This is a genomic window from Longimonas haloalkaliphila (genome assembly GCF_055379825.1).
In genome coordinates this window covers 3,655,130-3,712,800 of sequence record NZ_AP043948.1, presented here as the reverse complement: position 1 = coordinate 3,712,800, position 57,671 = coordinate 3,655,130, and the positions used below count along the sequence as shown (strand labels likewise).

Below are 57,671 nucleotides of genomic sequence, written 5' to 3'. Positions count from 1 at the left end.
TGAGATGCATAGCGCCCAGAACCCGCTTGCCGCGCAAGACCCGTATACGGAGATGAACGCATACGGGCTGGGATGGAGCCTGCGCGAGCACCGCGGCCATCGCATCCTGCAACACGGGGGCGCTACCGACGGCATGAACACAAACCTGGTGCTGCTGCCCGAGGAGGATGTGGGAGTCATCATTATGACGAACACCTTCAACCGCTTTATGACGGCCGTGGGCAACGAAGTCCTGGACGCGTTCCTGGGCGAGCGTGGCACCGGCAACTGGCATCCGCGGATTCGCGCAGCCTACGAGCAGCAGTACGAGGCAGCCATGGAGCGTCGCCTCCGCAAAGAGGCCCAGCGCCAGGAGGGTACGTCTCCAACATTTGCAATGGATGCGTACACCGGGACCTACACCGACGATCTGTACCTGAATGCCGAAGTGTTGACCCCCGACGAAGGGGCGCTCGCCATTACGTTCTGGGACAACGAAGACATGACGCTCGATCTGGAGCACTGGCACCACGACACCTTCCGGGCCGGGTGGCGCAACCCGGCTATGCGCGAAAAGTTTGTCTGGTTCGACATGGATGACAGCGGCACCATCCAGACGCTAAATGTGCGATGGACGCTGCGTCCGGTGCTGCTTCAGGTGGGCATCTACCCGACCGATTACTACCGCGAGGTAGCGTTTGAGCGCGTGGAGTGATAGACGAAGCAATGTTTGTCCTCCTCCCCGGCGCATCAACGGAGCAAGGCAGTAATTTAAGGGAGGCACCGCTACAAACGTAGGTACAAACGTAGGGCTACGGGTCTACGGTTACAGCATAGCGATGTACTTGCGGGTATGGCGTGTCGATGACCGTGTAGAGCCGCCCTTCCGCATCCACCTGAGCAGGCTCGCCAATGTCTGGGGTTTGCGTGTCTTCCCAGACGATCGCATCCAGAAAGCGTCCATCTGGAGCAAAGAGGTCGATTGTGGCGCGGTACGTGGGGGACGGAGCGTTCTCGTTGATCTCACGTTAGAGCTGCTCATCTGGGTTGCGCGTGATACGTAAAGGTGAGCCAGTGCCCACTTGGTAGGACGAAGGGGCCCTTCAGGGTACTGTATCCACGGATGCGAAAGCCCCCGTCCATGTCGTAGCGCCCAACGCCCACCATGTAGTCAACTTCGCGAGTGATCGTACGCGCTGGCGTGCCCACAGCGTCGAGGCTCCACAATGCATACTGGCCAATGCCAAGCCGCCCAACCAGGGAGTCGCCGTGGACCGTTAGTCCTGCGCTGTGTGCTAATCCCTCTTCATCAACGGGGTCATCGTGGAGCACGATCTCTGTGTCATCAACGATCGTTTGTGTGTCAAGATCAAAGCGGTAGATGTGCTCACCTACGTGCCCCCAAATAGGAGCAGCCAGCAGAAGGTGGCCCTCTGGTGAAGTCCCTACAAGCGCGTTAACCTGGGTGTCTTCACCGATAGAGTACGAGTCGATGTAGGAGCCGTCGGTATCGAAGTGTTCGATGCGGGTGCCCATCTGGTGGAGCACGTATAGGTTGCTTCCACCGAGGGCAAGCACGCGCTCTTGGAATGTGTTCTGAAACTCGCCGGGCCCTTCGCCTTGACGACCGGCAGTCCAGCGGAGCGTGCCGTCGGGGGCAAAGCCCTTGAGTTGGCTGGTTTGGCGGTCAAAGACGTACAGATGGCCTGTATCGTCTGCAACGAAGGTGCGTGCATCGCCCAGCATTGCGTCGGTACCATCGTCGGCGCCGTAGGTCTGCTCAAGATCGAAGGCGATAGGTGATGCGTCGCGATCGACCCACAGTCCAGGCCCGGCATTGCGGATATGAAGCACCCCATCGCGCTCTTCGATGGAAACCTCATGCGCGTCGCTTTGGCACCCCACCACGAGCAGTGCCCCAAAAGCAAAGATGAGCGTGACGCAAAAACAGTGCGTTATCTTGATACGACGATAACAAGTCATCATGAGAGGTGGTGTTTAATGAGATAGCAGCTATAAACGGGCAGCTATAAGTTGGCATGCTGGCGGACCGCACGCACGAGGCCGTTCGGATCATCGGTGCCAACCAGCAGCGTGGCACCGTTGCGAAGCGTGAGCTTCACGGCCTGCGTTCCCGATACATTGTAGAGCCAGCCCTCGGGCGTGTAGCGGATACCGTAGCCATAGTACCAGGGATACGTGATGGACTCGGCGTTGCGGAGTGCTACCAGCGGAATCTCCTTGGACCAAACGCCCCATCCAAAATACCAGCGTATCGAAGCAGGTGTCACTTCAACCGTGAGCGCATAGAAGATGGTGAGCGTGAGTGCGACCAATCCGAGCACGGTACCCCCAACCAGCCAAGAAATGTCTTGTGTGACTATCAGCGTCGCCAGGCCAACAGCAGCAAACCCGACAACACTCAAGATGACGGTGCCGACTTGCGTGTGTTGGTACCGAATCGACATCATAGGCAGGGCGGCCAGTGCACGAACACGGGGAGCGATGTGCTTTAGAAGGTAGCGTGAACGGCCCTGGATTGCAAGTCTGGCTGATGCTTTCGCCGATCACGCATCGGCGATGAGTCGCCTCAGATACGCGCCGTACGGGCTATTCCCGCAGATCGCGGCGCGTTTCGCAACGGCCTCTGCATCAATCCAGCCCTGGCGGTAGGCAATTTCCTCCAGACAGGCGACTTTCAGCCCCTGTCGCCGCTCGATGGTCGCAATAAAGTTGGTGGCTTCCCACAGCGCATCGGGGGTGCCCGTATCCAGCCAGGCCATGCCGCGCCCCAAGCGCTCTACTGTAAGCGTGCCCCGCTGCAGATAGGCACGATTGACGTCCGTAATCTCCAGTTCGCCTCGGTCGGAGGGCGTAAGCGACGCCGCGATATCGACGACATCGGCCGTGTACAGGTAGAGCCCCGTTACCGCGATGTTAGAGGGCGGAACGTCCGGCTTTTCGATGATGTCGGTAACGGTGCCATCGGCGTCGAAGTCGACCACGCCGTAGCGCTCGGGGTCGCGTACCGGATAGCCGAATATGGTGCCGCCTTCGACGGTGGAGGCCGCGTGTTGCAGGCGCTGCCGCAGGCCATCGCCATAGAACAGGTTGTCGCCCAGAATGAGCATAACCGGCGCATCCCCAATAAAATCGGCCCCGATACGAAACGCATCGGCAATGCCGCGGGGCGCGTCTTGCGTGGCGTACGAGAGATTCAGCCCCCACGGTGCGCCGTCGCCCAGGAGCGCCTCAAAGCGCGGACGGTCGTGCGGCGTGGTGATGACGAGGATGTCGCGAATGCCCGCCAGCATGAGCACCGACAGCGGGTAGTAGATCATTGGCTTGTCGTACACTGGAAGGAGCTGCTTGCTGAGCGCCTCAGTCGCCGGGTAGAGACGCGTTCCGCGTCCGCCCGCCAGCACAATACCGCGCATAGAATGAGTGGGAGGTGATTGAGAAAAGCAGTGGGATACCTTTACGCTTCTTCGGAGCCGGTTTGGCCTACTCGTTCAACGAGTCGATGGGATGAATGTAGCGCGTCCAGAACGAAAGTACAATGTCGAAATATGTGCGGTAGAGGTCTTCGTCGTAGTAGTCTACGTGCGCAGGAGCCCGCTTGTGGCACTTATTCATGCGACGGAGAAACTCCTTCTTCTTACGGTCGAGTGCTTCCCAATCTATGTACCACCCTTGGGTATGCAGATAGATCGTCACAATGAGTCGGCTGATGCGTCCGTTTGCATCGTAGAACGGGTGTACGCGGTTAAACCGCATGTAGAACTCGATTGATGCGGCTTTGGGAGCATCTGTATCCTGAAGTACCGAAAATGCATTGCCCAGGTCATCCGAAATATCTTCGGGGGGTGACCCCGAAACCCTCATCTTTAGACGCTGGGGACGCCGACCGCCAAAGCTGACTGCCCCTGCATATGGATCGGTAGCTTTCCTGAAGTCGCCTGCATTTTTGAGAATACCGGCGTACAGCCCGTGGTGAAAAATACGGGCCGATTTGCGAAGCACCTCGCTGGCATGGTCTACGAGAGCGCCATCGTTTACAAGCGCCTGGGCCATCGTCTCGTATTCGCGTTCCAATATCGCATACCGTGTACGAATTTTGGTAGTGGATAGACGCTAAATGATAAAGCGATTGAATGCAGCAGCTCTTTCTTCTTCGAACCCCCTCTCCCTACGGGTTTCTCCCCCTTGGCCAAGGGGGAGATGTCGGCAGACAGAGGGGGTTTGAGCAGGTTGCGATGATGTAAACCACAGGCAATCATTTAACATTGAACCGCTACCCGAATTTTTTCTTGGGCGACTTCAACAGGCATCTCCGAATTGACGCCGAAGTCGCGAATAAGCTCGGCCAGATAGTCGAGTTCGTTTGAAATAGCCGCCTGTGTCGGTCGTTCTACTCGGAGGCGAGTGCTTTAAAACGATCTACGGTGCGATCTATGTGTTTGCCAGCCTCGTGAAGATGATGCCGGTACGCGTTGTACGACGGATAAGCCGTGGCCTTCTGGGCCTCCTCGTCCGTCATGTCTAGCACATATGCATAGCTCAGGTTGCTCGCCACTGGATAGAACGGTCCGTTTTCGGGGTCGAACGGAAAGTTTTTGGCAAACCGCTGCGTCTGGTAGTACGACCGGATCGTAGACTCTGGGATGATCTCGTTCTTCGGGGTCTGCTGCCACGGTGCCTCGTGGTGTATCAGGACCGAGAGTGTGAGTGCGCTGAGTGGTGCGTAGCTCGTAATCACCATATCCGCAACAGCACGGGCCTGCTCGCTCCAACCAGATGGTGGAGCGCTATGCTCGGAGGCGATGGCCTCGCTCCCGTAGCTCCGATACCCATGGTACACCGACTGGTTTACAGGACCGTAGTCCCACTTCTCAAAGGACAAGGGCACAGTTTTGTGTCCAGCCACCAGTCCCCACGCTTTCACGTAGTAAAGAAGCTTTTGAAGCTTCATCGGCGCCACATTGCCGTATTGGCTGGCCTCCCTGACAACGTATTGCGCCAACGAACGCATACTGTTCATGGCCGAAGATTTTAGGTGCGAATAGGGCGCATATGGACCATAGTGCTACCTATGTTCAAATAGCATGATCCTACCCCGTGCTCTGCATGGCGGCGGCGATGCCGTTGATGCTGAGCAGGAGTGCTTCTTGCAGCAGGGCCTCCTCATCTGGCGAGCCGTTCTCTGCGGCGGTGCGGTGGCGCTGCATGAGTTCGATCTGGATCAGGTTGAGCACGTCGGTGTAGGGATTGCGCAGCCGTATCGATTTTTTGAGTACGGGACTGTTATCAAAGAGATTGCGCTGTCCGGTGAGGTCGAGGAGGGCGGCGTGCGCGGCGTCGAAGTCCTCATGCAGCTGCTCAGGGAACGGGGCGTCGGGGCCTGCGTCGGCGTACATATCTGCAATAACGAGGCGGGCCCGGGCCATTTCGCGCTGGGCGCTGTCAACGGCGCCGCGAAAGAACGGCCAGGTGCGGTAGAGCCGCTGCAGGATATCGCGCGCATTGTCGTGGGTACGCATTGCCTCGGCAATGCCCGCGCCGGTGCCGTACCAGCCCGGTACGTTGAAGCGCGTCTGCGTCCATGCGAAGACCCACGGAATGGCGCGCAGGTCGTCGAACGCGACATCTTCGCCATCGGAGCGCGATACCGGGCGCGAGGCAATGGGCAACTGGCTGATGTGCTCAATGGGAGTCGTTTGCGTATACCACGACCAGAAGTCTGCATCGTCGATGAGGTTGCGGTAGGCCGTCTGGGCGGTTTCGGCCAGGGTGTCGAGCACGGCAACAACCTCCTTGTTGTGATGCGGGGCGTCGCGGTCGGGCTCGGCCGTGGTCGTGATCATCGCGTTCACGATCTGCTCGACATGCCGCCGGGCGATTTCGGGCAGTCCGTATCGGAACGAGATGATCTCGCCTTGCTCAGTAAAGCGAATGCGTCCGTTATGCACGCTCTGGGGCAGGCCGCGAATGGCCTGGTGCGTGTGGCCGCCGCCGCGCCCCACGCTGCCGCCGCGTCCGTGAAACAGGCGCTGGTCTACATCGTGGCCGTTGGCGGTCTGCCCGAGCCGGTCGATGGCCTGATGCAGTGCCCAGTTGGCCATCCAGTAGCCGCCGTCTTTGTTGCTGTCGGAGTAGCCGAGCATGACTTCCTGAAAGCGATCGCGCGCCTGCAGGTGGGGGCGATACGCGTCGTGCGTGTAGAGGTCGATCATGCGCTCATGGGCGTGCGCCAGGTCGTCGATCGTCTCGAAGAGCGGAACAAAGTCGAGCGGGGCCTGGAAGCCAGACTCGGTATGCTGGCCCCAGCCGGTTTCTTTGGCCAGGAGCATCGGCTCCAGCACGTCGCTGATTGAGTGCGTCATGCTCACGATGTAGCTACCCACTGCGTTCGTATCGATCTTGTGGATGGTATGCAGCAGGTCAAATACCTCCAGCAGTGTAGCGGCATCGTCGGGCAGGTTTTCGGTGCTGCGCAGGAGCGGACGCGGGTTGTTTAGCTCTTCCGTGAGTACGGCTTGCTTTTCTTCTTCAGAGAGCGCAGCGTAATCCGCGGTGACGCCGGCCTCACGGAGTATAGCGGCAACGGCCGACTCATGGATCTTGCTGTGCTGCCGCACGTCGAGCGCAGCGAGGTGGAAGCCGAATGTGCGCACGAGCACGCGTGTGCGATGGAGTTGGCCTGTATACGCTGCATCGTCGAAGCCCTGATCATTGAGGCTGTCGACGAGCACCTGCAGGTCGGCCAGCAGGTCGTCGGGGCGGTAGGCCGAGGTGCGTGGGTCGAGGCGGCAGGCTTCGAGGGTTTCGTACTCGGTGGCCTCCTGCAGCTGTTCGAGCTGCGCCATCATGTAGCTGATCTTCTCGCGATACGGTTCGCGATCGTAGCGGTCGGCAATCGCATCCGGCAGGCGGTCGTTGGCGCGGTCTGCCTTCAACGAGTTGCGGAGCACCTCGGGCAGGCCGTACTGGCGAATCGACAGGCTCAGTTCGTCGCGAAGATCTTTAAGCTCGTTCTGTAGATGTGTAAGCGTTTTGAGGCGCTGGCGCTTGAACGTCCACCGCGTCACGTCGGGCGTTACGTTGGGGTTGCCGTCGCGATCGCTTCCGATCCATGAGCGATACTTTATAAACGCCGGGAGCTCGGTCGTCTCGCCGTAGTGACTTCGCAGGGCATGGTGCACGTCCTGGTGAATGCGCGGGACGGTGTCCCAGATGGTGCTGTAAAGGAAGTAGTGTCCTTGCTGCACCTCATCGTGGACAGTGGGGCGCGCCGCCCGGATCTCGTCGGTGCCGAGCAAGAAGACAATATGTGCGTAGAGCGTGTCGAGCGCCTCAGCTCGTTCGTCAGGCGTCGCCTCGGTAGAATGCAGTACCGTAAGCTGCTTGGCCATATCGCGCTGCTTGTGCAGCACCGTCTGGCGACGTGCCTCAGTCGGGTGGGCGGTGAGAGTAGGCTGCACATCGATCTGGTGGAGAATGCCCTCGACCTTGTCGAGCGGAATGTCTTCGTTCTCCAGCGTCTTGATAGCAGCTTCGATGGATTCGGGGCGAGGCTCCGGGGTGTACCCGTTGCTCGACCCCGGACCCAGCGGCCAGTCGGCGGGGCCGGAGTGGCGCGCGCGCTCCCGGTTGATGCGGATAATTTCACGCTGCTCCGCCTGGTTCACCAGATGGAAGAACGTGGTGTAGACGTGCAGCAGGTCTTTCAGCTCGCGCGTAGAGAGGGCGGCCATAGCGTCAGCCACCGCCTTGCGTGGCTCAGGAGTTCCCGTTTCAACGCTCTGCTTGCACTTCACCCGAAACTGTTCTACGCGGTCGAACACCTCCTTGCCCAGATGCGCACGGGTAGCCTCTCCCAGCATATGGCCGAGCAAGTTTACCTGTCGGCTTAGCGGTTTCGAGATGCCAGTGCCTTCGGCTTCGATGTCGAGTCCATGCCAGCGTATCATAAGCGGAGCGAGCGAGTCTACAGAAAAAACGTCTACACATCATGATACAAACCGATCATGACAAACCGTAGCTCCAACGTGTCTGCGCAGGGCAGAGTTGCTTTGCTTTGGAGGTGGTGTGACTATGCGAGCAGACCTGTACCTTTTGAAGCGCACCGCATGCACACCGGCCGTGTCCTTCGGCACGGACCTCCAGCACTATCTACGCGGCACTGTTTCTAATAAACGGTGAGCGCGAGGATTAGGTGGTAGGGGGCGGTCAACGACGGGAATCGCTACAAAAAAACCTGGAGGCAGCGGCTTCGAGCCCCCACAGCCCGAAGCCGCCATTGAGTACGTATTCGCAGACAACCCACGCCGGGTCAGAAATGCAGACGCGAATACGCGAAGTGAGCGTTCACACACGCCCTCCAGGAAAGACAGACATTAACAGGCGGATGTTGAGTCGGCGGGGCTATTTATAAGAGCGTGTTGCCCCACTGCATCCGGCCATGACACCGTTAAAAGAATACGTGGAGACGAACGCTGAAGGCGCTCAGGTTCGGGCTCTCGCTGGGCTGAATGGACGTTCCCAGGATCTCAAACTCGTCTTCAACCAGCGAAGTGACGCCAAACTCGTACCGTAGCTCAGGAGTCAGACGCAGTCCGGCCAGGTTGAATTCGACACCGGCGCCGATATTGCCGGAAAGCGTGACGTCTTCAAGGCCGTCGCCCAGATCGTTTTCACCGATGGGAAAGGAGACCTGTGGACCCGCCATTGCATACGGCGTTACGAGCGGCAACGTGAAGCGATACTTTAGGTCGAGCGGGATCTCAATGGTGCTCAGGCTAAACGATTCGCTATCGAGCAGGTCGCCTGCATCATCAAAGTCTTCAAAGCGGTACTCTCCCACACGGCGGTAGATCGCCCCCAGACGGAGTCCGAGTACGGCAAAGTCGCGGTTGAAAGCCAGTCCGACGTGGTATCCGGTCGACGACTCAAAGTTAGCACTGGCACTTTCGCTGCTTAGGTCGTCGAGGCTTTCAAAGTTGAGTCCGCCTACCACGCCGATCTGAGCGTGGGATTGCTGGGGGACGAGAAGAAAGCCGAGGCTGGCAACAAGAAGGAGTAGGGTGCTATAGCGAAGACGGTTCATACTGCGGACAGAAGGGTAGTTCAAGAAACTAAAGGGGGTGTTTGAATCATGAATCGCATGAAGCGACTGAATCGCATGTGGTAAGCTGTTACGTACGCACCGGTATGCGTCCATGACTTCACAGATGCAGACGCTTCGTCGTGCCGAAAAGTAACAGCGGCAGGGCGTGGTCAACAAACATCCGAGAGAGCGTCTAACAGATCAGCCGAAATAGAGCACAGCTGTTGCCGGCGTTTCCATTGTGTAATCTCTTTGCGCGGTTGGTATCACCAGGTGCAACCTTGCAGCGCAATACCATGTTGGGCACAGACGCAGTACCGGTGCAGCACACGGTTATGTGTCCACCGGTGTGCATCCGTCAAGCGCGTTCACCATACAGATAGCGTTTATGAATATTGGCATCACCTGCTACCCGGTGTACGGGGGCAGCGGCGTTGTAGCTACAGAGTTAGGGAAAGCCCTGGCGCATCGAGGACATACAGTGCACTTTATCTCGTCGTCGCTTCCGTTCCGGCTCTCACACATGGGCGGAAACGTCTATTTCCATGAGGTGAATGTACAGTCGTATCCCCTCTTTGACTATCCGCCGTACACGCTTTCGCTTACCAGTAAGATGGTAGACGTGGCCAAGCACAACGGGCTCGACGTGATGCACGTGCATTACGCCATTCCGCACGCGACCAGTGCTGTCATGGCCCGTCAGATTCTGGCTGGTCAAGGGATCCATCTGCCGGTGATCACAACGCTGCATGGCACAGATATTACCCTCATCGGCCAGGACCCGTCATTCGCACCGGTCGTGACGCATTCGATCAATGAGTCGGATGGCGTCACCGCGGTGTCTGACTATCTGCGTGATGAGACGTTTGAACGCTTCGATATTACGGGAGACATCGAGGTGATTCCCAACTTCATTGATATGGAGCGCTTTCACCGCCTCGACAAAGATCACTTCAAGCAGGCGCTGTGTCCGAATGGAGAGAAGGTCATCGTGCACGTGTCAAACTTCCGCCCGGTGAAGAACGCTCCGCAGGTTGTTGAGATCTTCCATCGTCTGCGGCAAGAGGACCTGCCGGTGCGTCTGCTGCTGGTTGGTGACGGGCCCGATCGTACACCAGCCGAGCAGCGCGCTCGCGAGTTGGGGGTATACGACGACATCCGCTTTCTGGGTAAGCAGGATCCGGTTGAAGAAATACTCTCCATTGCCGATGTATTCCTGATGCCAAGTGGCTCGGAGACGTTCGGGCTTGCCGCTCTGGAAGCAATGGCCTGTGAGGTGCCAGTTGTAGCAAGCAACATTGGCGGACTCCCAGAGCTTGTTATAGACGGTGAAACTGGATTTCTCTGCCCACTTGACGACATCGATGCGTTCACCGAGCGTACTCGTCTGCTGCTCACCGACGATGAGCGTCAGACGGAGATGGCTGCGGCTGCACTGGAGCGGGCGCGCTCTACCTTTCACGTAGATCAGATCGTACCGCAGTACGAGGCGCTGTACGAGCGCGTTCGCGACGAGGCCGGACTTGTTGAAGCGTAGCCGTAGCGTACGCAGCAGGCAGCATACTTACCAGCATGGGGCGCGATGCTGAAGCACCTCAGAGCCCAAGGTAAAAACCAAACAGGTTCTAAATACCGACGAGGCCCCCATCTGATATGGGCGGCCTCGCTTTTTTGTGTGCTGTTATTGGTGCGTATCGAGTATTGGTGCGTATCGAGCGCCTGCTGCTGTTATGCAGCTGGGGAGACGGCTTCGGCATCCATTTCAGAAGCATCTGCCGTCTTAGGCTCGTCGGCGGTGCCGACCTCGTGAATCCAGCCGCCACCCAGTACGTCTTCGCCCTCATACAGGACAATCGATTGCCCGGCCGTAATGGCACGTCGCGGCTCAGCGAACGCCACATGTAGCATATCGTCATCGTCTTGCCAGGTCAGGCAGCCTGCGCCAGGGTCGTTGTACCGGATTGCACCCCAGGCCGGACGCTCCTCGTGAAGCGAGGGATACTTGATCAGATTCACCTCGCCTGCTTTCAGGGTTTGCTGCATGAGCTCCTCTTTGGGGCCCACCGTGATGGTATTGGTGTCAGGATTGATGTGGGTAACATACACTCGCTCGCCCAGAGCCAGGTCGAGTCCGCGCCGTTGACCGATCGTGTAGAAGGGGTAGCCATCGTGCTCCCCGACTACGGTTCCATCTTTCAGGACAAACTTTCCTCCGGCAACTTCTTCTTCCAGGCCATCAACGCGGTCGCGAAGGAAGCGCCCGTAGTCATTATCGGGTACGAAGCAGATCTCATAAGAGTCCGGCTTATCAGCCACGCTGTCGAGCCCAAAGTCAGAGGCCATCTGGCGGATCTCGGGCTTCTCGTACGTACCCAGTGGGAAGATGGAGCGTGCCAGGTGCTCCTGAGGGAGGCCCCACAGCGCATAGCTCTGATCTTTGTTGCGATCGAGTCCACGCTTCAACAGATAGCGATCAAGCGCATCGTCATACTGGACACGGGCGTAGTGTCCGGTTGCGATATACTCGCAGTCGAGGTCATCGGCTCGGCGCAGGAGGGCGGCCCATTTGATGTGTGTGTTGCAGAGCACGCACGGGTTGGGCGTACGCCCGGCCAGATACTCGTTGGTAAACCGCTCAATGACCCAGTCGCCGAACTCCTCGCGGATGTCCACGATGAAGTGTGTGAAGCCATGGCGTAGTGCGATGGCACGCGCGTCGTTGATGGATTCAAGTGTGCAGCAGCCGACTTCTTTACCACTGCTGCCCCCGCTGGTCGAATAGTCCCAGGTCTTCATGGTGATCCCCACGACATCGTAGCCCTGCTCGGCAAGCAGCACAGCGGTAACCGATGAATCTACGCCGCCACTCATGGCAACAAGTACACGTCCCTTCGAACTCATAATGTTCTTTTTATTGGAGTTTATTTCGTGCAACGCATTGCGTATACGGTGCATTGCTCAGCGTCTACTGCTACAGGTGGCGACACACAAGACACACAGGTGGTCGGGTGGCAGCAACCTGAGGGTCGAGACAATGTGGCGCAATGCGTCGCGTCAAACAAGTGATAAAAGCAACGAGAGCATGATCTCTCCGTTCCTGTTCAGGTGTCTTCAGCCAGTCTATGCGCAGGATAGATAAGACGTGCGTTGCAATTCGCGCCGGTGGCCTCCATCTCTTCACAGTTACCTGCAGGTGTACTGGTAGTGCAGCGATTGCCGGACTATTGGAAGAGCGATGCGCGAAATATTTGAGCAAAAACCAGCTAAACAAAGCTTAAAGCAATATTCGCTTGTTCTCGCTCTGTGTAGCGTGCATTTTAGGTGTGTAGCAACTGTTCACCCTGAGCTAAAGCCGTTCGATACCGCAGACAAGCGGATGAACTGTGCCGCGCTGGGTGGCAGATTCTCAGTCCTTGCTCTGCACACGCCCCTCTATGTCACGTACTACGGTGAAGACCCCTCGCGCGCCCGCTGCCATTGGTCCGTACAGCCAGGCAATTCTTTCGGACGACACGCTCTACTGCTCAGGTCAGATTGCTATTGATCCCGAAACGGGGAGCATGGTGAATGGCTCAATTGAGGAAGAAACACGCCAGGTGTTGGAGAACATTGGCGCGGTGCTCCAGGGGGCCAGTATGGAGTACGAGAACGTTGTGCGCTGTACGGTATTCTTGACCGATGTGAACGACTATGCCCAGGTGAACGACGTGTACGGGCGCTACTTCAACGAGGCCCCGCCCGCCCGGCAGGCCGTGCAAGTAGCTGCCCTCCCGCGCAACGCCAAGGTCGAAATCTCGTGCATCGCTGTTCGGTAGGCACGGCTATTCCGTCGTAGGCACGCGAGAGGCGGTACGTTACCCTTCCACATTAATGCGGTAGCAGACCGTTATCGCAACCTCGTCGCCGCCCGAGCCAATGCTTCCCGGGTCATCTACCTCCAACTCTAATGTAATGGGTCGTGCGCTGCCCTGCACGATACCCGTAACATCGGTGTTTAGGTTGTCAAGCGTAATAACGGACTCGTCGGCCACAGGGGTCTGTCCGGCTATTAGCTGTCCGTCAGGGTCGTCGCCGTAGTATACGTTGACAGACCCAAGATATCCAAACACCTTTGGCTGTACGCGCAAGGCCCCGCCAGGCGGGAACCACCGCCCCATGGTGACTTCTGTGACTTCCGCATTGAGTACGTCGTTGCGCGTGAAGCCACCAAACCCGTCAAGAACAGACGAGAGGTTGTCTGCACGATCCGAGGTAATGACTATCTTTCCGTCAGTCACATCATCTGCATCGTACACTGGAAACGTAAAATCGACCTCAACGGGGTCGGCCACGTTGCAACTCGGTCCGCCGAGCGTGATGGGAGACGGGTCGGTGTCGTCGCATCCTGTAAGTGCTCCCGTAAGAGCTACAGCAAGAACGACCGAAAGAACGAGCGAAGAGAGGCGGTGCGTCATGGGCATATGTATTACGATGGAAGGAGGCCGGGCTCAACAGGTAGGCGGTGTAGGCAGATGCTGTAGACGAAACGGACAGCACGCGGCGTTTGGTACCGCGGTTGTTCGAGCAATGATCATTCCCCAGCTACAGGCACCATGCCGCGTTCGTACTGTTTTTTGTAGTCACGCACGGCGCGGAAGATAGCACTGGCCATGTAGGTCTTCCCTTGATCGCTGGCAAGGAACCGAGCCTCTGATCGGTTAGACAGGAAGCCCATCTCCACAAGCACCGCAGGCATTGAGGCGCCCCAGAGCACGTAAAAGGGCGCCTGTTTAACGCCCCGGCTGCGTCGGTTGACCCGGTTCTCAAACTGGTCCTCAATGAGGCTGGCCAGTTGCTGGCTCTGGCGTAGATAGGCGCTCTGAGTCAGCGTAGCGCGCACCAGTTGCTGGTCGTTGTAGTCGTCGTACACGTCGGTATCTTCCTCGTAGCGGATCACGCTGTTTTCGCGTTCCATCACCCGTCGTGCCGATTCTGATTTGTACGGACCAAGAAAGAAGGTTTCGGTGCCGTGAGCACGGTGCGAGGCGGCTGCGTTTGCGTGGATCGACAGAAAGAGCTTCGCGCCGTTCTCATTGGCAAACCGCCCCCGTTCCTCCAGTTCGATGAATGTATCATCGGTGCGCGTGTAGAGGACGTTCACATCAAGGTAGCGTTCGAGGTACTCGCCGAGCTGCAGTGCTACATCCAGCACAATATCTTTTTCTTTGAGTCCATGCGCTGTAGCTCCGGTGTCTTTGCCTCCGTGCCCCGGGTCAATCACGATCGTGTCAAGCCGCCAGCGCTCACGTACGGAATCGACCGCATTGTTGCCAGGCTGCGCGCCAGCGCCGGTCGTTGTACCTGGTTCCGGTGAAGCATCGGCCGTAGGAGCAGGGCCCGTATATGTCAGGTTCATCAGGATGTCGTCGGACGCGCTGTCGCGGTACGCGTCGGTTTCTATGCTCTGGTCACCATCCATTCGAAGGTGAAGCGTTAGGTGGTCGCCGTCTTTGCTCACGTCAAACTGTGCAACGGGCCCTTGGGTAGGCAGCGTTACGCCGTCACCGATATTGGCATCGTAGATCGTCCAGTCTACGCGATCGCCCTCTTCTTCTGGCATCGAAAACGCTTGAATGCGCTGATTGCTACGTATCCGCAAGATGTAGCCCTGGCCGTCTGAGCGTTCGGTGAGTACCAGATTGTCGATCTGCACCTGGGCGGTAGCCGGCGTAGCAGCAAAGGCACTGGCAGCCAGAAGAAGCATGGCAACGAAGCCATACCGAAGCCGATTGGCGTAGTTGATTGAAGGCATCATATGAATAACCTACTGCATAGAGCTAAGATCATGCAATGTGTTGCCGTGCTGTGGCACGGTCAGCTGTGCAACTGAGACTTCTTTTCACCGGCCTCAACCGGTACCGACAACGTATTTTCAGGAGGCGGCAGGGGGCATACGTAGTTCAGATTATAGTCACAGTATGGGTTAAACGCTTTGTTGAAGTCAACCGCCACAGTGGTATCGTTAACAAGTGGTGCGTTGAGATAGCGCCCGGCAGGATAGGTTGCGTCGCCGTTGGTCGCATCGCGAAAGGGAATCCAGAGCTTCCCGTCGAGGCCACGCTCACGGAAAGCAGCCAGCCGGGTGGTATCGCCGAGAGGAATCGCAACATGCCCCACGATGATCTTGTCGACCGGCTCGCCCTTGTGCTGTTGAACGCGCAGGGTGTCGCGTTCCTCTACCCGCTCAAGTGTGAGCTCGAACCGGTAGTCGGGGTCGACCGGGTAGTAGCGCAGTCCGTCAAAGCGGCGACGGGTTGAGGCGTCGAGCACCGTGCGGTCCGCATCCCGCATTCTCATGTCGCGATCGAGGCGATGCTGCAGAATCTCATTTTCATACATCTTCTCATCGCTGAGCGTATGAGTTTCGCATCCCCCTGTAGCGATGAGCAACAGCATAAGGAGGCCTGCCACAAGGGCGTGAAGTGAAAATGGTTGTGCCGGGGACAGGGGGAGCATAGCAAGACAGATGCACTGAGGAAATATACCTACTTGCCTTATATCGGTAACAATGTATTCGGTTTATGGAAGGGTGAACGGGAGCGCTGAATTGTTTGCAAGGTTGTGAGCACCGCTTATAAATCAGCGTTTCCAAGGAGCTGTCTGATGCGCTGGTTGATCATGGTCTCGCGATGAGCGCTGCGCTCGTGCATGCGTTGACGCATCAGCTCCACCTGCTGTTCGAGGTGTTCAATTTCGCGCTGCCGGTTGGCCTGTTTTATGTCGAAGAGCTGCGAAACAGTCTGGCGCAGCGTGTCGAGATGGGCGGTGCGTTCAGGGCCGGCCTCCATCTGGCGGATGCGGTAGGCCCGCTGCTGTGCCGTGTGCTCAAGCGCATACTCGCGCCGCACGTCTTCATAGAGCGCCTGGCTCTGCGCACGCAACAGGTCAAGGTATTCGGTGGACGGGTCGTCGTGATCGGAATCGGGGCGAGGGGCCTCAAGTGGTTCAAGACCGGTAGCCGTGAGACGGTAGGTGCGTCCCTGAATCTGAACGATGGGCTCCTCAATGCCGCGCACGTGATAGCGGAGATGAATGCCTTCGATGCGAAGTCCCTGGGGCAGAGCGTCGCTTGAAACTTCTTCTCCATCAATGTACACGGTACCATCCTGAATATGAAGCGACCGTTCCATCGTCGTCTGTCCGGCGGCTGGCAACGCATAGATGCCGGCACCAGCAACAAGGAGAACCAGAACGGCAAGGGCCGAACGTAGAGAGGTCAGTGGAGGGGTACGGTGTGCCATGGCGTACACTACTGCGAGGAGGAGCTACTGCGAGAACGAACGAGGACCAGCCAGCGAAGCAGAACGCGTTCCTACGCGCTCAGATAGCGCGGCCGCTTGCCTATGCAGCGTGGCGCGCCGCTCAGGAGCATCCCAGTCTGGCAAGGTTGTGGTGGAGGATGTAGAGGAGAGTGCAGGCAGCGGCTCTGGCGAAGGAGACGAACTGGGAAGGCTGCTCACAGCCATAACAAGGGCAAGCATGCAGGCGATTCCCCATGCGACTGCGTGTGAGTGTTCTGTCGGCGCGCCCTGGTTACGCGAAGATGCGCGGGGGGCACGGTCGGAAGCGGAAGGGTCTGTGCTACGCTGCTCATGATACGCAGGCGACGATACGGCAACCCAGGACCCGGAGGGAGCACAAGGTACAGTATCGCCCTCATAGCGGGGCGACGAAGAGATGGGGGCAGGTCTATCGGGTTGAGGCGACGCTTTATGCGCCTCGGCGGCCTGGTCTACGATGCGGTCAACGACTGAGGCGCTGGGCTGTGGCGGCGGCTGGGCATCCAGCTTTTGTTTGACCTCGTGCAATTCAAACCAGGTGTCGAACAAGTCAGGGCAATCGGCAAGCGCACGTTCAAAATCAGCCTCATCTTCGAGCTCGCCGTACATGTAGCGAAGGAGGCGATCGATATCAGTGTTCATGCCATTGAAGCAGCTTGTATGGGTGAGAAGGCAGGTGAGGCATGACAAGGCCGAACGCAGCCCGTCTGGCAGATGGCCGGCGAGGTTACATCGAGAACCGGTCGTCTACCGATCCGACCAGCGCTTGCTGGTCAACGTCTTCAAGCATGCCACGCAGGTTTTTCAGCGCGTAGCGCATGCGTCCGAGAGCAGTGTTTATAGATACGCCGGTGAGCTCGGCGATTTCGCGGAACGTCAGGTCTGTTTGCTGCCGAAGCAGCAGCACCTCACGCTGTTCGGGCGCAAGGCGTCGAATGTGGCGATTGAGCACGGCACGTTGCTGCATGCGGTGCAGGTCGGCATCGGCGGAGGGCATATCGCTTTCGAGCGTATCCCAGAACGAGCGCCCCTCGTCGTCATCAGACGAGACATCAGACCACTTCTTTTGTTTGCGAAGATAGTCGATTGTGGCGTTTCGTGCAATGCGCATCACCCAGCTGAGCCACTGCCCTTTGTGAGTGTATGAGCCGCGGCGGTCGTTCATCGCCTTGATCACCCGTTCGAAGGTGTCTTGAAAGAGGTCATGGGCTACAGCGCGGTCGTGCACCATGCCCATAATGTACCCAAAAATCTGGTCCTGGTGCCGCTCAACGAGTGTTCGAAACGCCTGCTCGTCTCCCGACTCCAGGTACGCTTCGATGAGTGCTTCATCGGTTGGTTGCATAACAGATTGCATAACAGTGCTTCCATTCCATCAGGGAAAGACCGTGGAGGAAGCATGCATTACAAGGAACGAGCCATGCCACGCCGTTATTGCGCAAAGCGCGCACTAACTGTATAGTATAGGCATAGCACGGGGGATATGCGTGCTTGTGTGTCGTTGCAGGCTGTGAAAAGTGTCCACCATGATACGCACGGCTGCCTTGCGTGCTTGACACTGCTGCAAGCAAACAAGGCAGTAGTGTCGATGCCTGGAGGGCGCAGATCACATGCTTATCGGGCCTTCAGCACGAGGAACGCGAAGCGTGATGGTGCTGCCTTCGCCCTTCTTGGTGTTGATATCGATCGAGCCGTTTAGCCGCTCCATAATATGTTTGCACACGGTGAGTCCAAGCCCGCTCCCCTGGTGGGTGCGGGCGAGCCCGTCGCTTTCTTGCGTGAAGGCGTCGAACGCCCGCGGCACAAACGCCGGATCGATGCCTGATCCGGTATCGGCAACGTGGATAACGACGCAGTCGGGTTCAGCCGCAACCGTGAGCGTAATCCGGCCGCTCTCGGTGAACTTGATGGCGTTGTCGAGTACGTGTTGCAAGACGCGTTCAAGGAGGTCCGGATCGACCCGCATATAGAGGGATTCATCCTGCACATCGATGCGCGTCTCCAGTCCTTTCTCACGGGCACGTTCGCGGGCCGAAATCGTTTTTTGCTTAACGGTCTGCGCTGCAGGGTGGGGGTTTAGGTCGGGGGTAAGCGTTCCGGCTTCCAGCTGTGCCAGGTCGAGCAGCGAGTCGAGCGTAAAGAGCAGGCGCCGCCCGCTACGTTCAATGAGGTCGACAAAGCGACGATACTTTGAGTCGATTCCTTCCCGGAGCGTGGGCGTGAAGCCGAGAATGACAGTTAGCGGAGTGCGCATCTCGTGGGTTATGTTAGAGAGCACCGATGAGCGAAATTGGGCTACGTCTTCGGCTTTCTCTTTGGCTTCCACGAGCGCCCGCCGGGCGGTCTCCCGCTGCGTAATATCGGTAATAGCAATCACAGCGCAGGGGTCGTCGTCTACGCTGATGCGCTGCAGCGAGCAGAGGACATCGATACGGGTGCCGTCGGGCTGGCAGAAGGTGGCTTGCACATCATTGACCGTCTGCGTTTCGCGGAGCTGGTTGACCACCGCCATGCGGTAGTTTGCGTTCTTCCAGAGCGCCATGTCGCCATCGGTGCGCCCCACAATATCGTAGCGGGGCCGTTTGACCAGTGTACACATGGCGTCGTTCGCATTCAGGTAGACGCCGTCGCTCAGCCGAAAGATCGCCAGCGGTGAGGGGCTCATGCGGAAGATCTTCTGCATGAGCGTTTGGGTCTCCTGGGCTTGCACGAGGGCACGCTTGCGCTCGGTGATGTCGACCAGGCTGACAAGGGCACAGTCGTGGCGATCCAGCACAATAAGGCGTGCGCTCAGGAGAACCGTGCGGGCGCGTCCGGATGCATCATGCAGAGTAAGCTCGCGGTCGTCGATTCGGCCACGCTGGCGCAGGCTATGGGCCAGGCGCCTCCGTTCGTATCCCGAAAGCCCGGTAGACACATTCGAGAGAAACTCTCCTGTGAGATCAGAAGCGGCCGAGCCGGTGAGCGATTCCATGCGCTCGCTCACTTCAAGGATGAGTCCGTCGCGCAGTCGAAGAATAGCTGCGGCCGGCCCCAGGTGGAACGCAGTGTCAAAGAGGCTGAGCGTGCGTGCGAGGTTTTCAGAGAGGCGATCGCGCCCCGTCAGGTCGCGTACGGCGATGAGGGCTGCATGTCGCCCCTGGTACACCATTGGTACCGATGCCGACTCGACCGAGCGCTCTTCGCCATCTTGGGTGCGCAGCGTGTGGCGCGTAAAGTCGATACAGCTTCCGGTGCGCACCTGCTTGCGGCGCGCAGAGGCGCTCGGCTGTGCCTGTTCGGGAATGTACCTCCAGATCGACGTGCCGAGCAGCGCCTCCAGCGAAGGAGCACCGGTCATTGACACAGCTGCCGAGTTTGCGTACTTGATGCGGTCGTTCGAAGCGACGATCAGGATCGCATCCGGCAGCAGCTCCAGGAGCTCGCGGTGCAGCGGCTCCATATCGGGCTGAGCGGCATGGGGCGTGCGGCGCAGTACACCGTGCAGACATGTCTGTGCGTCGCCGTGTGCAGGCTCAGGATGATTGCATGGGCGTACCGTGCCCGTCCACGATTCTGTAGGGCCGTTTCGAAGGGCGACAGAGACCGGTTCGCCGGTTGCTTGGGCCTCACGAAGAGCAGTAAGCATGCCCTCCTGAGTACGCATCAGGCTACGAAGGGTATCTGCGGTATCGGGCGAGACGGCATTGACATCGATAGCGCCTATGTTTGCATGATCAGCATCGTTTCCCTCCAACACTACGTGAAAGGTCGCATCCGCCAGCGTACGAAGCTGCTGGCGATACGACTCGGCCGTAGCCTCGGCAGCCTGCGCGCGCTTGCGTAACTCGGATATAAGGTCTGCGTTTGATGCCTCCATACATGTCTCGATTGAGGATGGCCTCATGCGCCGCTTCAGAACGATTCTGCGGTGCGCATGAACATGGTAAGTGTACGCCCCGAACGTGCTGAGGTGCACAGATATAAGCCCTCTTCCTAAGACGTTACGCCGCCGTCCATGTCAGCCGGAGCCACCTACGGCGTCATAACGCTGCTTATGCGGGCTTGCCCGACGGAGCCGCTATGTTCGAGTGGATGGGTGAACGCCCGCATGTCGTTGGCGGGAATGTCGTTCACCTCAATGTATTGCGTTCCAACCTGGGCGCCGCCCTCGTCGAAGAGAGTGACTTCGACCTGCGTGACCGAGACGTCGCGGTCTCCGCTGTTGTGCACCTCACCGACAAATTCGCGCTGCCCATTGGGCTGCTCGACGTAGCGGAAGTCGCGAACGTCGATGTGCTCTGCTTGCTGAGAAGACCCGTTGCCGCATCCGGCCAGAAGCCCGACGCCAAGAAGGGCAGCGAGAAGGAGTGTCGTGTTCAACAGCGTGCGCATAGTCTAAAGCAGCGATTAAAGAAGGTAAACAACCACCACACAGAACGCGCCGAGAAGACGGATTGGTACCCGGGCTCCCGGCGCGTTTCTGGAAGATCACATGATAGAGCGAGCGTATGGCGGCAGCGCCCTATGCAGCAGCGTCCTATGCGGAATGCAGTTCAGCGAGGTTGGCGCGCAAGCGCTCCAGTTCGGCATTTGCATCCCGCTTTTTCTGGCGCTCGCGCTCGACCACGTCATCGGGCGCTTTCGTTACAAACTGCTCGTTCTGCAGCTTGCCCTCCACGCTCTTCAGAAAACCTTCTTTCTCGGCAATAGCCGACTTGAGGCGCTCACGCTCTTTGTCGAGGTCGATCATGCCTTTCAGCGGTACGAACACTTCGCTCTCCTCAACAACAACCGAGGCGCTGGCTTTCGGCTTCGACAGGTCGTGGCCAACGGTGAGGTCCGTTACGCGCGCCAGCTGTTCGAAGTAGCCCGGATACGCCCGCAGTGCCTCGGCCCGTGCGGTAGCCGTTTCGGGCAGACTGATCGTGGCAGCGACCTCCGTTCCGGCGCCGACGCCATAGTCGCTCTTGATGCTGCGAATCCCCGAAATGAGCTCTTGCAGATGTGCAAAGGTGTCATGCGTATTGGCGTCGTGGGGCACATCGTCGGCCTGCGGCCAGTCGGATACGATGCAGGCGTCGCCCTCCTCACGCGGACGCACCTTCCACCACAGCTCTTCCGTCACGAATGGCATGAACGGATGCAGCAGTTGCAGCAGCGTCTCGAAGATCGACGCAGCGCGGGCAATCACCTGCTCGTCCATCGCCTCGCCGTAGGGCGGTTTGATGAGCTCCAGGTACCAGTCGCAGTAGTCGCGCCAGAACACGTCGTAGACGATAGAGACGGCCTCGTTGAGGCGGTACCGGCTGAGCGCATCTTCGATGTCGTTGATGGCTGTGTGCAGACGGTGAAGCATCCACTGCTCCACCATCTCCAGTTCGTCAAAGTCACGCGTGTCGGTATACTCGCGCGTGGGGTGCCCCTGCGCATCGGTCTCCATGAACTGTCCGAAGACGTTGTAGGCGTTCCAGATCTTGTTGGCGAAGTTGCGGCCCATCTCGAACTTCGACGGCGCCAGCTTGATGTCCTGCCCCTGCGCACACAGCAGCGTGAGGGTGAAGCGCGTCGCATCGGCTCCGTACTGATCGACCATTTCGAGCGGGTCGATGCCGTTGCCGAGGCTTTTCGACATCCAGCGGCCCTGCTCGTCTTTCACCATGCCGGTGATGAAGATCTCCGTGAAGGGCGGCTCGTCGGTGAAGTGATACCCGGCCATCACCATGCGGGCGATCCAGAAGAACAGAATGTCGTAGCCCGACACCAGCACATCGGTCGGATAGAAGCGGTCGAGGTCATCGGTCTTCTCCGGCCAGCCGAGCGAGGCAAACGGCGCCAGCCACGACGAAAACCAGGTGTCCAGCACGTCCTCGTCCTGCACCATCTCCTCGTCGGTATCGGGACGGTCGACGCTGACGATGTAGCCGCGATCGGGGTCGGCATTGCCGTTTTCGTCGGTGTAGTACCACACCGGAATCTGATGCCCCCACCACAGCTGCCGCGAGATGCACCAGTCGCGGATGTTCTCCATCCACCGGAAATATTCGTTCTCCCACCGCTTTGGATGAAAGGTAATCGTGCCGTCACGCACCGCTTCGATCGCGGGCTCAGCAAGCGGCTCCATCTCCACAAACCACTGCCGCGAGATCAGCGGCTCGATAACAGCGCCCGAGCGGTCGGACACCGGTACGTTGATCGTGTGCTCTTCAACATCGGCAAGCAGACCCTCAGCGTCGAGGTCGGCCACGATCTTGTCGCGTGCGGCAAAGCGGTCGAGGCCTTCGTACGAACCGCCGTTCGCGTTGATGGTGCCATCGGGGTTCATCACGTTGATGGTTTCGAGGTCGTGACGCTCGCCGATCTCGAAGTCGTTTTCGTCGTGGCCGGGCGTTACCTTCAGCGCGCCCGTCCCAAACTCACTGTCGATGTATTCGTCGGCGATAATCGGAATCTCGCGGTCGAGCACCGGCACGCGGGCGGTGCCGCCAATGAGGTGCTGGTAGCGCTCATCGTCGGGGTGTACGGCTAGCGCCGTGTCGCCGAGAATGGTTTCAGGACGCGTGGTGGCGATGGTGACGTACGCGGGGTCGCCGTCGGTAACGAGCGGGTAGCGCACATGCCAGAGGTGCCCGGCGCGCTCCTCGTTGTTGACCTCCTCGTCGGAGAGCGCTGTTTCGTTGGCCGGGTCCCAGTTCACGAGGTAATCGCCGCGGTAGATGAGCCCGTCTTCGTAAAGCTGGACGAACACCTCTTGCACGGCACGCGAGAAGTCCTCATCCATGGTAAAGTACTGGCGGTCCCAGTCGCACGAGTCGCCGAGCGTGCGCTTCTGCCGCAGGATGATGTCGCCGTACTCTTCTTTCCACGCATGCACACGCTCGACGAATGCCTCGCGCCCCAGATCGTGACGCGTAAGGTCCTCTTCTTCTGCAATCTTGCGCTCCACCACGTTCTGCGTGGCGATGCCGGCATGGTCGAGGCCGGGCATCCAGAGGGATTCGTGGCCCTTCATGCGGTGGATACGGGTGAGCGCATCCTGAATGGAGTCTTGTAGCGCATGCCCGATGTGTAGCCGCCCGGTTACGTTGGGCGGCGGCATGGTAATGCTGAAGGGCGGGGCGTCGGTGTCGGCATGGGCCTCGAAGAACCCGTTCTCCTCCCAGTACTGGTACCATTTGTCCTCAATCTGCGAGGGGTCGTAGACGGTGGAGGCGGGGCCTGTGTCCGGTTCGGCCATGGGGATGCGGGGATTGGTGAGGAGCAACGGCAGTCGATTGCGTGCGTGCAGACGCAATTGGCACGCGCACAAATTGCAATGTAGCACGCACGCAGTACAATGCGCAATGTAGCGATGCAACGCCGAAGGGTTTCCCACTGATTTTACATCGCCTCAGGTCGCGGATAGACTTAGAACCTGTTTTGATTTCTTAATTTGGGCTCCGAGCGGCGCTCGCTCTCGCCTGCAAACCAAAACCCAAACAGGCTCTTAGGGGGCTTGGGGCGGATTTCGCGCTGGTGGTCGACATAGAAGAGGATAGGTAGATACTACGTGACGAAGCGATTGGATGCCGCCTCTGCCCCCTTCTGTTCTGCCCTCCATCCGTTAGTCCGCAGGTGCGTGTGGGTCGCTACACCTGTGCAGCGGCTGAAAACTATTCGGCACGTGGGGGCCCAGCGTGTGCTCTATGTGGTGGTCTTTCTTTAGTGGCTTTCTTGCGCGAGTTGCGCACTTGAATGTTATCCTGGCGCGTGATGAAACTACATTCCTGTAGAGGAACTTTTCGGACAAGGGGCCATCCCAATGGCGTGGCTGTGCGTTGCTGCTTCAGCAACGGTGCCTCGGGTATCAGCGGCTCCGCTGCGCATCCCCCTCTGCCTTTATTCTCGTTCTGGTGCTTGTATGACGCGCTTGTCTACGCTCTCGTTTGTTTTACTTCTGACGCTCAGCCTGTTGTACATCCCGCCGGCTCTGGCACAGTCGCCAGAGGCAGGCGAGGTTGAGGACGGATTGCCGCTCATCTCAATGGAGGAGGCCTTCGACACGGCAGCCAACACCGACAAGTCCGTCTTTATTGATGTATACGCACCCTGGTGCCCGCACTGCCAGCGCCTGGAGCAGGAGGTGTATGCCGACAATGAGGTGCAAACGCTGATGGAAGAGCATTTCGTGATGGTACGCATCAACGCGGACGACCCGGCTGAAGAGCATGTCTTTCTGGGAGAGACGATGATGGCGCCCGATCTGGCGACAAGCCTGGGGGCGCATGGCTTTCCTACGCTTATCTTCATGACCAGCGAAGGCGAACGCATCGGGATGCTACCAGGAGCTGTGGAGAAAAGCGACTTTATGCTGCTGCTTCGCTACGTAGGCACCGGCGCCTTCCGCGACCAGTCGCTCGAAGCATTTGCGGGCGAGTAAGCCGGCCTGAAGGCGGCCTGCGCCGACCCCTTCTGTTATACTGATCTGATCAACTCTTCTGCTGGATGCGTGCAAGCTACTGCGACGGGTACTACGTGCCCCTGCCCGAGGGGCATCCGTTTCCGATGGGAAAATTTCCGGCGCTGCATGCCCGGCTCCTTGAGGAAGGGATCCTGCGTCCGAACGACGTCGTGGCGCCGCGCCAGGCCGACTGGTCGGACCTGCTGCACGTGCACACCTCTGATTATCTGAATGCGCTTGCCACGGGCACGCTGTCGCGCCGCGAAGAGCGGCGCATGGGCCTGCCGTGGTCGGAGCGCCTGGTCTATCGCTCGCGGGTCGCCGTGCAGGGCACCCTCAACGCGGCAATGATGGCGCTCGAAGACGGACTCGCAGCCAACCTGGCGGGTGGCACGCACCATGCCATGCCGGGCCACGGCGAGGGCTTCTGCGTGCTCAACGATGTGGCCGTGGCGATTCGTGTGCTGCAGCGAGCCTGCTGGGTCGACCGCGTCTGCATCGTCGACCTCGACGTGCATCAGGGCAACGGCAACGCCGCTTTCTTTGCGGATTCGCCTTCGGTGTATACCTTCTCAATGCATGGCGCGAAGAACTATCCGTTTAAGAAGCCGGCCTCTACCCGCGACGTGCCCTTGCCCGATGGCTGTGGCGACACTGAATACCTGGAGGCGCTCACAGCGCACCTGCCTGGCGTGCTCAACAAAGCCCGGCCCGACTTGGTGTTCTACCTCGCCGGCATCGACGTGATGGCCAACGACCGCTACGGACGCCTGTCGCTCACTCGCAGCGGGCTGCATCAGCGCGATGGCTATGTCCTGGAAACGCTCCACGAGCGCGATCTGGCAACGGTGTTGCTCCTCTCGGGGGGCTATGCCCAAACGCCCGAAGACACCGCCGACCTGCATGCCGTTATGCACCGCGAGGCCGCCCGCGTCTATGGTTTCGCGGCGTAGGCACTTGCTGCAATCTGTTCTGTAAACAGCAGCTGGGTAGGGGGGATGCGCACGGGCGGTGCTCAGTCGGAGCGCTGCCCCCAGACCATACGCGGACGCCCCGACCAATCGGCTTTCTCATCGACGCCTGTCCACCCACACGCGCGAAAGAGCTGCGCCACCGCGGCAGTGCCGTCGGCGTGCGTCTCGACCAGCAACCGGCCGCCCGGACGCACCGCGTCGCGTCCCCAGCGGGCCAGCGCCTGGTAGAAACGCAGCGCGTCGCCCCGTGTGAAGAGCGCCTCGTGCGGGTCGTAGTCGCGCACAACCGCGTCGAGGCTATCGGCTTCGTGGTCTGGGATGTACGGCGGGTTTGAGATGAGCAGGTCGAGGGCGTCCGGGGCGTGCTCTGCAGCATCGTCAGCGGTCATATCGAAGTGCTTCCAGTGCACGTCGAGCGCAAGCGCTTCAGCGTTGCGGCGCGCTACGTTGAGGGCCGCGCCCGACACATCGCCGCCCCACACGGTAGCATCGGGCCGCTCGTGCTTGATCGCACAGGCGATGCATCCGCTTCCGGTGCCCGCGTCGAATACGCGGGGGGCGTCAATGCTGGCGAGCATCGCAAGCGCCTGCTCGACAACCACTTCGGTTTCCGGGCGCGGAATGAGCACATCCGGACTAACGGCGATGCGAAGCCCATAGAAGTCCGTATGGCCCAGCACGTGCTGTAGCGGCTCGCCAGCGGCCCGGCGGCGCACCAGTGCGGCGAATCGCTTCTGCTCCTCCGGCGAGAGCGCGGCGTGCGCATCCCCCACGAGCTGGGTGCTCGATTGCCCACGCACCTCAGCCAGGAGCCAGCGCGCCTGCTGGTGCGGACGCCCCTCAACGTCGGCGAGCTGCTCGGTGCCCCACTGCAGCGCTTCATGTACGGCGAAGAGATTGCTCATGCGTACCGTACCTCAAACTGCTGAAAGTCTTCGGCGGCGTCGCTCCACTCCGCGTCTACGGCGTCGACACGGGCTGCGCGCGGCCCTTCATGGACGGCATCGAGCAGCGCTTGCAGATTTTCGTGTGGGCCCTCGGCTTCGAGGCGCACCGACCCATCGGGTTCGTTGCGGACCCAGCCGGTTAGGCCCTGGCGCTGGGCAGTTGTGCGAGTAAAATGGCGAAACCCGACGCCCTGTACGCGGCCGGTGATTCGTGCAGATAGGCGCTGATAATCCGTATTCGTATCTTGCATATCGGGGATGAAAGGTGAGGACAGAGTTTGCGCGTGTGCCCGCCACGGCAGTGCTGACACCTGTGCTGATGGGTGTGCGTTTCGGAACGATTTGCGTGCGAGCGGGCTTCATCATATTGTAATGTATAATCCTCCCGCAAATGGTCTACCGCACCATGCTCAGCAGTTTACGCATCTCGCATCTGGTGTCGCTACTTATTATTGGAGGAACAGTAGGTCTTCTGGCACTGGGCGGATGCGGTTCCACGCCCCCCGACACTGCCGCGCCTGCTGATGACGTACCCTCGCTTTCTCCGGATGATGAAGCCTCTGAGCTTGAAGACATGATAAGCACTACGGGAACAGTGCGCTACCAGGAGTTGGAAGGCGGCTTCTGGTCGATCATCGCACGCGACAGCACGCGGTACGACCCGGGTGGCACGCTGCCCGACTCGCTGCAGCAAGAAGGGCTTCAGATTCGGTTTCGTGGCAAGGCGGTTCCCGGGCGCCCCTCCATACGCATGTGGGGTACGCCCATCGAGATTCACGAAGCGATGCCCATCGACGTAGACGTCGAGTAGCCGGCATGCTGAATAGCGGATCGGGGTGTAGCAGTGCGGGCGTTGGTAGCGGCTGTTACTCCTGCACGGGCGTCGGAACGGGGACCACGGCACAGAGCGCATGCAGGCGCGACACAGTACGCGTGAACTTCTCCGCGATGGCTCGGGCGAGTCCGGCAAACTGGTCGGGGGCAAACCAGTTATCGGGCGGCCTGCGGGCGGTCATGTACAAGACGGGAGCTTCAGGCCGGGTATACAGCGCATCGACGACGCGAAGCAGTCGCAGCGCATCGTCGGTGGAAGCAATAGTCACTTCTTCAATAGCAAGGCATGCCGGCCGGGTGAGTTGCCGCACAAGCGTATCGTGTGCAATATTGCGGCTCCGATCGCGTAGCTCATCGAAAGAGAGATGCATCACATCATTGTAGTCCGCGCAGGCCTTTCTTAGGTGCGACCGCGTATGTGCGGGGGCGCCTACGTAGATGACCCCGTGTGCTTCTGAGGCGTCGGAAGGGGCTTTACGTCGGTGATCGGGGCCTTCAACCGGCTGCAGCGCATAGCGTCCCCCGAATGTATTCTGAAGAAAGTGCTGGAAGCGCGTTGGGCCTACGTTGGTCGATGAAAATGTTTCGGGGCGCACGTTGCTGGAAGCGAGAAGATAGACGCCCGCTTCGTCGAGCGCCTGAAGCGTATGCACGAGACGGGCCTCATTAGCCGGATCGTCGATCTCAACCTCATCGAGACAGAAGACCGTACACCGGTCGGCAATGGAGCGAGCTACGCGGTGGGGCGTCTCAGTCTGGTGGAAGAGCGTGTGGCTGTGCATAAACCCGCAGGGCGTGTCGGGATGCAGCGTATGATACGCTGACGCGAGCAGATGGGTCTTGCCCGTACCTACCGGCCCCACGAGGTAGAGTCCGCGCTGTGCGGGTTCGCGCCGCCACGGAGCAAGGCGCTGTGGCCATGACCGTTGCCAGGGCGCCGCATCCACAAACGCCTGCACAGCGCTGCGCGCTTCGTCTTGCGAAGGGTGAGCCGGCACGTACGAGTCGAACGTAGCTGAGGAAAAACGGTCGGGCAGAGAGAGGTCCATGAACGAAATAGAGCGTGTGGAGGCCGGGTTGGGGATGTGAATTGATTTACTAATACGAGATGTAAGAGGGGTCTGTTTGCAGGAAGAAATGGAACACGTCAAATGTTACAGAGGTTAAATTAAGCCGTAGATATCTCGCTCACAATTATTTAAGTACGCGCATACGACGTTGTTTTTTGGCGATCGTAGCCGTGTGCATCCGATGTGTATGGACCGTTCTGATGTGGCGCAAATTGATGATTTTACGTGGGAGCTGCCGGTATCGGCCCACCCCGACATGCGCGTCCCCGTTCGATTTTTAGCCAATGAAGCGCTCCTGGAACGGATCCTTTTAGGGCCTACTGCTGATCAGATAGTGCACACCGCTTCGCTGCCGGGGCTGGTGGGGCACCTCATGGTTATGCCCGATGTATCCCCGGGTAAGGGAGCGCCTGTAGGTATTGTGGCCGTGTCGAAGTATCCGGTCGGGGCCATTGCGCCAGCCGCTATAGGGCGCGACATCAACACAGGGGTGCGTCTGCTGGGGTCGTCTATCCGCCTTTCGGATGTAGAGGACGATCTCGATGGATTCCACGACGCACTCTGCGAGGCGATTCCCTGTGGCGACGACGCCGAGGGATCGCTGCATCTCACGAAAAGCGAGGTGGACCATGTCGCGCAGTCTGGTGCACAATGGGCCTTGCGCAGCGACATGGCACGTCAAGATGATCTGGTACGGGCCGAAGAGGGGGGGCGCCTCAACGAGGCTAACCCCGACAAAGTGAGTGCTGCAGCGCGCGATGCCGGAAGCCGGCAGCTGGGCACGCTCGGAAGCGGGGCGCACTTTATTGAGATCGGCGTTGTCGAAGAGGTATACAACCGGGCTGCAGGGCTGACGATGGGACTTCGGAAAGGTCGCCTTACGGTTCTCATTCACTGCGGTTCGCGCGGATACGGGCGGCAGGTCTGCGATGACTACATCACACACTTTCAGGAAGCCGGCCCCTCGCACGACACCACGCCGCCAAGCGCCGATCTTGCTTACGTGCCCCTCGATGTGTCGGAGGCCGAAGACTACATCGGCGCGATGCGTGCCGCAGCCAACTACGCATACGCTAACCGCCAAGTGCTTGCCCACCGCGTCCGCGAGTCAGCCGACGAGGCCCTTGGCGGACTTGGTGACCGTCTCCGCACGGTCTACGATGTGGCGCACACGCTCGGCCATGTTGAAATGCACCAGGTCGACGATCATCATGTACGATGCTTTGTACACCGGAAGGGAGCGGCGCGGGCCTTCGGACCGGGCACGCCGGGCATCTCGCTTCCCTACCGTGCACTGGGGCAGCCCGTTATCGTACCGGGCGAGCGCGACGGAACGTCTTTCGTGATGCTCGCAACGCGTGACAGCATGCAAAAGAGCTACGGGTCGGCCTGTCATGGCGCCGGTCGGACCATCAGCGCCCAAGAACTGCCCAACCAGACCGCTCCTGCAGGCGGCGAGGGAGGCGTGCAGACTAAAGATGATGTCGAGGCAGTCGTAGATACCGTTGTAGGTGCCGGACTTGCCTCTAAGGTGGCGCGCATCCGCCCGCTTTCTGTCATTAGCATTTAAGAGCCGAGAGGCCTACAGAGAGGCTTCTATAGCGTTCGTGACGAAGGCACGCTACGAAAAGACATACAGCAGCCAGCAGTTGTAAGCTGCGCCACGGCTGCGTGGGGCACGAGCGTATGTTATATAAGACGGTAGTGTATCCTGCGATGCGCATGCTTCCTGCAGCGAACTGGTTGCCGGTTTTGCTGGAAGGGTGCGCATCCGTTCGTTGTACCCTGTGCGAACGTCGCAACCTCCTGATAGATGGAGAGCCAATGATCTGGTATATGCATGGCATAGTTGGGTATAGTCCTTGTAACTGCTTCAGGCACAGACGCTGACTTCTTTTTCCATGGGGTCCTCATTTATTTCCTGTCGAAAGAAGCACAGCTACACAGCACACGCAAGAAACGGTCTGCAACGCCAGCTATCAGCAAAGTTACCAACAAAGCGACGCCAGGGATAGCGAAAGATAGAACGGGCTGCATCAGCGCGTCTTTGGCGTTGCTCCATGCGTTCATGAACGGGTCCTGATGAAACGGGTCTTGATGAGCAGGTGGCGGGCTAACTTTTAGGTTGGTTCTACAAGTTGCAGGGGATGGTGTCGCAAAGTCTTGTTGCGGACATTTTTGCTTCAGACAGGAGCTACGTTTCGATGATGTGTGCGGTGCTTTCTTGTACCTTACGGTTGTGCCTCCACACCTATGCCACATCACGTTACTAACATACTTGAATCTGCGCGGACACTCTTCGTGTCGATGCTGTGCGGGGTCGTAGCACTTGGCTGTGCCTTTCCTGCGATGCAGGCGAAGGCGCAGGGTTCGCCTTCCCTTGATTCGTTGCATACCGAAACAGCCGTAGACCGGGTTGCATCGGCTTTTAAGAACGGTGACGCAGATCCCCTTTTTGGCGTGACAGCTGAGCGCATTGACCTGAATCTGCTGGGGTCGCGCTCTTACTACAGCCGGTCGCAAGCTTCATACGTCTTGCGCGACTTCTTTCGCCACCATCGCCCGACCGACTTTGTGATTGAGCGATCTGTTGAAGCCGACGCCAGCCTTTTTGTGATGGGCGTGTTTCATCACGACCGCGCCGACAGACCTGCACAGGTTATGGTTCGTTTTGAGCAAGGAGCAGAATCCTGGGTGCTACACGAATTACGCATTGAGGCTGACCATCCGTGACGCTGGCTTGAGCGATAGCTGCGACTGAGAGCCTGTTTTGATTTCTTAATTTGGGCTCCGAGCGGCGGCGCTGGACTGGGGCCGAAGGTCATGCCCCTGGTGCAAATTGCCCCCAATGTCGGCCCGTAGCCCCGGCTACGAACCGCCATCGGGGTCCAATTTTCGCCTCAGCGGCGCTCGCTCTCGCCTACAAACCAAAACCCAAACAGGCTCTGAGTGTGCACAGATACAACAGATACGCACAACAGGTACAATGGAGAAGACAGGCTTTAACATATAACGGAAGGCGGCGTATGCCTATCTGCGCACTGCGTGCAAACAGGCACAAGATTACGTTCTTGATTCCGTCTTCTGGCCTCTCATATCTTGGCGTCATATGCCTTCATTTTCGTCTCGATCGGTGGTATACTGGGCCGTGGCGTTCCTTCTTGCTACAGGAGGGGGCGTCTTATGGGTGCAGGATCACAGCATCACAGAAGAGCGCGTAGAGGCGCGCGGGAATGAGCATGTCGAGGAAACCCATCGCGCAATCGCAGTGCAGTACCATACGCTGCGTGAAGCCCTTATCGAGCAGGCCGAGCGTCTGGCGCGCGACTCTACAATCATTCGAGGGCTTCGCACAACCGAAAACACAACGCAGCGTCCGCCCGAGCTGGTTTCGCACCTCACCAGGCTTGATCTTGGCGAGCAGGAGGCGGTAGAGGTCTACTCGCCTACGCCTCGCCTGCTGGGGTGGAGCGGATTTAGCATGCCGCTCGATGCAGCACCTGACCACGAAGCTTTTCTACGCGACACACAGGTCGCTGTGGCTCATAAAGAGGGAGCCCAGACCGCGCTGGTTGTCTGGGCACCAATCCGCGTTGAGGGACGCGCACTCGGGGCAATACGCATGATGCGGCTCGTGCGCATCGACCCGCCGGTTCAAAACCGGTTTATTCGATCGTATCGCCTGAGTGCGCAGTGGGCCGCCTCCCTTCCCCTTCCTGTTGACGTAAGCTGGTACTCCGACCCCGCTTCCGCAGATCTCGCTGATGTGCAACGCTCCAACACACGTGCGCTGCAGAATCTCCACGGCGAAGCAATTGCACAGGTCCACGTCGTGCAGCCATCGCATGCGCAGCTTACACGTCTGGCACAGCAGCGCATCGGGGACGTTCGCAGTGCGCTGATACTCGCTCTCTTTGTCTGGCTGCTTGGCGGAGCGGCATACCAGTTTATACAGGCATGGACGCGTGCGCGGCGACGGCGAACTCATACGCTCTTCCCGCTCTTGCAATGGGGAGCGGTTCTCGTAGCGGGCATCATGAGCCTTCGCTATGTTGCGCTCGGGATAGACATGCCCGTACGGTGGATCGACGGCATGGCGGCAGGCAGCACGCTTTTCGATCCAGCAAACCTGGCATCAGGAATCGGCGGCGGTCTGATGCGGTCGATCGGTGACCTGCTGCTCACAGGAGGCGCGGCCTTTGGCATCGCTATAGTGTGCTTTGCGGTTGGACTCAAGCTGCGTCCGGTCTGGCCCAACAGCAGGTCGTGGCGTGAGCACCTACAAGAGCGCACGCCGGGCTGGCCGTCGCTGCCCCTTACCGCTGTTATCTGCATGGCGCTTCCCCTTATCGGACTCAGTGGGGGGCTGGCTGTTGCCTACGTGGTAGAGCGCGCGGTGGTAGATAGCACACTGAACTTTTTCGCACGCACTGGGCTCCTTGCTGAGCCGCTTATCCTGGTTGTGTTCAGCGGGCTTATGCTTCTGGTGGTCGGGCTCTTTCTGGTGCTCATCGCGCTGTGGTGGATAACCGGACGCCTGGTGCTCCATACCTGGCCTGACTACGGATCTGCTGCACTCGGGGGCCTAAGCAGCGCCGCCGCCCTGGCTGCTACTGCACTGCTCTTGTTCTTCGTAACCCCATCGAGCGTGGTAGCGCCACTCGTAGCTGCCGGGCTCCTGGTCGGCGCTGGCGGTGTAGCCCTGGCCGGTTATAGCTGGACGCACTACGGCCTCAACCAGCTTACGCTTAAGCACTTGCTGCCTGCAACCGTGCTTCTGGCAACCGCGCTCTACGCCATGCTCTACGTAGGCATGGACGTGCAGCGGCAGAGCCGAATGGCTGAGGCGGCTCAGTCGTTTGCGGAAGGGCGCAACCCGCGCCTCCTGTTTGCGCTGCAGCAGATTGTGGATGGCGTAAGCAATGACCTGAACCAGTGGGACCAGCCCTCCATCACGGCCGATAGCCTCGATGCCATTGCAACCGATGCCCTGCGGGGCTCGCTTCTCACTTCGCTTAGCCCGTACGAGTCGCGCCTCGTGCTCCTCGACTCGTCGGGCACGCCCCAAACGCAGTATGCCACCCCGGGTGTGCAGCCAGAGCGCGTTCGCCTCTCCCCTGAAGATGAAGAGATCTTCCAGCGGATGCAGACGCTCTATGCCATGCAGGGCGGAAGCGGACCGATTGCAACGCCGCTCCCCGACGACCTGAGCCGCGATCATCGCACGCAGGGCGGTGTAGAGTACGTAGGCCTGCAGCGCGTAACAGGCCCCTCACCCTTGCACTGGGTGATGGTACGCATCGAGTCTCGTGCTGGCCTCCTCGGAAGTGGACGTGACATCCCGCGTGTCTTTCTGCCCGATGGGTCGTACAGCGACCTCTATGCCGAGCTGGCGCTGGCCGACTTTCGAAAGGGCACGCTTCAGCGGAGTCAGGGCGCGGCCTTCGAGCAGGGACGCCTTCCCTTTCCCGTGCGCCAGCGGCTGCAAGACGAGTCGGCGTTTTGGGAGCGGGCCACCGACGACAGTCAGCGCTTCCTTACTTACTACCGGGCAGGTCCTGCAGAAGACCAGGTCGTTGCAGCGCGACTCCCGACGATCATGATCTTCGACCATCTCTACTACCTGTTTCGCATCACCGTGGCTGTGCTCGGGCTCGGAACGGTGCTCTACCTCATTGGACTGGCACTGCGCTACCGGTTTGGTCTGTTGCCCGCCGAGCGGGTCCGGTTTCGCGATAAGGTGCTTAGCGCATTTCTGGCTGTTGGGGTGGCCGCAGCGTTTGCGGTAGGGGGCATTGGCGTGCAGGTCGTGAAAGACGAGGGCGACCGCAGCGTGGAGCAGCGGCTTAACGAGATGCTCACGCGCATCGAAGAGAGCCTGGCCCTGGAAGCACGAAGCGGAGAGCGCATCTTTCGCACTGTGGAACGCATCGATATGAACGCGCTGTCGGTGCGTATGGGAACCGACCTCGATGTCTACGAAGACGGGCTCCTCACGGAAACCAGCCGCCCGCGTCTGGTGCGCGACGGGCTTGTAGCGCCCCGGCTTCCGATGGATGTGTACCGGGCGCTGTACCTGGAGCAGCGGCGCTTTACGACCGCGCAGGCCGCCATTGGTACGTTCGAGTACCGCGTTGGCTACAAGGCCCTGACCGACGATGAAGGACGACCACGCGTGGTGCTGGCCGTCCCTACACTGGCGCAGCAAGAGCGGCTTGAAGAAGAGCAGGCACGCACGCTGGCGTACCTGTTTGGCGCACTGCTCATGCTTGTTATCGTTGTTATGATCACGGCCTCGCTTGTGGCCAACGCGATCGCGCAGCCCATTGCGCAGCTGCGTGAAGGGCTACAGGCGGTGGGGGAGGGGCGCTTCGCCCGCATGTTGCCGGTGCAGACGCGCGACGAGATTGGCGAGCTGGTACAGACGTTCAACGACATGCGAGCGCAGCTGGCCGAGCAGCGCCGTCAGCTGGCGCAGCAGGAGCGCGAGATGGCCTGGCGCGAGATGGCCCGGCAGGTGGCGCACGAAATCAAAAACCCGCTCACCCCCATGAAGCTGTCGCTACAGCACCTGCAGCGTGCGTTTCAGCGTCGCCGGAGTGCGATAGCGGATGCAGAGGGTAAACACCCCGACTCCGATGCGTTTGCCGAACTGTTTGAGCGCATTACCAACACGCTCATCGATCAGATCAACACGCTCTCACGCATTGCGAATGAGTTTTCGTCGTTCGCGCGCCTGCCCACACGTGTGCTCGAACCACTCGACGTAAACGAGGTAGTGCAGGAAGCGGTGCAGCTCATGCGCGAAGAGGCATCTGAGGAAGCTATCATAACCCGGTGGCATAGCGAGCCGCTGGTCGTAGAGGCCGACCGTGAGGAGCTGCGCCGCGTATGTATCAACCTGCTCAAAAACGCGCTGCAGGCGATTCCCAATGAGCGCGACCCGCATATTCGCGTAGCGACCCGCCGTAAAGACGCTGATGATAAGCACCCGCACGGACGCGCTGAGCTCACAGTTAAAGACAACGGCATTGGCATTCCGACCGATAAGCGCGATAAGATCTTCCAGCCGAACTTCTCGACGAAGACGAGCGGAACCGGTCTCGGACTGGCTATTGCGCACAAGACCCTTCGCGAACTGGATGGAGACATCACGTTTGCGACGACGGAAGGAGTCGGTACCACCTTCCGCATCCACCTGCCTCTCACTGATGAGGCCGATACGTTGTAGCCAACACCACTGTAGCCAACACCACTGTAGCCAACACCACTGTAGCCGACACCGCCATAGAACAAACACATAGCTGCAGGCGCTGGCACAAAAGCCGGATGCTTACTATGTTGCGTATCCACCATTTACGCATCTGCCCTATGTTGCCATGCCCAATCCATTCCGCATCCCCCTGCCGCTTCTTTTGCTGCTGGCACTGGCTATACCCGGTGCGGCACAGAGTCCGGGCGATGCGCTCCACGACCTGTTTGATGAGGCGTGGCAGTACCGGCTGCAGGCCAACCCGCTCTTCGCGACCTCGGTCGGCGTGCACGCGTACAACGACCGGCTTCCAGAGGTGAGTGTGGCCGCCGCGCAGGCGGAGCGCGAGCAGGAGGAGGCGTTCTTGGAACAGCTGCAGAACATTGACCGCAGCGCACTCGACCGCGACGACCAGGTCAACTACGACATCTTTGCACAGGGGCTAGAGCGGCGTGTCGCCGAGCATGACTTCCGCACCTATCTGATGCCAATCAGCAATCGCAGCGGCTTTCACATCTCGTTTCCGCAGCTGGCCGACCGCATGCCGCTGAACACGGTAGCTGACTACGAGGACTTCATCGCGCGGCTGCAGGCGTTTGACCGCTATGCAGATGAGCACATCACCATCATGCGTACGGGCATCGAAGAAGGCTACGTGTTGCCCGCTATTGTCCTTGAGGATGCGCAGGATGCCATTACGCCGCACATCGTCGACGATCCTGAGGCGCATCAACTCTACGATGCATTCGAGTCGTTTCCAAGCCGCATCTCTGAAGAAGAGCAAGAGCGGCTGCAGGACGAGGGCAAAGCCGCTATTATGGAGGCGGTGGTGCCCGGCTACGAGGCGTTCCTGGAGTTCATGGAAGGCGAATACATTCCTGCATCACGCGAAACGATTGCCGCCGCCGACCTGCCTGACGGCGAGGACTTTTATTCGCATCGCGTCTGGTATTTCACCACCCTCGACCTGACCCCTGAGGAGGTCCACCAAACCGGGCTGGAGGAGGTTGAGCGCATCCGCAATGAGATGATGGAGATTGTAGAAGCGGAGGGGTTTGACGATGATTTTGATGGATTCGTGGAGTTCCTGCGCACGGACGAACAGTTCTATGCGGATACGCCCGAGGAGCTTATGAAAGAGGTGGCTTACGTCTTGAAGCAGATGGATGGCGCCTTGCCCGAGCTCTTCGAAACGCTCCCCCGCATGCCCTACGGCATTCGTCCGGTGCCCGACTACATCGCCCCGCGTACCACCACCGCCTACTACCAGCGCCCGGCAGGAGACGGCACGCGTGCTGGATTCTACTACGTGAACACGCACGATCTGGCGAGCCGTCCGCTCTACGAGGTGGAGGCGCTCTCGCTGCACGAGGCGGTGCCAGGGCACCACCTGCAGATTGCGTTGCAGCAAGAGCTGGAGGACCTACCGCCGTTCCGTCGCTTCTCCAGCTTTACCGCGTTTGTGGAGGGCTGGGCGCTCTACGCCGAGCGGCTGGGGCTGGACGTGGACGGCTTCTACGAGGATCCGTACAGCGACTTTGGGCGGCTCACCTACGAGATGTGGCGTGCGCTGCGTCTGGTGGTTGACACTGGCATGCATGCGCTGGACTGGAGCCGTCAGGAGGCGATCGACTTTATGGCGGAGAACTCGGCGCTGTCGCTGCACAACATCACCACCGAGGTCGACCGCTACATTGCTTGGCCGGGGCAGGCGCTGGCGTACAAGATCGGCGAACTGGCGATTCGCGATATGCGCGCCGAAGCCGAGAGCGCTCTGGGTGAGGACTTCGATGTGCGCACCTTCCACGACGTGGTGCTGGCCAACGGATCGGTGCCGCTGCCGGTGCTACAGGATGCGGTAGATCGCTACATCGAGCAGGCGCTTGCGGATGCAGAGTGACGTCGTGCAAGAGAGGATCTCTTGTGTGCCTACATCGTTTTTGCACAAAGTGGGTTCGAGTGATCTCATTACACACTTCACCGACCGTTCAGCGTGATGGCTACACCCCCTTCCGTATTGGCTCCGCTCCGTCTTAAAAACGGAGATCGGCTCACGCGTCATGAGTTTGAGCGCCGCTATCAGGCGATGCCGGGTGTTAAAAAAGCCGAACTGATCGAAGGAAAAGTGTATATGCCCTCTTCTGTAACAGCACGACAGCATAGTCAGCCTCATGCGTATCTTACCACATGGCTGGGTACTTATGCGATTCAAACTCCAGGCGTTACCGTACACGACAACGCCACTGTGCAACTCGACCTGGATAACGAGCCGCAGCCCGATGCCCTTTTGCGCATTGATGAAGGATGTGGAGGGCAGTCGCGCATCAACGAGGACGACTACATTGAGGGCGCGCCGGAGCTGGTGGTAGAGGTGGCACACAGCAGTGCGGCGTACGATTTGTACGACAAAAAGTGTGCGTACCGGCGCAATGGCGTGCAGGAGTACGTGGTGTGGCAGATTGCGGAGACCCGCATCGACTGGTTCCAGCTGGAAGGCGGGGCGTACAAGACGCAGTCGCCCGACGATGAAGGCTGCCTGCACAGCATGACGTTTCCCGGGCTGGTATTGGACGTGGGGGCGCTCTTAGATGACAACCCGGCGGCGGTGCTGGTCCGGCTAAATGAGGCGCTCGGCAGCGAAGCGCATCAGGCGTTTGTGGAGCGGGTGCAGGGCGCGTGATTAGCTTGCGTGTGGAGCACTCTTTCCCACGCGTGCGACCACTGCACGCAACAGGGCTGTAGCCTCTGGGCTGGGAGGAGACGGGTGGGCAGAGCATGTCGCTTCGCATCCAAAAAAAACAGGGCGTGTATGCAAGCAGATACAGGTGCTGTTGGCCTGGATAAACGGCACGAAGCCGTAACAGACCACTGCCATTTTGGCGTCATGATGAACTGCGGTATAGGGTTTGAGATTTAGGACAGGTGCACAATTGTAGTATCGTTCCTAATGCCTGTATCGTGTGACTATGATGGGCACACTTCGCACCACGGCCTTGATGGCCTTCCTGATTGTACTTTTTGCGCTCGTTGGCGGCGCTATTGGCGGTTCGGGCGGCATGACGATTGCGCTTGTAATTGCACTCGGGCTCAACTTTTTCAGCTATTGGTTTAGCGACTCGATCGTGCTGAAGATGCACGGCGCACAAGAGATCCAGCGTGCAGATGCGCCGGAGCTCTACGACATGGTAGACCGGCTGCGCAAGCGCGCAGATCTGCCCATGCCCCGGGTGTGCATCATTCCACAAGATCAGCCGAATGCGTTTGCGACGGGGCGCAACCCCCAGAACGGCGTTGTGGCCGTTACGCAGGGCATCATGCGCACGCTGAGCCGAGACGAGTTGGAGGGTGTGATTGCCCATGAGCTGGCCCATATCAAGAACCGCGACATCTTGATCTCATCGGTGGCTGCGACCATGGCGGCGGCGATCACGCTGCTGGCGCGCTTCGGCTTCTTCTTCGGCGGGCGTGACCAGAACTTCGTGAGCATGCTGCTGATGATGATTCTGGCTCCGCTGGCAGCGGTGCTGATTCAGATGGCTATCTCGCGCTCACGCGAGTACGTGGCCGACCGCGACGGGGCCGACATCGCAGGCAATCCACGCGGTCTGGCAAACGCCCTGCAGCGACTGGAGCGCGCAGCCCAGCAGCGTCCGATGCGCGGCGGAAGCGAGGCCACCTCGCACCTGTTCATCGTGAACCCGTTCTCGGGAGGCATGAACGGACTCCGCACGCTCTTTTCGACGCACCCATCTACAGAAGAGCGTATTTCCCGTCTGCAGCAGATGGCCCGATCGGGCACGTAACCGATAGAGGAGCGTGCGTGCTACAGCGTACATCCCGCGAGGCGCACGCCCTCAAATCGTTCAATAGCGAGCATAAACGCTACGCGGGCACGGCTTGCAACCCATCACACAGATTACGATTGCAGGGCGTGCCCGCGTGCGTATGGAAGGACCAGCGTGAGTGTGCGCAGCACCATGAGCGTGGTAATACCCATCCAGACGCCGGTGAGTCCCCACCCCATCGGCAGCACCAGCAGTAGCACCACGGCAGCTCCACCGGCAGAGAGCAGCATCGCCTTCGCCAGATATGGAAAGCGCTCGGCTCCCATGTAAATGCCGTCGCCCACGAACACGAATCCGTTCAGCGGCTGCAAGAGTGCTACAATCGGAAACACGGAGAGGATGGCGGCGATGGTAGCCGGGTCGTCTGTAAAGAACTGCGGCAAGACGGGCTGCAACAGGGCAAACCCGGCGCCAAGTCCGATACCCAAGAGCACCCCCCATCCGATGATTCTGTTCGACACGATGCGGGCGCGTTCGGGGGCACGGGCGCCGAGATGTTTTGCGACGAGTGCCTGAGCTGCTACGGCGAGCGCATCCACGATCAGCGCCATAAAAAGCCAGAGCTGGGCGGCGACCTGATGAGCCGCCACGGCGGTGATGCCCACGCGTGTAGCGATGGCGGTGGCGAGCGTCATGGTGCCGACCAGGGCCGCGGTGCGGGCAATGAGATCGCGCCCCACCTTGAGCAGGGGGACCAGGGTACGTGGAGCGGGCCAAAACCAAGACACGCCAAAGGCATCGCTTCGGGTCCGAAAAAGCAGCCAGAGAAAGGCGATGGCGCCGATCCACTGTGCGACAACGGTAGCGACCGCCGCGCCGGTGAGCCCCCATCCGAGTCCAAAGATAAGAATCGGATCCAGAATGAGATTGACCAGGTTCAGTCCGATCGTGATGTACATGGGCGTGCGCGTATCCTGATACCCTCGAAACGCGCCGTTTCCGGCTGTAATCAGCAGCACCGCTGGCCCCGCGAAGGCACGAATACGCAGGTACTCCAGCGCTGGATCGAGCAGTTCGCCGGTTGCCCCCATGAGACGCAGCAGGGGAACTGCAGCCAGTTGCAGGGTGACCAGCGCAACGGCACCAGCGATGAGCGCGAGAACTACTGCGCGTACCACGACACGTCCGGCCGCTTCGCGATTGCCGTTTCCTACATGGCGCCCTACGCGCGGGGTGGTGCCGTACGCAAGAAAGTTAAAGATAACGAACGCCATCGAAAAGAGCGATGCGTTCACGCCCAGCGCTGCCAGCGGCACGCGTCCGAGCTGTCCCACAAAAGCAGTATCGACCAACGAGACGAGCGGATCGGCAGCCAATCCGGCCAGTGCCGGAATAGCCAGTCTAAAGATAGCACGGTCGTCGTGGGTCCACAGGCGCATAAGAGACTACACGAGAGCGGTTTAGGGAACAAGCAGGTACAGGACGCGCGTGCACACGGAACGCGCCCCCAAAAGTTCAGGTGTTTAGTAACGACCTACAGAACGTTGACCTGACGTGACAGAAAGCTTTGATGCAGTCAGGGGATGTGAGGTGACATAAAACGGGTGTGAAAGGCGGAAGACAGTCAGAAACGATCAGAACCTGTCTCAAATTTCGTGGATTCGCTGCAATATGATAAAAGTTGGATAACAACGAAAAACACGTTATGCGGTACGGTATGACGTAAGCCCTATTGTTTAACAGTCCTCATTCTGCTTGTGACTGCGACCTCAGACGGCTCCCCATTGGTGCTTATAGTGGATGACGAGCAAGACCTGCTCAGCCTGCTAAAGTACAATATGGAGCAAGAGGGATTCGAAACGGCACTGGCCAAAGATGGGGTCGAAGCGCTTGAGAAAGCGCGTGCGCTTACCCCGGATCTCATCGTGCTGGATGTTATGATGCCGCGCCTTAACGGCATTCAGGTGTGCGAACAGCTGCGTAAAGATGCCCACCTGCGTACCACCCCCATCATGATGCTCACGGCGCGCTCCGAAGAAGACGACCAGGTGAAGGGGTTAGACGTTGGGGCCGACATTTACCTGAGCAAGCCGGTGTCTGTATCGGTAATTCTCAGTCAGGCGCGTGCACTGCTGCGTAGTGCAGAGCGCTACGACACGCCCCCCGACCAGCTTACGGTGCACACGCTCACAATTGATCGCGACCGCTACCTGGTCTACCAGGAGCAAGAGAATAATAGTTCAAAAGAGATGCGGATGCCGCGGAAAGAGTTTGAACTGTTGTACTTTTTGGCTTCGCACCCAGGAAAAGTATTCTCGCGCCAGGAAATCCTGGACAACGTGTGGGGCCCAGATGTGTATGTCGTTGACCGCACGGTCGACGTCCACATTCGGAAGATCCGCGAAAAAGTGGGCAGTGCCCTTATTGAGACGGTCAAAGGCGTCGGGTATCGTTTCAAAGAATAGACCCATCATACGGCGTCCCGTTTGCAGTTACCGCTAATACATTTTTTACGTTGACTCTATTTATGAAGCACATGACGCGCTATACACCCACCGTCACGGCCTGTATTCTTTCGCTCCTACTTGTTGCCGGACTTTCTGCGATGACTGGATGCGGAGGCGGATCTACAGACACGGTGCGGGTTGATGGATCGAGCACGGTCTTTCCCATTTCGCGAGCAGCTGTGAGTGACTATCAGGACGAATATCCGGGCAAGCGGGTCGTTGCCAGTAACAGCGGTACCTCAGCGGGCTTTCAGCGCTTCCTTCGTAATGAGACAGACGTAACAGGCGCATCGCGCCCCATTCGGGAAGATGAACTGAATCGTGCCCAAGAGAACAATGTGCGATTCATTGAGCTTCCGATCGGGTACGACGGGCTTACGGTGACCACGCACACCGGAAATGACTTCGTATCATGCCTGACGGTCAGTGAGTTGCGCTCTATATGGGAGCGCGGTAGCACCGTAGAGCGCTGGAGTGATATTCGCGACAACTTCCCTGATAAAGAATTACGCCTGTACGGACGGTCGCCAGCCAGCGGAACGTTTGATTACTTTACTGCAGCGATCAACGGCGAGCGCGGCAACGTACGCGACGGATACAACGCGAGTGACACCGATAACGCCGTTGTTCAGGGCGTATCGCGCGATGAAAACGGAATGGCATTCTTCGGGCTGTCATACTACGAAAATAACAGCGATGCGCTTCGCCTGATTGAAATCGACAACGAGCAAGGCGACGGGTGCGTCCGCCCGACGCAAGAAACAGTAGCCAATGGCATGTATCAGCCGCTGGCACGTCCCGAGTTCATCTACGTGAACATTGACCGCTTAGAAGCCAACCCGGAAGTGGAGCCCTTTGTGCGGCATTATATTGAGAATGCGCGCCGCTTTGTACGACAGGCCGAGTACGTGCCGTTTGAGGAAGACGTATACGAGCTGGTAATGGAGCGCTTCGAAAACCGCATAGAAGGAACGATGTTTGGCGGGGAAGGACCTACGATCGGAGTGCGCATATCAGATCTTCTGGAGCGCATGAATGCTGACGGCATAGGAGCTGAGGGAGCCGGGGAAGTCGACTCCGAATAGATCTGTGCTTAATGCGAACACGACGCTACGCAAGGGCCGTTTAGCATGATGTGAGCGGCCCCGTCAGGCCCCAGCCCAACCTGCTGCCTGGCTCACGATGAATTGGTTGAGCTTCGGCAAGCAGGTGTACCCTAAACAAGGCTACAGACAGGGGGTACGTGCTGTGTTCGTCTTTCATCATCCGCATGCTCTTTTCTTAGAACTGCTATATGTCCTCTTCTTCCGAACCTGCATCGGCTACTGTTGCTGAGACTGAGGAAGCATCCACCAAAGTCGACTTCTCGGCAAACCTGTACGCAAGCCCACGCGAGAAAGCCGTGAAGTACGGACTCGGAGCGTGCGCCTTGCTCACGGTGCTGACGACGCTTGGCATCATCGGTATTTTGCTGTACGAGTCTGTCGGCTTCTTCCTTCAAGTGTCAGTCATTGACTTTCTGACAGGCACGGAGTGGCGTTTCGCAAGTACTGACCCCTCTTTTGGTGTACTGCCGCTTGTTGCGGGCACGCTTCTAATTACGGTGATCGCCGCAGCTGTTGCCATGCCAATTGGGCTGGCCAGCGCGGTCTACATTTCGGAGTACGCCTCGCCGCGCGCGCGACGTTGGCTCAAGCCAAGTCTTGAAGTGCTTGCCGGTGTGCCGACGGTCGTATATGGATTCTTCGCACTTACCTTCGTATCGGGGGTGATCATACAGGGGTTCGACTCATCGCTACCGCCTCTCAATGCGTTAAGCGCCGGGCTCGTCGTCGGTATTATGATCATCCCCATGGTCGCATCTGTAAGTGAGGATGCAATTCGCTCTGTTCCTAACTCCCTGGCAGAAGGGGCGTACGCGCTGGGTGCTACTAAATTTGAGGTGGTACTGCGTGTAATCGTGCCGGCTGCGCTGAGTGGTATTATCGCCAGCTTTATCCTGGCGCTGAGCCGGGCTATCGGAGAAACAATGATTGTTGCGATTGCGGCTGGAGCTACAGCCAACTTGACGGCGAATCCGCTTGAGTCGATTCAGACAATGACCGGATTCATCGTGCAAGTTGCCAAAGGAGACATCGATCAGGGTACGGTCAGCTATCAGAGCCTCTTCGCAGTAGGACTGCTGCTGTATCTGATTACGCTCGGTATGAACCTCGCTGCAAACTGGATTATTCGTCAGTATCGCGAAAATTACTAATGGAAGACAACGCATTTAATCCACAACTACAAAAGCGCCGCCGCTACGGGCAGATCATCACAGGTCTGCTCTTTCTGGCGACTGTGTTCGGACTGCTGGTATTAGCCACGCTTATTATCGACGTGGTGACGACGGGCGCAGGCTGGCTCAGCCGCTCTTTTATTTCCGGCTACCCTGGGGCGACTCCGGAAGGCTCAGGAATCTGGCCCGCAATTGTGGGGTCGCTTTACCTGATGGGAGTCGTGGCTGGTACCGCCGTTCCGATTGGCGTTGGCACGGCTGTCTACCTGGAAGAGTACGCCAATGAGGGACCCTTCAAGCGCGTTATCCAGGTGAATATCACCAACCTGGCGGGGGTGCCCTCTGTGGTATATGGTATCTTGGGGCTCGGAGTATTTGTGTACCTGTTTGCTATGGGGAACAGTCTGCTCGCAGCCGGACTCACGCTATCGCTGCTGGTACTACCCATTGTGGTTATCAGCACGCAGGAAGCCATTCGTGCAATACCACAGGGGATACGCGAGAGCGCCTTTGCACTGGGAGCGACGCGCTCACAGATGATATGGCACCATCTCATTCCCATTGCCTTACCCGGGATCTTAACGGGCGTTATTCTTTCGCTGAGTCGTGCTGTTGGGGAGACAGCCCCGCTCGTACTCGTAGGAGCAGCGCTTGCGATCAATTTTACCCCAGCACACCTCCTGGATGACTTCACTGCACTCCCCATGCTTGTTTTCCAGTGGACCGAAGAGCCAGGGGCCGCGTTTCAGGAACTGGCAGCAGCAGCTATTATTGTGCTCCTTGCGTTTCTCCTGCTGATGAACCTGTCCGCTATCCTTCTTCGCAATCATTTTGAAGATCAATTGACCGGATAGCTCTCCATTATACACCACCCCATATATACAGATAGAGACGGCTGTGTGGCAGTCTCTACATATGGATCTCTTGTTGCACGGCATTTTGTACAGTACTCTTGACGTCCTATGGCTTCCTCTAATGCTCCAAACGCAGGTACGCCCGCAAACTCCTCGGCCGCGGATACGGGAGCGCCCCCATCCTCTAACAATGTCTCTTCAGACGAAAAGGCCGCTGCCCGCGACCATTCTACAGCGTCCTTGACGCCTTCCAGCGATGACACGCGAGACGAGGTGCCTACCAAAATTCGCGTTCAGAACCTGAACTTCTGGTATGGCGATGGGACCCATGCCCTCCAAGACATCTCGATGGAGGTTAAAAAAAACCACGTTACAGCACTTATTGGTCCCTCGGGATGCGGGAAAAGTACGCTCATTCGCTGCTTCAACCGCATGAATGAGTTGATCCCCAATACCACGTTAGAGGGTACCGTTGACGTAGAAGGTCAGGATATCTATAGGGCAGATCCGGTGATGGTGCGCCGGCACATCGGAATGGTATTTCAGAAGCCTAACCCGTTTCCGAAAACGATATACAAAAATATCGTGTGGGGCGCACGCATAAACGGTTATACAGGAGACGAAGACGTTCTGGTCGAAGAGTGTCTTCGTCAGGCTGCGCTCTGGGATGAGGTCAAGGATAACCTTCATTCCAGCGCGTACAACCTCAGCGGAGGGCAGCAACAGCGGCTCTGTATCGCACGAGCTCTCGCTGTAAAGCCTAATATTTTGCTAATGGATGAGCCGACAAGCGCACTTGATCCGGTAGCGACAGGAAAGTTCGAGGATACAATTAGTAAGCTTCGAGAAGATTATACCATTGTAATTGTAACGCACAGCATGCAGCAGGCTTCGCGCGTGAGCGATGAAACCGTATTTCTGTATATGGGGCGTCTAATTGAAATGGGGGATACCGAGCAAGTCTTTACGCGACCAAAGAAAGAACGTACCGAAGCGTACGTAACTGGGCGCTTCGGATAAATACCTTCTATGGAAGAGGTTATGCCCCCCTCTGAATATTTTTTGTGCTATGTCTACTCCAGCATCTTCCTCACATGGCCCCCGGCCCCAGCTTGATCGCGAGCTCGACGCTTTACGTCGCCATCTGGTCACGATGGCGGCTCTGGTGGACGAACAGCTGGCTCATGCAATGAATGCGCTCATTGAGGGCGATGCAGAAGCCGGCGAAGAAGTCGCATCGCGCGATAGCAAAGTGGATGCGCTGGAGCTGACGATTGACCAGCAATGCGAACGTATCCTTGCACTGCACACGCCCGTAGCGGCGGATCTGCGCATGCTCATAATGGCTGTGAAGATCAACACCGACTTTGAGCGCATCGGCGACCACTGCCGGAACTTGGCGCGTAACGCGGCTCCGCTGGCTCCCTACCCCGGCCTGATCGCATCTACGACAACGCCCCGCATGGCCGACCTGGCCCGAAGCATGCTCCATGGAGCAGAAGAGGCATTTCTGAATCACGATCGTCTTCAGGCCCGCGAGGTTATTGCGCGTGATCAAAAGGTAAACCGGCTCCATGCCGATAACCTGTCGCATCTCATTGAGCAAATGCGCGTCAATCCTGACCAAGCAGAGGCGCTGGCTTATTTGATTGCAGTAAGCAAGGCGCTCGAACGCATCTCCGACCACGCAAAAAACATCGCCCAGGGCGTGGTTTTTCTGATTGAGGGCAAAGACATTCGTCACCAGCGCCTCTCTGGATCGGGACGCCCTTCTTCACCAGGAGAAGACTGACCGTAAAATTCATACGTACACTCACGTCCTATTCTGTCTGCATGATTTGTTCGATATGGGGATGAACGGGTGGAAGGACAGACGTTGCGGCTAAGTAAGTCGGCGAAAATACGTTAACCCCTTGTCATCGCGAGGAAGTAGCCTGCGACCGACGCGGCGATCTCATACGTCAGTTGAAGTGGTTTATCCTACTTATAAGGCACAAGATTGCACCCTAAAGGCACTTACTCGCTGGCGCTCCTCGCTACGCTCACAGCGCTGCGTCGCTGGCGCTCCTCGCAATGACATGCCCAGAGATTCTTTTATGGGCCTTAGAACCTGTTTTGATTTCTTAATTTGGGCTCCGAGCGGCGGCGCTGGACTGGGGCCGAAGGTCATGCCCCTGGTGCAAATTGCCCCCAATGTCGGCCCGTAGCCCCGGCTACGAACCGCCATCGGGGTCCAATTTTCGCTTCAGCGGCGCTCGCTCTCGCCTACAAACCAAAACCCAAACAGGCTCTTAGTGCGGCCGTCCACATCTCCATACACCAATCCATACACGAATGGAGCATGCGGAGTTGATGAGTAGGACCATTGGCAATGACTACATCCTGGGTGATCGCTTCCCTAATAAAAACGTTTCCCAGAACGCGCTATCCGGTGGCGCGAGTCGAATAGTCTTGGTGACACACCACAGATCACCAGTCTCGTCGCTGTGCATCTTTCTCACGGTACATCTCTACCGACCTACTTGGCACTTACACTTCGCACTTACAGATAGTCGTTCAGACAGTCGTTAGATTCCAATCGGCATCTCGCCGGCAGTCATCCCTTGATGCCTCGATCATTTCAGGGATAGCACGTGTCGTATCTTGAGTACTGAAAAGATAGATTTTGTGTACATGCGGTACGTTTCTGCAAACTAATATCACGACTCCGCTACACCAAAAACATCGTTTCTCAGATTTTTCGTCGCCTCAGGCTCTTGACAATGCTCTGGCTTACCTTTATAGTAAATTAATTCATATGCAATATATGTGTACTGGCAATAGCTTGCCTCAAAAGTACTCAGCCGGTCATTACTCCCTTGCAAAAAAGCTTAGCGCCCGATTAGGCATCTCCTCGCTCGGTCGCTGAGGTGTTGTAGAGCAAGTAGAGAGCAGGTTTGAATATATAACCGGTTGTTCGCTATTAAGCGCGGGACATACTTTGGGGCCTCAACCTGAAGCTTGATGAGTAAGCAACGCGAAGGCCAACGGAGTAAAGCAATACAACAAGGTGCAATCTGATGCACCCGTTCACTGCATTTTTTGTACTTGTATACATTACGACTCCTGCGTACAGAGCAGCTCGTGCCCTTTAGTGGCACGAGCATGCTTTTTTCTTTATGAGCATTGCAAACATGCGGCGGAAGTCCGTTGACTTCTGAGCACGCTTCGGGAAAGGAAAGCCGTCGTTCCGGTGCTCAACCACCCACAATTACTCCCAAACAGACAGAGGACGTGACACTATGAACAGATTAGCTACAAAGCTCTTGTGCGGGCTCGTGGTGCTGCTGTTGGCACCTGGGCTCGTTTTTGCACAAGACGGCACCATCACCGGTACGGTGAGTATGAGCTCAACGTGCCTCCAGGAACGTATACGGTCCGCGTTAGCTTTGTCGGATACATTCCCGAAGAGCGTGATGTGGAGGTAGTAGCTGGCGAGACAGTTACTGCTGATTTCACGCTCACCTCTGACTTAGACGTTCTGGGCGAGGTCATCGTTACCGCCCTCGGCGTGGAGCGCCAGGAACGCTCGCTTGGGTACTCGGCATCGACTGTGCGCAGCGAAGATCTGATTCAAGGCAACCAAGAAGACATCGTAAGCGCGCTCTCTGGTCGTATCCCCGGCGTTGACGTTACGCAGCAGTCGGGTAATGTTGGGGGAAGCACGCGAATTACGCTCCGTGGTGTGGCGTCGCTAACCGGAGACAACCAACCGCTCTTTGTTATCGATGGTGTGCCCATCTCAAACTCCAACATTGCCTTTGATGGAACGCGGATTACCGGCTCGTTCGATACAGGCAACCGCGCCGGCGACATCAACCCCCAAGACATTGAGGAGGTAACTGTCCTGAAAGGGGGGGCCGCCGCCGCTCTCTACGGGCAGCGGGCCAAAGATGGCGCTATTATTATCACAACAAAGCGGGGGTTCGAGGGAGCATCTTCGGTAGAGTTCTCCTCGTCGCTGACAGCTTCTCGTCCGGCACGTCTTCCCGACTACCAGAACGACTTTGCGCAGGGGAGCATCGGTAAGTACAACATCACCAGCCTCAATGGCTGGGGGCCGCGTATTGCCGGCCAGGAGGTCGAAGACTTCCGCGGAGAAATTGTCTCCCTGCAGGCACAGCCCGACAACGTATCCGACTTCTGGGAAACCGGTACGATGTCAAATACAAGTGTGTCGTTTACCAGTGGCACGGCTACGACCGACTATCGGCTGGGGCTGACGTACATGACGCAGACGGGGATTGCTCCAGAAAGCGGGCTCGACCGCGTCAACCTGACAGCGAACATGGGAACGCGGCTCGAAAATGGGTTTCGGTCGCGGCTGAATGCGCAGTACATCAAAACGGATACGAAAGGCCGAGTAGCGGCCGGAGGCAATGACCCGAATACACTGGTCGGCATTATAAACGGACTGCCACGTACTATCGCGCAGTCTGATCTGCTTCCGTACATTGATCCGGAAACGCTTGAACAGCGCAACCTGGGAACCCAGACCAACAACCCATACTGGATTGCCAATGAGAATCCGTTTACGAACGATGTAGAGCGCTTCATCGGATCCGGAGAAATTGGACTCGAACCGTTCTCGTTCCTCGATATAACGTACCGGATCGGTACAGACATCTATACGGAGAATCGCCGCCGAATCAACCGGGTTGGTACGATTGGACGTGAAGATGGAAACTTTACAGATGAGGTGCTCCAAGAGCGGCAGATCGACTCGAACCTCCTCGTTACGTTCGACTACGACCTGACGCCGGATCTCACGCTCACCGCAATCGCCGGAAACAACATCAACCAGGAGACCTTCCAGCGCGTTCGAAATAACGCAACAGAGCTCTCTGTTGACGAGCTGTACAACTTCGGCAACGCCAACTCAAATTCACCGTCGAACGTTTTCCAGCAGCGCCGCATCGTTGGCGTGTTCGGCGACGTTACGCTCGGGTACCAGAATTGGGCGTTCCTGACGTTGACCGGTCGTAACGACTGGAGCTCAACGCTGCCGACGGAGAACAACTCGTTCTTTTATCCCTCGGTGAATACAAGCGTTGTGCTTACCGATGCCCTTGACTTCGGCGGGCGGTATCTATCGTACCTGAAGCTTCGGGCCAACTATGCACAGGTGGGAAGCGATGAAAACCCATACCAGTTGGACTTCCGGTTCTTCCCGGTTAATAATATCTTCGGGCAGTTTGGAACGGGCAACTCGTTCCCGTTTGGCGGACGGACCGGGTTCACAGCTACGAACACAATCCCTCCGACCGACCTGAAGCCACAGAACCAGATCTCGTGGGAGGTTGGATCCGAAGCGCGTTTCTTTGACGGACGCATGGTGCTGGACGCCACGTACTACAGCCAGCGCACCGAAGACCAGATCATCTCGATCCCGCGCCCGCAGTCTACCGGGTTTGGACAGCGCCGCACAAACATCGGGACGATCTCGAACAAAGGAGTCGAGATTGACCTTTCGGGAACGGCCATTGCCGCACGCGACTTCTCGTGGCGCGTAAGCACCTCGTTTGCGACGAACATTAATGAGGTTGTCGAGCTGGCAGAAGGCGTCGATCAGGTTACCGTACAGAGTGGTTTCAACAGCTTCCAGATCCGAGCCGAAGAAGGCAAGTCGCTTGGTATCTACGGTGTTGGCTGGGAGCGTGACCCTGAAACCGGTCGCCCAGTTGTCGATCCTGAGACTGGACTTCGCCGTTCGGGAGAAGACACGCGGATCGGAGATCTCTATCCTGACTTCCGTGTCGGGTTTGGCAATACGTTCAACTACCGTGGGTTCTCACTCGGCTTCAACATCGACTGGAAGAATGGAGGGTCCATCTTCTCAAACACGGTTGGCGCACTCCGCCGGGCCGGACTTGCTGAAGAGACCGCAATTAACCGCGATGGTACCTTCATCGATACCGAAGCTGTTGTTGAACGCGATGGGCAGTTTGTAGACAACGATGTGCCCGTAACAAGCATGCAGGCATTCTGGGGCGCATACGCAGATGCCAGCATCATCGAGGGCAACGTGTTCGACGCAAGCTATGTAAAGCTGCGTTCGGCTCGTATTGGATATACGCTTCCGCAGGAACTCATTGCAGGAACGCTGATCCAGAACGCAAACATTGCCCTTTCAGGCAATAACCTGCTGCTGCTCTACAGCAACATCCCGCATATCGACCCCGAGACCAATATCTTTGGCTCAGGGGCAATCGGTGAAGGATACGAGTTTGGCACGGTGCCGCAGACGCGGTCGATCAGCCTGTCTGTCAACCTTACCTTTTAAAGAGAGAAAACAAGCTCACAGGATGCCCGGTGGCCTCATCTCCTACGCGAGAGAAGGGCCCTGCATCCTGAAGAGCTGACACAGTACTCTCTTTTCAAAGCATTCAGATACATTGGTAACTATGCGTACACTCAGATTACTTCTCATCGTGCTGGTCGCAGTTGGACTGACGGCCTGCGATGATTTTCTTGATATCAACGAAGATCCGAACGCAGCTACCGAAGCTGACCCGGAGCTTCTCTTTCCCACTATTCTGGCGAATACAGCCAGTAACCGTGCCATTGAGTTCAAAGCAGACGTCAACTTCTTTCCACAGGTGTGGTCATCGGCCGGAGCAGCTGGAGTCTTTAATAACCCGGAGCGCTACGTTGTAAGTCCGTTCAGTGCCGGTAACACGTGGAATAGCATCTACCAGAGTCAGCTAAAAGAGCTCGACCTGATTGTTCAGGATGCTGAAGCAAACGGATTCGATAACATTGTGGCTCAGGCGCAGATCATGTCGGGCTGGTCGTACCTGCAGGCAACTGAGCTCTATGGTCCGATCCCCTTCTCCGAAGCCATCGATCCAGACATCGCACGCCCGTCGTATGACGAGCAAGAGGACGTGCTTCGTGGCATCATAGACCTGCTCGAAGAAGCAAAAGGACGAATCACGGACAGTCCGATTGTTATTGAGGATTCAGATCTCATCTACGGAGGAAATATGGAGCAGTGGGAACGCTTTGCGAACTCCATCCAGATGCGTGCGCTCATGCTGCTGCGGAATGGCGGTGCCTCGGTAGATGGTGAGATCAACGCTCAGCTCGGGCGACCCATGATCCGAAGCGTAGCAGATATCGCACGCATCCCATTCTTCGACCAAACGGGTAACGAAAACAACCTCTGGAAGCTGCTGAATCAGTTCTCAGGTGGGGAAAACATATGGATTCACGCCGGCGAACCGGTGATCGAGATCATGAATCGTGACGAAGATCCGCGCCGTGCTACCTTCTTCGATCCGCTGCTCGACGATGATGACGAGCCCGAGCTTGATGACGATGGCAATCCCATATTCGCGGGGAGCCCTCCCGGTGTGTTGGGGGGAGACTACTCGTTTGTGAGCCTCAACATCATGCGCCCCGATTATCCGGAAATCCTGATCAATCCGGCAGAAATCCTGCTTCTGGAAGCAGAGTTTCTTGAAGAAACGGGATCGAGCGGACGTGACAAGCTGGAAGCCGGAGTACGTGCAAGCATGGACTTCTATGACGGACAGCCTGGAGCAATTGATGCCGCAGAGAAAGATGCCTTCATCGGACGACTCCTCGACCGATACGACAATGCAAGTGACAAAGTAGAGGTTATTCAAGAGCAGCTCTATGTTGCGCTAACAGGTCAAAATCCTGAAGGGTGGACGAACTGGCGCCGCACCAAGGTGCCTGCTCTTGAGCTTCCGCAAGAGGCGATTTTCAATACCATAATCCGTCGTTATCCGCTTCCCGACAACGAGCGCACAGCCAATGCAGAAAATGCAGCGCCGTTCATCGGACTGGAAGACGTGCCCATGTGGTTTGAGGGTGAGTAACCATCAGCCCATGTTTTTCTACTTCGTCTATCCATAATACTTTACTGTTCTTGTACCATGACTAAATACCTTGCCACATACGTGTCAGCACTTCTGCTGGCCAGCCTGCTGCTAATGGGCTGCGATGACTACGAACTCCCTGTTGACATTAACCAAACAGCCGACAGCCGTGCCTACGTTGAGTTTGGAAGCACAGCCTCGGTAGACGGGGTGCGTGGCGAAACCGCAGGCTTTAATGCGTTCCTCCGTCCCACTTCGATACAGCAAGACGTTGAGGTCGAGTTTGTAATTAATAGCCCGGCCCCCAGCGATGCTGCCGTAGAAGGGGTTGACTACGAGGTTGTCGCCAATCCTTTCACGATTACCTTCGAGGATCCTGATGACACGGCTAACCTCGATTCTGGTCCTGTGGAGATTGATATACTCGAAGATGCTACACCCGGACGCGTAATCCGGGTAGAGCTGGTCAGGGCCATTGCTGCAGACGGCACGGAGCTTCGCGTAGGACGCCAAGACGGCTTGCGCACCGTGCGCAGCATCGTGATCCAGTAGAAGCTGCCGATGAACAGGAAAATAGGTGCTATTTAGGCACTTAACACTTAATGGTGTAAAACCTGTTTACGCACACGTTTCATGCGTAATGGAGCGCTGAAATGGTCTCCGTGCGGCATTGCAGATGCGGCATTGCAGATGTGGCACTGCGTGCGGTATTGCCAAAAAAATAAAGACGGGCATCAGTGGTTCACCCGTTCCACTGGTGCCCGTCTTTTTGTATTGGCATAGCTTGTATTGGCACAGCCTGGTTCCTTATAATCAGGTGCTTTACAGGCAGGCCGACTTAGGACCTGTTTGGGTTTTGGTCTGCAGCCGAGCGGAGCCGCTCGGGGCCCGAATTGAGAGATCAAAACAGGTTCCTAACGCGCTATGCGTTGGCGTGTAAAGACAGATAGTAGCTGAAATGTATATTAGCGCAAGTCAGAACGCATAGCGATACGACACGCTCATATTGCGTCCCGGCATCGGAAACCCGAACTCGCTCCGGTCGATCCGTGACAGGTGGTCGCGGTACAGCGCATCGGTTACATTATCGACGCGAAGCGTGATACGGTGCAGCCCGTTCGCATCCAGCCGGAGTCCGGCCTGCGCATCCACGAGCGTGTATCCGTCGGTGGAGAGCTCGTCAGGTGCAACGCGATCCTGGGTATCCACCATGCGCAGTCGGCTCCCTACCCACCAGCGACCGGTATCGTAGCGGGCACGCAACGTGCCGCGAAGTGGGGGCATCGTCGGGAGTGGATTGCCACTATCGATGCGCGAGCCCCGCACGTAGTCAAGATGGCCCTCAAGCGATAGCGCCTCGGTGAGTCGGGTATGCACCTGTGCTTCGCCCCCGACGAGCCGAGCATCGGCTGCACGGTAGCGAAAAACGTCCCACACGCGTCCCTGCGTGTCTTCAAAGGTTTCCCCGGTCGGGCCAAACGCGATGAAGTCATCGATACGTGTGTAGAAGCCAGCGAGATTGAGGCGTATCCGGTCGTTGCTCCACCGCATAAAGAGGTCGGTGCCCAGTCCGATTTCGGTACCGAGCGTGGGGTCGCCCTCCTCGTATAAACTCGCGCCAAAGTGCACGCCATCGGCGAAGCGCTCTTCAACCAGAGGGAAGCGGTGCGCTCGCGCTACCTGGGCACCGATCTCAACGTTTGAAGTAGGGCGCACGTTCAAGCCAATAGATCCCGAAAGCGCACGTGACTGCACACGCTCATCGATATCCGGGAAGTCGTCATTGGGACGCGTACGGGCAGACTGCGTCTCGGCGCGGACACCGAATTGCAGACGGGTCGTTTGTGTCAGGGGGACCTCCTGAAACGTGAACAGTGCTACTGTTTCTTGCGAGATGCCCGGACTGAATGCGTCATCGCCGCCAAGGTCGGTCGTGCCGAGATAGACATCGGCACCCAGCGCTCCCTCATCCAGAATGCCAACCGGGCGATGGCGCAGCGTCAAGGTCGCATTGCCCGAGTAGCGGAGATATTCGAGCTCCACATCTTCGTCGATGGTACCATCGGGCTCTATTTCGCTTTCAACTTCCTGCTGGAATAAACGAGCGCCCTGAAATTGCAGCGTGGCATCTTTCACAAACTGGTTTAACTGCCATGTTGCTTCCCCCTGAATGCGCTGCTGGTCCATCCGGATTTCAGCGCTTTCGTCAGAATCGTCGATCCCTTCAGGCAGCCCAAACGTATGATCAATCGCTGAAAAGGAAAGACCGCTGCTCAGTGCAGCGCCTTCGTATGCGAAGCCGGCCTGGCCTTCCAGATTACTGATCGCTGTTCCTGGAAGTAATCCATTGGGGGTGCGTACATCGCCGGCATCCCGATACGAAAGGCGAGCTGTGGTTGCCCAGGTATCGTCTGCATGCTGCACGCGCGTTAGTCCACTCAGTGCGTTGTTCATCGATGCCCCTTCCATCGTGATCGTGCCGGACGTGCCGGGCGTCCAGTTGCGAGGGATATCCGATGTGAGGAGGTTTACTACGCCTCCGATAGCACTGGACCCATGGAGCAGGCTCGATGGACCGCGAATGATCTCGACACGCTCAGCGGCCATGGGATCGAGCGTGATGTTATGGTCCGGGGCTGTGCTCGAAATGTCGCCCATCCGAAGGCCATTTTCGAGGATGAGCACGCGGTCACCGTCGAACCCGCGAATTACCGGGCGCGCCGGGGCTGGACCAAATGAACGCATGGCGATGCCCGGCTCGCCATCAAGCAGTTCGCCAAACGATGAGGCCGATCGTTCCTGCAGGGCTTCTACGTTGAAGGCCTGCGCAGACTGGTAGAGCGTGTTGCCCACGGGGGAGCCAGTCACAATAACGTCATCGAAGGTTACCTCTTCTTCGGCCAGGCGTATCACAACAGGCGCCTCGCGCGGCATCTCGACGTCGGTGCGATAGGTTTTGAACCCCACAAACCGGACTTCAAGAGACTGGGGTCCAGCGGGTACATCCGTAAAAGTGAATGCGCCGGACTCGTCTGTTGTGGTACCCCGATCAAGGTCGGGAAGCAGCACAGTAGCTCCTGGAAGCGGGGCGTTGTCTTCTTCCGACAGTACCTGCCCCTCCAGTGAACCGGTGTCGGCTGTCTGTCCTGCTGCAGGTACTGTCATGCCCAGGATAAGGATTAAAGCAAAGAGCGCTGTTACATGTCTCATCATGGATAAATCGCACTGTGTCTGTTCAAAAAACATCACAGCCACCAGAATGGCTGCCGAATCCTATTATTTAGATAGCCAAGCAAAATAATTTAGTCAAGACTAAAAAATCGTTTTGAGCTTTGTAATGCAACATAATCGAAACATGTAGGCTACTTGACGCGGAGGGATGGGAGGCACGGCCCCGTTCGGATCTGCTCAAGCGAGAGGAGGCCGTCCGGTTGAGCCTGAATTCAAAAGATGGAGTGGAATGTTAGATACCGGTCACAGACAGATTAGAAGGCGTTCAAAGCTCCACAAAGATGGATTGGTAGGAGGGGAGGGGCCACGAAAAGAAGCATGAGACTGAGCCGTGCCGCTCCATTATTTCCCTAATTGATTACGGGGAGGCATCACGATACGTTAATCTCGCGTTTTCTATTTCTTGACATTGCCGAAGATGTAGAATACATTCATGCTATGATGAAAACGCCTCACCGTGCTGTACGCGCAGTTCGTTTCTATTCGCCCCGATAGCGAGAAACGGAACGCATGGCGCGAGACATGCAGTCAGGCTCGGTCAATTGTTGACTGAGAGCTTGCGCTCATGGTGCGCTGGCTATGCGACACAAGCAGCACAGCCAGGAGAGGCGCCGCGTAGATTCTCGTTCTTGATACAGGGAGTACCATTTATGAAACACCGAGACCATGCATGCTGGACGCTAATTTGGCTGGGGGCCCTCTTGTTCGTTGGGATGCCGCTTACCGGATGGGCGCAAACGACAGTAGAAGGCACGGTAACCGACGCGGAAGACGGAAGTCCGCTTCCGGGGGTAAACGTAACCGTGCAAAATACACAGGTTGGTACGCTTACCGACCCAGACGGTACATTTACTATTACCGTGCCCGCTGATCGCAACACGCTCGTGTTTTCGTTTGTGGGCTTTCAGCGGACGACCGTCACGTTGGCGGATGGGCAGACATCGGTGGAAGTTGCACTTGAGCCAGATGTTGTAGGCCTTGACGAGGTCGTCGTAACCGGACTTGCATCCAGCATCGCGCGCGAGAACCTGGCTAACTCGGTGGAGACAATTTCATCGAATGATCTGGCTGGGCGCACCAATTCGCAAACGCTCGACGGTGCTTTAAGTGGCAAGGTTGCAGGAGCCGAAATTAGTTCGTACAGCGGAGCCCCCGGCGGTGGGATGTCCGTCAAGCTGCGCGGTGTATCCACAATTAACGGCAACTCGCAGCCGCTTTACATCATTGATG

Annotated in this window: 44 protein-coding genes (2 of these 44 running past the window's edge); 22 read left to right on the top strand and 22 right to left on the bottom strand. The window is 58.0% G+C overall.

What is annotated here, in order from left to right; genetic code table 11:
• Positions 1–694: the end of a serine hydrolase gene (locus tag ACZ48V_RS14575; protein WP_464540321.1), read on the top strand. 893 nt of this gene lie to the left of the window's left edge; only the last 694 of its 1,587 coding nucleotides appear in the window; its start codon lies off the left edge, out of view; it ends in the stop codon at positions 692–694.
• Between the two features lie 323 nt (positions 695–1,017).
• Here ACZ48V_RS14575 and ACZ48V_RS14570 read toward each other — a convergent pair whose 3' ends face one another.
• The 7 genes from ACZ48V_RS14570 to ACZ48V_RS14540 form a co-directional block, all read right to left on the bottom strand.
• Positions 1,018–1,965 carry an NHL repeat-containing protein gene (locus ACZ48V_RS14570; protein WP_464540319.1) on the bottom strand — a complete coding sequence of 316 codons (948 nt, stop codon included), beginning with the start codon at positions 1,963–1,965 and terminating at the stop codon, positions 1,018–1,020.
• 41 nt (positions 1,966–2,006) lie between these two features.
• Positions 2,007–2,450 (bottom strand): hypothetical protein, encoded by a 444-nt coding sequence (locus ACZ48V_RS14565; protein WP_464540317.1) that lies wholly within the window; start codon positions 2,448–2,450, stop codon positions 2,007–2,009.
• A gap of 96 nt (positions 2,451–2,546) precedes the next feature.
• Positions 2,547–3,416 (bottom strand): glucose-1-phosphate thymidylyltransferase RfbA, encoded by an 870-nt coding sequence (rfbA, locus tag ACZ48V_RS14560; protein ID WP_464540315.1) that lies wholly within the window; start codon positions 3,414–3,416, stop codon positions 2,547–2,549.
• Positions 3,417–3,483: 67 nt separating this feature from the next.
• Complete coding sequence (locus ACZ48V_RS14555) at positions 3,484–4,074, bottom strand: Fic family protein (protein ID WP_464540313.1); 591 nt, start codon at positions 4,072–4,074, stop codon at positions 3,484–3,486.
• 316 nt (positions 4,075–4,390) lie between these two features.
• Positions 4,391–4,951: a Panacea domain-containing protein gene (locus ACZ48V_RS14550; protein WP_464540311.1), complete on the bottom strand. Its 561-nt coding sequence runs from the start codon at positions 4,949–4,951 to the stop codon at positions 4,391–4,393.
• Positions 4,952–5,090: 139 nt separating this feature from the next.
• Positions 5,091–7,949, bottom strand: a complete 2,859-nt coding sequence (gene ppc, locus ACZ48V_RS14545) for a phosphoenolpyruvate carboxylase (RefSeq protein WP_464540309.1) — start codon at positions 7,947–7,949, stop codon at positions 5,091–5,093.
• Positions 7,950–8,449: 500 nt separating this feature from the next.
• Positions 8,450–9,085, bottom strand: a complete 636-nt coding sequence (locus ACZ48V_RS14540; protein ID WP_464540307.1) for a porin family protein — start codon at positions 9,083–9,085, stop codon at positions 8,450–8,452.
• Positions 9,086–9,473: 388 nt separating this feature from the next.
• On the opposite strand from ACZ48V_RS14540, the gene bshA reads away from it, so the two are divergent.
• The gene (gene bshA, locus ACZ48V_RS14535) at positions 9,474–10,622 is read left to right on the top strand and encodes an N-acetyl-alpha-D-glucosaminyl L-malate synthase BshA (protein ID WP_464540306.1); all 1,149 of its coding nucleotides are present in this window, start codon (positions 9,474–9,476) and stop codon (positions 10,620–10,622) included.
• Between the two features lie 191 nt (positions 10,623–10,813).
• Here bshA and mnmA read toward each other — a convergent pair whose 3' ends face one another.
• A complete protein-coding gene (gene mnmA, locus ACZ48V_RS14530) occupies positions 10,814–11,986 on the bottom strand; it encodes a tRNA 2-thiouridine(34) synthase MnmA (RefSeq protein WP_464540304.1) in 1,173 nt (390 codons plus the stop codon).
• Positions 11,987–12,519: 533 nt separating this feature from the next.
• Here mnmA and ACZ48V_RS14525 point away from each other — a divergent pair.
• Positions 12,520–12,900 carry a RidA family protein gene (locus ACZ48V_RS14525; RefSeq protein WP_464540302.1) on the top strand — a complete coding sequence of 127 codons (381 nt, stop codon included), beginning with the start codon at positions 12,520–12,522 and terminating at the stop codon, positions 12,898–12,900.
• Positions 12,901–12,939: 39 nt separating this feature from the next.
• On the opposite strand, the gene ACZ48V_RS14520 is transcribed toward ACZ48V_RS14525, so the two are convergent.
• The 9 genes from ACZ48V_RS14520 to ACZ48V_RS14480 form a co-directional block, all read right to left on the bottom strand.
• Positions 12,940–13,539, bottom strand: coding sequence for a hypothetical protein (locus ACZ48V_RS14520; RefSeq protein ID WP_464540300.1), 600 nt, complete (start codon positions 13,537–13,539; stop codon positions 12,940–12,942).
• A 116-nt stretch (positions 13,540–13,655) separates the two neighbouring features.
• Positions 13,656–14,879, bottom strand: a complete 1,224-nt coding sequence (locus ACZ48V_RS14515; protein WP_464540299.1) for an N-acetylmuramoyl-L-alanine amidase family protein — start codon at positions 14,877–14,879, stop codon at positions 13,656–13,658.
• Between the two features lie 59 nt (positions 14,880–14,938).
• Positions 14,939–15,535, bottom strand: coding sequence for a DUF1684 domain-containing protein (locus ACZ48V_RS14510; RefSeq protein WP_464540297.1), 597 nt, complete (start codon positions 15,533–15,535; stop codon positions 14,939–14,941).
• A 161-nt stretch (positions 15,536–15,696) separates the two neighbouring features.
• Positions 15,697–16,365, bottom strand: coding sequence for a hypothetical protein (locus tag ACZ48V_RS14505; protein WP_464540295.1), 669 nt, complete (start codon positions 16,363–16,365; stop codon positions 15,697–15,699).
• Between the two features lie 24 nt (positions 16,366–16,389).
• Entirely contained in the window at positions 16,390–17,046 is a 657-nt protein-coding gene (locus ACZ48V_RS14500) for a hypothetical protein (protein WP_464540293.1), read from the bottom strand.
• Between the two features lie 85 nt (positions 17,047–17,131).
• Positions 17,132–17,749 carry a sigma-70 family RNA polymerase sigma factor gene (locus ACZ48V_RS14495; RefSeq protein WP_464540291.1) on the bottom strand — a complete coding sequence of 206 codons (618 nt, stop codon included), beginning with the start codon at positions 17,747–17,749 and terminating at the stop codon, positions 17,132–17,134.
• A 261-nt stretch (positions 17,750–18,010) separates the two neighbouring features.
• Positions 18,011–20,263, bottom strand: coding sequence for a sensor histidine kinase (locus tag ACZ48V_RS14490; RefSeq protein WP_464540289.1), 2,253 nt, complete (start codon positions 20,261–20,263; stop codon positions 18,011–18,013).
• A 155-nt stretch (positions 20,264–20,418) separates the two neighbouring features.
• A complete protein-coding gene (locus ACZ48V_RS14485; protein WP_464540287.1) occupies positions 20,419–20,778 on the bottom strand; it encodes an FxLYD domain-containing protein in 360 nt (119 codons plus the stop codon).
• A 145-nt stretch (positions 20,779–20,923) separates the two neighbouring features.
• Complete coding sequence (locus tag ACZ48V_RS14480) at positions 20,924–23,620, bottom strand: valine--tRNA ligase (protein WP_464540285.1); 2,697 nt, start codon at positions 23,618–23,620, stop codon at positions 20,924–20,926.
• A 663-nt stretch (positions 23,621–24,283) separates the two neighbouring features.
• On the opposite strand from ACZ48V_RS14480, the gene ACZ48V_RS14475 reads away from it, so the two are divergent.
• A complete protein-coding gene (locus tag ACZ48V_RS14475) occupies positions 24,284–24,802 on the top strand; it encodes a thioredoxin family protein (RefSeq protein WP_464540283.1) in 519 nt (172 codons plus the stop codon).
• Between the two features lie 65 nt (positions 24,803–24,867).
• Positions 24,868–25,776, top strand: coding sequence for a histone deacetylase family protein (locus ACZ48V_RS14470; RefSeq protein WP_464540281.1), 909 nt, complete (start codon positions 24,868–24,870; stop codon positions 25,774–25,776).
• Positions 25,777–25,838: 62 nt separating this feature from the next.
• On the opposite strand, the gene prmC is transcribed toward ACZ48V_RS14470, so the two are convergent.
• Complete coding sequence (prmC, locus tag ACZ48V_RS14465; RefSeq protein WP_464540279.1) at positions 25,839–26,702, bottom strand: peptide chain release factor N(5)-glutamine methyltransferase; 864 nt, start codon at positions 26,700–26,702, stop codon at positions 25,839–25,841.
• Positions 26,699–26,995: an acylphosphatase gene (locus tag ACZ48V_RS14460; RefSeq protein ID WP_464540277.1), complete on the bottom strand. Its 297-nt coding sequence runs from the start codon at positions 26,993–26,995 to the stop codon at positions 26,699–26,701. Before ACZ48V_RS14460 ends, prmC begins: the two co-directional genes overlap by 4 nt.
• A 155-nt stretch (positions 26,996–27,150) precedes the next feature.
• On the opposite strand from ACZ48V_RS14460, the gene ACZ48V_RS14455 reads away from it, so the two are divergent.
• Positions 27,151–27,555 (top strand): hypothetical protein, encoded by a 405-nt coding sequence (locus tag ACZ48V_RS14455; protein ID WP_464540275.1) that lies wholly within the window; start codon positions 27,151–27,153, stop codon positions 27,553–27,555.
• A gap of 55 nt (positions 27,556–27,610) precedes the next feature.
• On the opposite strand, the gene zapE is transcribed toward ACZ48V_RS14455, so the two are convergent.
• Positions 27,611–28,627, bottom strand: coding sequence for an AFG1/ZapE family ATPase (gene zapE / locus ACZ48V_RS14450; protein ID WP_464540273.1), 1,017 nt, complete (start codon positions 28,625–28,627; stop codon positions 27,611–27,613).
• Positions 28,628–28,835: 208 nt separating this feature from the next.
• Between zapE and ACZ48V_RS14445 the strand changes: the two genes are divergently transcribed.
• From ACZ48V_RS14445 to htpX, 6 genes are all read left to right on the top strand, one after another.
• The gene (locus ACZ48V_RS14445; protein ID WP_464540271.1) at positions 28,836–30,218 is read left to right on the top strand and encodes an RtcB family protein; all 1,383 of its coding nucleotides are present in this window, start codon (positions 28,836–28,838) and stop codon (positions 30,216–30,218) included.
• Between the two features lie 683 nt (positions 30,219–30,901).
• Complete coding sequence (locus ACZ48V_RS14440) at positions 30,902–31,381, top strand: DUF4783 domain-containing protein (protein ID WP_464540269.1); 480 nt, start codon at positions 30,902–30,904, stop codon at positions 31,379–31,381.
• Between the two features lie 376 nt (positions 31,382–31,757).
• Positions 31,758–35,879, top strand: a complete 4,122-nt coding sequence (locus ACZ48V_RS14435) for an ATP-binding protein (RefSeq protein ID WP_464540267.1) — start codon at positions 31,758–31,760, stop codon at positions 35,877–35,879.
• A gap of 148 nt (positions 35,880–36,027) precedes the next feature.
• Entirely contained in the window at positions 36,028–37,800 is a 1,773-nt protein-coding gene (locus ACZ48V_RS14430; RefSeq protein WP_464540265.1) for a DUF885 domain-containing protein, read from the top strand.
• A gap of 96 nt (positions 37,801–37,896) precedes the next feature.
• Complete coding sequence (locus ACZ48V_RS14425) at positions 37,897–38,580, top strand: Uma2 family endonuclease (RefSeq protein ID WP_464540263.1); 684 nt, start codon at positions 37,897–37,899, stop codon at positions 38,578–38,580.
• Positions 38,581–38,869: 289 nt separating this feature from the next.
• The gene (htpX, locus tag ACZ48V_RS14420) at positions 38,870–39,703 is read left to right on the top strand and encodes a zinc metalloprotease HtpX (RefSeq protein ID WP_464543143.1); all 834 of its coding nucleotides are present in this window, start codon (positions 38,870–38,872) and stop codon (positions 39,701–39,703) included.
• Between the two features lie 113 nt (positions 39,704–39,816).
• Here htpX and ACZ48V_RS14415 read toward each other — a convergent pair whose 3' ends face one another.
• The gene (locus ACZ48V_RS14415; RefSeq protein WP_464540261.1) at positions 39,817–41,124 is read right to left on the bottom strand and encodes an MATE family efflux transporter; all 1,308 of its coding nucleotides are present in this window, start codon (positions 41,122–41,124) and stop codon (positions 39,817–39,819) included.
• Between the two features lie 318 nt (positions 41,125–41,442).
• On the opposite strand from ACZ48V_RS14415, the gene ACZ48V_RS14410 reads away from it, so the two are divergent.
• The 9 genes from ACZ48V_RS14410 to ACZ48V_RS14370 all read left to right on the top strand — a co-directional run bounded on the left by ACZ48V_RS14410 (position 41,443) and on the right by ACZ48V_RS14370 (position 53,762).
• A complete protein-coding gene (locus tag ACZ48V_RS14410; RefSeq protein WP_464540259.1) occupies positions 41,443–42,150 on the top strand; it encodes a response regulator transcription factor in 708 nt (235 codons plus the stop codon).
• 71 nt (positions 42,151–42,221) lie between these two features.
• The gene (locus ACZ48V_RS14405; RefSeq protein ID WP_464540257.1) at positions 42,222–43,277 is read left to right on the top strand and encodes a PstS family phosphate ABC transporter substrate-binding protein; all 1,056 of its coding nucleotides are present in this window, start codon (positions 42,222–42,224) and stop codon (positions 43,275–43,277) included.
• A gap of 209 nt (positions 43,278–43,486) precedes the next feature.
• Entirely contained in the window at positions 43,487–44,449 is a 963-nt protein-coding gene (pstC, locus tag ACZ48V_RS14400) for a phosphate ABC transporter permease subunit PstC (protein WP_464540255.1), read from the top strand.
• Positions 44,449–45,324, top strand: a complete 876-nt coding sequence (pstA, locus tag ACZ48V_RS14395) for a phosphate ABC transporter permease PstA (protein ID WP_464540253.1) — start codon at positions 44,449–44,451, stop codon at positions 45,322–45,324. The genes pstC and pstA overlap by 1 nt, the downstream gene beginning before the upstream one ends.
• Positions 45,325–45,432: 108 nt before the next feature.
• Positions 45,433–46,344 carry a phosphate ABC transporter ATP-binding protein PstB gene (gene pstB, locus ACZ48V_RS14390; RefSeq protein ID WP_464540251.1) on the top strand — a complete coding sequence of 304 codons (912 nt, stop codon included), beginning with the start codon at positions 45,433–45,435 and terminating at the stop codon, positions 46,342–46,344.
• A 49-nt stretch (positions 46,345–46,393) separates the two neighbouring features.
• Positions 46,394–47,116, top strand: coding sequence for a phosphate signaling complex protein PhoU (gene phoU, locus ACZ48V_RS14385; protein WP_464540249.1), 723 nt, complete (start codon positions 46,394–46,396; stop codon positions 47,114–47,116).
• 1,515 nt (positions 47,117–48,631) lie between these two features.
• On the top strand, positions 48,632–51,646 hold the full coding sequence (locus ACZ48V_RS14380) for a SusC/RagA family TonB-linked outer membrane protein (protein ID WP_464540247.1): 3,015 nt from the start codon (positions 48,632–48,634) through the stop codon (positions 51,644–51,646).
• A gap of 121 nt (positions 51,647–51,767) precedes the next feature.
• Positions 51,768–53,210, top strand: a complete 1,443-nt coding sequence (locus ACZ48V_RS14375) for a SusD/RagB family nutrient-binding outer membrane lipoprotein (RefSeq protein ID WP_464540245.1) — start codon at positions 51,768–51,770, stop codon at positions 53,208–53,210.
• 57 nt (positions 53,211–53,267) lie between these two features.
• Complete coding sequence (locus ACZ48V_RS14370) at positions 53,268–53,762, top strand: hypothetical protein (RefSeq protein WP_464540243.1); 495 nt, start codon at positions 53,268–53,270, stop codon at positions 53,760–53,762.
• A 423-nt stretch (positions 53,763–54,185) separates the two neighbouring features.
• Here ACZ48V_RS14370 and ACZ48V_RS14365 read toward each other — a convergent pair whose 3' ends face one another.
• A complete protein-coding gene (locus ACZ48V_RS14365; RefSeq protein ID WP_464540242.1) occupies positions 54,186–56,375 on the bottom strand; it encodes a TonB-dependent receptor in 2,190 nt (729 codons plus the stop codon).
• Positions 56,376–57,091: 716 nt separating this feature from the next.
• On the opposite strand from ACZ48V_RS14365, the gene ACZ48V_RS14360 reads away from it, so the two are divergent.
• Positions 57,092–57,671, top strand: partial view of a SusC/RagA family TonB-linked outer membrane protein gene (locus tag ACZ48V_RS14360; protein WP_464540240.1) — the beginning only. Its footprint extends 2,423 nt past the window's final position; 580 of the gene's 3,003 nt are visible here — the first part of the coding sequence; its start codon is at positions 57,092–57,094; its stop codon lies off the right edge, out of view.

What these genes read in the sequence shown, in the direction of transcription:
- rfbA (WP_464540315.1), bottom strand. Translation starts at nt 3,416, where the DNA reads ATGCGCGGTATTGTGCTGGCGGGCGGACGCGGAACGCGTCTCTACCCG.
- ACZ48V_RS14365 (WP_464540242.1), bottom strand. Translation starts at nt 56,375, where the DNA reads ATGACAGTACCTGCAGCAGGACAGACAGCCGACACCGGTTCACTGGAG.
- ACZ48V_RS14490 (WP_464540289.1), bottom strand. Translation starts at nt 20,263, where the DNA reads ATGGAGGCATCAAACGCAGACCTTATATCCGAGTTACGCAAGCGCGCG.
- ppc (WP_464540309.1), bottom strand. Translation starts at nt 7,949, where the DNA reads ATGATACGCTGGCATGGACTCGACATCGAAGCCGAAGGCACTGGCATC.
- ACZ48V_RS14440 (WP_464540269.1), top strand. Translation starts at nt 30,902, where the DNA reads ATGCCACATCACGTTACTAACATACTTGAATCTGCGCGGACACTCTTC.
- ACZ48V_RS14430 (WP_464540265.1), top strand. Translation starts at nt 36,028, where the DNA reads ATGCCCAATCCATTCCGCATCCCCCTGCCGCTTCTTTTGCTGCTGGCA.
- bshA (WP_464540306.1), top strand. Translation starts at nt 9,474, where the DNA reads ATGAATATTGGCATCACCTGCTACCCGGTGTACGGGGGCAGCGGCGTT.
- ACZ48V_RS14520 (WP_464540300.1), bottom strand. Translation starts at nt 13,539, where the DNA reads ATGACGCACCGCCTCTCTTCGCTCGTTCTTTCGGTCGTTCTTGCTGTA.
- mnmA (WP_464540304.1), bottom strand. Translation starts at nt 11,986, where the DNA reads ATGAGTTCGAAGGGACGTGTACTTGTTGCCATGAGTGGCGGCGTAGAT.
- ACZ48V_RS14570 (WP_464540319.1), bottom strand. Translation starts at nt 1,965, where the DNA reads ATGATGACTTGTTATCGTCGTATCAAGATAACGCACTGTTTTTGCGTC.
- ACZ48V_RS14500 (WP_464540293.1), bottom strand. Translation starts at nt 17,046, where the DNA reads ATGAACACTGATATCGATCGCCTCCTTCGCTACATGTACGGCGAGCTC.
- pstA (WP_464540253.1), top strand. Translation starts at nt 44,449, where the DNA reads ATGGAAGACAACGCATTTAATCCACAACTACAAAAGCGCCGCCGCTAC.
- ACZ48V_RS14425 (WP_464540263.1), top strand. Translation starts at nt 37,897, where the DNA reads ATGGCTACACCCCCTTCCGTATTGGCTCCGCTCCGTCTTAAAAACGGA.
- ACZ48V_RS14445 (WP_464540271.1), top strand. Translation starts at nt 28,836, where the DNA reads ATGGACCGTTCTGATGTGGCGCAAATTGATGATTTTACGTGGGAGCTG.
- ACZ48V_RS14505 (WP_464540295.1), bottom strand. Translation starts at nt 16,365, where the DNA reads ATGGCACACCGTACCCCTCCACTGACCTCTCTACGTTCGGCCCTTGCC.
- ACZ48V_RS14415 (WP_464540261.1), bottom strand. Translation starts at nt 41,124, where the DNA reads ATGCGCCTGTGGACCCACGACGACCGTGCTATCTTTAGACTGGCTATT.
- htpX (WP_464543143.1), top strand. Translation starts at nt 38,870, where the DNA reads ATGGGCACACTTCGCACCACGGCCTTGATGGCCTTCCTGATTGTACTT.
- ACZ48V_RS14460 (WP_464540277.1), bottom strand. Translation starts at nt 26,995, where the DNA reads ATGCAAGATACGAATACGGATTATCAGCGCCTATCTGCACGAATCACC.
- ACZ48V_RS14435 (WP_464540267.1), top strand. Translation starts at nt 31,758, where the DNA reads ATGCCTTCATTTTCGTCTCGATCGGTGGTATACTGGGCCGTGGCGTTC.
- ACZ48V_RS14485 (WP_464540287.1), bottom strand. Translation starts at nt 20,778, where the DNA reads ATGCGCACGCTGTTGAACACGACACTCCTTCTCGCTGCCCTTCTTGGC.
- ACZ48V_RS14370 (WP_464540243.1), top strand. Translation starts at nt 53,268, where the DNA reads ATGACTAAATACCTTGCCACATACGTGTCAGCACTTCTGCTGGCCAGC.
- ACZ48V_RS14375 (WP_464540245.1), top strand. Translation starts at nt 51,768, where the DNA reads ATGCGTACACTCAGATTACTTCTCATCGTGCTGGTCGCAGTTGGACTG.
- ACZ48V_RS14495 (WP_464540291.1), bottom strand. Translation starts at nt 17,749, where the DNA reads ATGCAACCAACCGATGAAGCACTCATCGAAGCGTACCTGGAGTCGGGA.
- ACZ48V_RS14480 (WP_464540285.1), bottom strand. Translation starts at nt 23,620, where the DNA reads ATGGCCGAACCGGACACAGGCCCCGCCTCCACCGTCTACGACCCCTCG.
- ACZ48V_RS14550 (WP_464540311.1), bottom strand. Translation starts at nt 4,951, where the DNA reads ATGAAGCTTCAAAAGCTTCTTTACTACGTGAAAGCGTGGGGACTGGTG.
- ACZ48V_RS14455 (WP_464540275.1), top strand. Translation starts at nt 27,151, where the DNA reads ATGCTCAGCAGTTTACGCATCTCGCATCTGGTGTCGCTACTTATTATT.
- ACZ48V_RS14540 (WP_464540307.1), bottom strand. Translation starts at nt 9,085, where the DNA reads ATGAACCGTCTTCGCTATAGCACCCTACTCCTTCTTGTTGCCAGCCTC.
- prmC (WP_464540279.1), bottom strand. Translation starts at nt 26,702, where the DNA reads ATGAGCAATCTCTTCGCCGTACATGAAGCGCTGCAGTGGGGCACCGAG.
- ACZ48V_RS14405 (WP_464540257.1), top strand. Translation starts at nt 42,222, where the DNA reads ATGACGCGCTATACACCCACCGTCACGGCCTGTATTCTTTCGCTCCTA.
- ACZ48V_RS14515 (WP_464540299.1), bottom strand. Translation starts at nt 14,879, where the DNA reads ATGATGCCTTCAATCAACTACGCCAATCGGCTTCGGTATGGCTTCGTT.
- ACZ48V_RS14565 (WP_464540317.1), bottom strand. Translation starts at nt 2,450, where the DNA reads ATGATGTCGATTCGGTACCAACACACGCAAGTCGGCACCGTCATCTTG.
- pstC (WP_464540255.1), top strand. Translation starts at nt 43,487, where the DNA reads ATGTCCTCTTCTTCCGAACCTGCATCGGCTACTGTTGCTGAGACTGAG.
- pstB (WP_464540251.1), top strand. Translation starts at nt 45,433, where the DNA reads ATGGCTTCCTCTAATGCTCCAAACGCAGGTACGCCCGCAAACTCCTCG.
- zapE (WP_464540273.1), bottom strand. Translation starts at nt 28,627, where the DNA reads ATGGACCTCTCTCTGCCCGACCGTTTTTCCTCAGCTACGTTCGACTCG.
- ACZ48V_RS14475 (WP_464540283.1), top strand. Translation starts at nt 24,284, where the DNA reads ATGACGCGCTTGTCTACGCTCTCGTTTGTTTTACTTCTGACGCTCAGC.
- ACZ48V_RS14470 (WP_464540281.1), top strand. Translation starts at nt 24,868, where the DNA reads ATGCGTGCAAGCTACTGCGACGGGTACTACGTGCCCCTGCCCGAGGGG.
- ACZ48V_RS14525 (WP_464540302.1), top strand. Translation starts at nt 12,520, where the DNA reads ATGTCACGTACTACGGTGAAGACCCCTCGCGCGCCCGCTGCCATTGGT.
- phoU (WP_464540249.1), top strand. Translation starts at nt 46,394, where the DNA reads ATGTCTACTCCAGCATCTTCCTCACATGGCCCCCGGCCCCAGCTTGAT.